This is a genomic window from Aquabacter sp. DMC10 (genome assembly GCF_056314145.1).
On the sequence record NZ_JBQUYX010000002.1, the window covers coordinates 283,508 to 340,213 of the forward strand.

Sequence of the window (56,706 nt, forward strand, 5' to 3'; positions counted from 1 at the left end):
TGGACATTCACCGCAACGATGCCGAGCCCTGGTCCATCTCGCTGGTGGACACCGGCGAGAGCACCATGACCGGCGGCCGCCTGCGGCGGGTCCTGCCCTATGTCACCGATGACACATTCTGCCTGACCTATGGCGATGGCGTTGCCGACGTGGACATCTCCGGTTCGCTCGCCTTCCACCGCGCCCATGGCGGCCTTGCCACCGTCACCGCCACCTATCCGCCCAAGCGCTTCGGCTATCTGGAGATCGTCTCCGGCGACGTGCGCACCTTCCGGGAAAAGCCCGATGGCGAAGGCGGTTTCATCAATGGCGGCTTCTTCGTGCTGAACCGGGATGTGGAGCGCTATCTCGGCACCGACGATGGCACGCCATTCGAGCGCGAGCCGCTGGAGGCGCTGGCCCGGGACGGTCAGCTCCATGCCTACGAGCATACGGGCTTCTGGCAGCCCATGGATACCTTGCGCGACAAGGTCCAGTTGGAAGAATTATGGGCCAGCGGCAAGGCCCCCTGGAAAGTGTGGGCCTGATGCCCGCGCGCTTCTGGCGCGGCCGGCGCGTCCTCCTCACCGGCCACACCGGCTTCAAGGGCGCCTGGCTTGCGGCCTGGCTCGCGGGCCTGGGGGCGGAAGTCACCGGCTATGCCCTCGCCCCCGCCGACAGTCCCAACCTCTTCACCCTCGCCCGGCTGGACAAACGCATCCGCAGCGTCATCGGCGACATCAATGACCGCGCACGTCTTGCCGAGGTGATGGACGCGTGCCGGCCGGAGGTGGTCCTTCATCTCGCGGCCCAGGCGCTGGTGCGGGCCTCCTACGACGATCCCATCGCCACCTTCGCCACCAATGTCACCGGCGTGGTCACCGTGCTCGATGTGATCCGGCGGACCCCTGGGGTCGCCAGCGTGGTCATCGTCACCAGCGACAAATGCTATGACAATAAGGAATGGGTCTGGGGCTATCGGGAGGGCGATCGCCTGGGCGGCCGCGATCCCTATAGCGCCAGCAAGGGCTGCGCCGAGATCGCCGCCCAGTCCATGCAGCGCAGCTTCTTCCGCCCCTTCGCGCCGGACGGCCACGACGCCCGCATCGCCACCGTGCGGGCCGGCAATGTGATCGGCGGCGGCGATTGGTCGGCCCATCGCCTGGTGCCGGACATCGTGCGCGGCTGCCTCGGCCCGGAAGGCCTCGTCCGGCTGCGCAGTCCCCGCTCCGTGCGGCCCTGGCAGCATGTGCTGGAGCCGCTGGGCGCCTATCTGACCCTCGCCGAGCGCCTCGCGACCGACCCGGAGGGCATGGACGAGGCCTGGAATATCGGCCCCGATCCCGGCGACGACCGGCCGGTGCGCGATGTGGCGGACGCCATGGTCCGCGCCCTCGGCGCCGGGCGGATCCTGGTCGAGGACCGGCCCACCGCTCCCCACGAGGCCAGCCTGCTGCGGCTTGATTGCGCCAAGGCCAGGACGGCCCTCGGCTGGTCTCCGCGCCTGCGGTTTCCCGAGGCCATCGCCCTGACCGCCGACTGGTATGCCGCCTGGCAGCAGGGGGCGGACATGGGCGCGTTCACGGACGCCCAGATCCAAGCCTATGGGAAGCTGTGGGAGCCGGGGGCGTGAGAGCACGCACCCTGAAGCCCCGCCGCGCCGGGGGAACCAAGATCCGCGCAAGGAACCGGAGTCAAAAAAGAGCGTGAGCCCATCGGCAGGAACCCGCCAGCACGCCCGCACCGGCAAGCCGGCGGCTTTCTCCGTCAGGCCGGTCCCGTGACCGATTTCTTCGGCGCGGCTTTGTTGGCGGCTTTCTTGGAGGCGGCTTCCATGGTGGCTGGCTTTTTCGCAACGGCCTTCTTGGCCGGCGCCTTTTTGGTCACCGCCTTCTTAGCGCTCGCCTTTTTCGCGGGCGCGGGCGGCGGGCCGGGCTCGTCCGACGCCACCTGAGCGGGGGCGAGCTGAACCTCCCCATCGGCGTCCGGCAGCGGCGGTTCTGGCGCGTCGGCGACCATCACCTTGGATTGCCCCTCGGGCACAGGCTTGGCTCCGGAAGTGGAGCCGGATTTGGCCTTGGCCTTCGCCTTGGCTTTCACCTTGGCCTTCGCCTTGGCGGGCGTCGCCGGCTCCACGGCCTCGGCGATGCCCGCGTCTGCCGGCGCCGCCACGTCCTCGTCCGGCACGTGCGGTTCGCCAAGCGCGTCCACCGCCGTCTCAGGTCCGGCCTCTTTCCGCGCAGCCGTCTTGAGGGTCGCTTTCTTGAGGGCAGCCTTCTTGAGGGCAGCCTTCTTAGGAGGCACCTTCTCGGGCGCTGCCGTCTCAGGTGAGGGCTTTTTCAGCGCGAGCTTTTTCAGCGCGGATTTGGCCGACGCGTCCTCATCCGGGCCGGCGACAGCGCCGCCGGGCTCGACGGTCTCGGCCAGAGGTTTCTCCGAGACAGCCCTGGCGGCCTCAGCCGCCGTCCCAGATGCCCCCTTCTTCGCCCGCACCTTCTTGGACGCGGCCTGCTCGGTGCCGGAGGTCTCTGCACCAAGCGTCTTGCCGACAGGCGTGTCGGCGGCAGGCGTCTGCGGCGCCTCCAAAGGCGCCATGTCCGCTTCGGCCGGCATCGGCACGGTGGCGGCAAGGCCGGCTTCGGCCCCCTTGGCCTTCTTCGGCGCCGCCTTCTTCGGCGCGGCATTCTTCTTCTCGGCCGCCCCGGCGGCCCCCGCGGTCTTGCCACCCGCGGTTTTGCCCCCCCCGGCCTTGGCGCCCCCGGCCTTGGCAACCTCGGCCTTGGCGAGCTTCTCGGCGTGGCGCTCGGCCATGACGGCGCCGAACTCCAGGATGAGACTCGCCAATTCGGGTTCCTGCACCACGGAGGCGGCGGTCTCGATGGAGAACCAGAAGCCGACGCGCTGCGAGCGCTCGGGCCACTTCTTCAGATAGCGCTTCACCTTCATGGGGAAGACCATCACCTCGCACAGCACCGAGCGGGTGAGGGACAGGCGCTTGTCGTAGCGATAGATGCCGATGGGCGTGCTGGCGATGGAGCCCAGCAGCCCGGCCTCCTCATAGGCCTCGCGCGCGGCCGCCTTGTGCGGGGGGATGCCCTTCATGGGCCAGCCCTTGGGAATCACCCAGCGGCGCGTCTCGCGGGAGGTCACCAGGCGCAGTTGCACCTCGCCATCCTGCCGCACGCGATAGGGCAAGGCCGCGTATTGCACGCGGTATGTGCCGTTGGTGTCCGCCATGCCGCGAATCCCGAAACCCGCCTCTCCTGGGCGCGAAATATCACCTAAGGGAGCGTCACAATCATGTCGCGGCCGAAAAATGTGCAGTGCGGGCGATTGAAAGATGCACGTAGACGCAGCCGGGGCGGACAGGCGCCCTCCCCGGCCGCTTGAGATCAGAGCGCGGTGAGGTCGCTCTGGATGCCCTTGGAGAGCGGGGCGCCGTCATCGAAGGGGGCGAGATGATCGATCACCATCGGCCGGTAGCGCGGCAGGCCCTTATATTCCTGGATGGCGGGGTGGAGGTCGCGCAGCACCCGATGCAGGCGCTTGCGCCACTTGGGCACGCGGGAGAGCTCGGCCACGCTTGCCAGATAGCAGCGGATGCCGAACAGGATGGCGTTGGAGCGCGGCAGGCGGAACAGGGTCTGCAACTCCACGCGCAGATGCACCTTCTCGGCCACGTTCTCGGGCGTGATGGTGGTGCGGTCCGGCCCCCATACGGGATAGTTTTCCGGCGAAGTGTCCAGGCGCGGATTGATGGTCATGGTCCAGTTGAGCCGCCGCACCGGCTGGCCATATTGCAGGCGCAGCAGATATTTCAGCGCCCGGTCGAACACGCCCTTCTCATGGGCGAGCGGCACCGGCCCGTGCCATTCATGGAAGCTCATGCCGATGTCGAATTCCAGCGACCAGTCGGCCTGGGTGGTGACCATGCCGCCGTCCACATAGAGATTGTCCTCCCGCTGATCCTGCAGCGTGAAGTCGCCCTGGGCCTGGCGGGTGATGTATTCAAACGGCGGGCACGGCAAGGTGTCGGCCTTGCCGAAGGTGAAGGTTTGCTGGATCGAGAGCGGCTTGTTCACCCAGGTCCAGAGGTCGCCGTCCTTGGAGAGGGAGAAGAGGTCGGGATAATCAGCCGCCAGACTCTCCATGATGAGTTCCAGCGTGTCCCACTGGGCCAGCTCCATATGGGGCAGCACCTGGCAGCGCTTGGGGTCCTCGGCGAGCACCAGCGCCCGCTCCCGGCACTCGGCCACATAATGCTCGTCCACATCGAACGCCGCCTGGAAGGCGGCGGTGGGGCCGCCGCGCACATGGGGCTCGATGTTCACCGAATACATGTATTCGTCTTCGGGGAAGGGAAAGGGAAAGCGCAGGATGCCGGCGTCCGAGTTCCGATAGGTGAAATCCTTGCGGAAGGTCTCGTCCGGCTTGAATTGCAGGGTCATGGCCACATCCTCGGCAATGGCTGTCCGCCGCCCGGGCACGGGCGGCGAAAAAGGGATCACAGATCGAGCACGAGCCGGGCGCCACGGGCGCGCGAGACGCACAGCATGATGGCGCTCTGGGACGCCTTCTCCTCAGCGGAGAGGAAGTCGTCGCGATGCTCCACCTCGCCTTCGAGGACGCTGACCTTGCATTCGCCGCAGGCCCCGCCCCGGCACAGGCACGGCGCATCGATGCCGGCGGCTTCCACCGCCTCCAGGAGCGACTGGGTCTCGCCCACCTCCACTTCGATGCCGGAGCGCGCCAGCAGCGCCTTGAAGGGCAGGCCGCCGGAGTTTTCGCCGAAGCTCTCCTTGTGGATTTTGCCGGCGGGCCAGCCCAGCGCCGCCGCCGTGCTCGCCACCGCCTCCATCAGCGAACGGGGGCCGCACGTATAGACGTGGGTGCCCAGCGGCTGGCGGGCGAGGATGCCGGCCAGGTCAAAGCGCGCCCGCCCGGTGCCGTGCACCAGGATCTCGCCCGCCTCGCCATAGGGCGAAAGCAGGGCCTCGAACACGCCGGCTTCCTCGGGCGCGCACAATTGGTGCATCTCGAACTTCAGGCCCCGCTCTTTCAGGAGATGGAGATGGGACAGAAGCGGGGTGATGCCGATGCCGCCGCCGATCAAGAGGTGCTTGCGCGCCTTGGATTGGAGCGGGAACAGGTTCACCGGATAGCCGATGTCGATCACGTCCCCTTCCCGCGCCTGATGGTGCAGGAAGGCGGAGCCGCCCCGCGACTGGGCGACGCGGCGCACGATGATCTCGTAGCGGTCCCGCGCCTCAGCGGGCGAGACCAGGGAATAGGCGTTCTTCATCACCCGCCCGCCGTCGCGCAGGGTGAGCAGGATATGGGCGCCCGGCGCCGGGGTGGGCAATTCGCCGCCATGGGCCGCCTCCAGCGCGAAGCGCTTCAGGCTCGCGCCCAAGGGCTCGATCTCGCGGATGCGGACGGACAGAGTGGGGGCGCTCATGCGTAAAGCTCCTCGGCGGCCGGCACGTCGCCGGGGGCTTCGGCATCCACCTGGACGCCCATGAAGGCGGACAGGCGGCGGGAGAAATGGTCGCGGACGAACAGGCTGGCACCGCAGCCCGAGCAGGTGACGATGGACGTGGTCACCTTCTCCGTCACCGCCCGGCAATGGACGCAGAAGATGCGCCGCGCCTTGGTGCCGGAATGGGTGAAGCGCATTTCCTGGGGGCTGAGCCCCGCCTTCTCGCCCACCCCATAGACGTCCCACAGGAAGTCCTCGGCGCCCACCGCATAGAGGCGCAGCCCCATGGTCTCGCGCGCCAAGCGCTCCTCCAATGCGGAGAAGAGATGGGCCGGGGAGCGGAACGCCCGCACCGTGCCCGCCGCTTCCTCCGTGATGGCGGAGGGCGGCAGGGCGGACTTGCGGACCACCGTCCAAACCTCGAAGGCGGAGGGCGTAAAGCCCTCCGCCACCGCGTCCGAGGGGACGTCCTCGCTGGGCACCACCAGGAGGTGGTGCCGGCCCGCCGGGTCGATGTCCAACGGCTGGTAGCGGGGACGGCTCTTGATGCCTTGGTCGGTCATCGATCCTCCGTTCAGTAGACGGCCACGAGGCGCGCGACGATCACCACCGCGGCGCCCGCGGCGAGGGCGAGGTAGGGAAGCATCCCGGCCCGGGTTGAAGCTCCGGCCTCTTGGCGCAGGTGCATGTCCTCCATCATGGCCGCCGGGAAGCGGCCCTTGTCGGTGACATAGTGGCGGAAGCAGAAGACGGGGATGATGAGCGCCGAGCAGATGATGCCCGTCACCAGCGTGCCCGCGCCCCAGATGTCCGCGCCCATGCCGAGCAGCACGAGGTTGACGAAGGACAGCGCCGTGCCGCCCGCCAGGAGCCAGGTGGGGGCCTTGAAGGGGCGTTCCCAGGTGGGACGGTCGATGCGGTGGATCCAGGCGGCGTTCAGGTTCAGGAAGTTGAACAGGATGTAGCAGACGTTGGAGATGGCCAGCACGAACACATAGTCGGACATCATGAGCAGGATCAGGTTGAAGGCCAGATCCGTCCACATGGCCTTGGTGGGCGCGCCATTTTCATTCACATGGCTCAGATACTTGGGCAGCCAGCCGTCCACGGACGCCTGGTAGAGCGTGCGCGAGGAGCCCGCCATCGAGGTGACGATGGCCAGCATCAGCGCCAGGATCAGCATCACCACGATGATGTTGTGCACCACCGGCCCGCCCTTGATCATGTCCGCCATGGCGCTTGCAACGCCCATGCCGGAATAGATGTCGGCGTTCAGGATGCCGGAATAGACCGCCGGGGTCACAATGGCGCCCGAGGCGTCCGTCACCGCCGGAGTCACCAGCTGGCCAAGGCCCAGCACGCCCTGGAAGGTGAAGGGCACGATGGTGAAGACGAAGATGCACAGAAGGCCGGAATAGAGGATGGCCTTGAAGGTGTCGCGGCTGGGGTCGCGGAACTCGCGGGTGTAGCAGACGGCGGTCTCGAACCCGTAGGTGGACCAGGCGGCGATGAAGAGGCCGCCGGCCATGAGCGTGATGCCCGCCATGTCCCACGAGCCGGCGATCACCTTGCCCGTCTCATCCTTGGCGAGGGGGGCGAAGGGGCCGAGATTGGAAGCGAGCACGTCGCCGGTGATGAGGGGTACGAGGCCGATCAGGATCAGCGGCAGCAGGGCGACGACGCCCAGGATCACCTGCACCTTGGCGGTCTGGCCGATGCCGCGATGCTGGATGGCGAAGGCCACCAGGAGGAGCACGGCGCCCAGGATAAAGGTGGCGTTGATGCGCAGCGCCAGGCCCGCCTTCAGCCAGGTGAGGTCCACCAGGGTCAGAGACCAGGTGTTCACCACCGAGTCCGCCGGGAACAGGATGGAGAGCACGTAGCCGGCCGCCAGCCCCGAGCCGATGGACAGCACCGGCGACCAGGCCAGCCAGTTACACCAGACCGAGAAGGGCGCCAGCAGCTTGGAATAGCGCACCCAGGCAATGGCCCCATAGACCGAGGCGCCGCCCGACTTGTGCGGGAACAGGCCGGCAATCTCGGCATAGGAAAAGGCCTGGATGAAGCCGAATATGATGGACAGGATCCAGACGAACCAGGCCGGCGCGCCCACCGTGGCGCCGATGGCGCCAATGGAGAACAGCACCAAGGCCGGGACCCCGCTGGCGATCCAGAAGGCCCCGGTCCAACTGATCTTTCGCTGCAATCCGCCCTCAACCGGGACGGACGCGATGTCCGTAGTGGTGGTGATTGTCATGGATTGTTCCCCTCTTTATGGGAACAGACTTTCTTACCGGGAAAATTTGTTGTCAATTAAGATATAGATGTTCCGCTAGGTTATGTCCGCGTGATTTTTTAGGCAGGACTGCCTATTTTTCAGTCCAAAATTGGCGAAAAACACATCCGCCATGTAACCCTTCAACTTTCGTCGCCACGACGACAAAACAACCGTGACCGCACACCGCTGCGTGCGGTGTGCGGCATGTCCTTCTCTTGACCTGGCAACGCCGGACCTTGGCCTAATACCTTAAGCTCTCACCCTGGTCTTCTGCGGATCGAAATGAGGGAAGGGCACGAGGGTGGCGCCGATGCGCTTCTGGTGGCCGTCCAGCTTGCCGATCTCCACCTCGGTCCCGCCGAGCGACACATCCACCCGGGCGAGCGCGATATTCTGCTTCAGGATGGGGGACTTGGTGGCGGAGGTGACGACGCCCACCTGGGCGCGGCCCAGATAAAGCGGGTCGCCATGGCCCACATCCTCGTTGGACGAGACCACAAGGCCCACCATCTTGCGCGCCGGATTGACCTTGCGCCGGGCGAGCGCCTCGCGGCCGACGAAATCCTCGTCCTTGTTGGCCACCGCAAAGCCGATGCCGGCCTCGAAGGGGTCGGTCTGGTCGCAGAAATCATAGCCCGCGAAGACCAGCCCCGCCTCGATGCGCAGCATGTCGAGGGCAGTGAGGCCCAGCGGGGTCAGGCCCTTGGGGGAACCTGCCGCCCACACCGCGTCCCACAGGGCGACGCCGTCCTTGGGATGGCACCAGATCTCATAGCCCAATTCCCCCGTATAGCCGGTGCGCGAGACCACCAGCGCCGGCCCCTGCGGCCCGCCGAGGCGGCCCACCGCGAAGCGGAACCATTTCAGTTCGGGGATGGAGGGCTGGACCGCCGAGGTCCAGATCACATCGGCGAGGATCTCGCGGCTGAGCGGACCCTGCACGGCGATGTTGTGGAGCTGGTCGGTGGAGGATTTCACCCACACCTTCAGGCCCCATTCCGCCGCCTTGGTGCGCAGCCACACGCCGGTGAATTCCTCCCCGCACACCACCCGGAAATTGGCCGGGCCGAGGCGGAAGACGGTGGCATCGTCGATCATACCGCCATGGTCGTAGCAGAGCGCTGTATAGACCACCTGCCCCACCGCCAGCTTGCGGATGTCGCGGGTCACCGTGCGCTGGAGGAGAAGCTCGGCGTCGGGGCCGGTCACCTCGAACTTGCGCAGGGGCGAGAGGTCCATGACGGCCGCCTTTTCCCGGCAGGCCCAGTATTCGGCGATGGGCCCCGCCCCGGTGAAGCAGGTGGGCAGCCAGAAGCCGCGATATTCCACGAAGTTGCGGGTGAGCGCGGCAAGGCGCGGATGGAAGGCGCTCTCGCGGGTGAGGCGCGGTTCAGCGTCGGGTGTCATGCGGAACGCAATTCCCTTGGAGATGGTCTCAGCCCCGTCATAGACCCGCACATGAATGTCGGTGGGGTCCCAGCCATTGGCCGGATCGATGTCATCGGCGCAGGAGGAAGTGGCGCAGACGAGGTCGGTGAGGGCGCGCAGCAGCACATAATCGCCGGGGCGCGACCAGGGCTCGTCCATGGTCAGCGCATTCGAGCCCTCGATGCAGGTGTTGTAGAAGAAATTGATGGCCGGCCAGCCGCGCCGCTCGCGAATGCCATAGGGCTTGAGCACGGCGTTGAAATTGTCCGAGCAATTGGCATGGCCGGGATAGCCCATGTCCTCGTAATATTTGGCCGAGCAGGCCAGCGCGAAGGTGTCATGGCGGCCCACCGTGTCGCGCACCACTTCCACCAAGGCCACCTGGCGCTCGTCGAAATATTTGGAATGAAGCCCCGGCCCCGGATAGGCCGCGCCCATGAGCGTGCGGGTGGTGGTGGCGTCGAGGCCATATTCGGCCCCCTCCTCCAACGCTGCGGCATCGAAGGCCAGGAAGTCCGAGCATTGGCGGCCTTCCACGTCGATGATCTGAATATAGTCGCCCGCCTTCACCCGGAAGGCGCGGGCCTGAGCGGCCGGGATACGCAGGTCCAGCGTCACGGCGCCGAGCGGGGGCGGCAGATCGGGCGCGCCGGCGGCGCGGGTGACTTCCACCTCCAGGTCCGTGGGCGGAGCCTGCTCGTCCGGCGCCATGAGTGGACCGGCAGCGGCGACGAACACCAGGAGGTCGGTGGGGGCCGTGAAGCGGACGGACTGGCCGGGCCGGTCACCGTCGGCGAACAGCACGCGGGCAGAGGCGTCGAGGGCCAAGCCGGCGGACTGCGCCCGCCGCGCGGCGGCCCGGCCCTGTTCGCCGGAGGCGGCGAGCACATCGGCCAGGGCGAGACCCGCCGGCAGGGCCTCAAGGCTCAGGCTTGCAAATGCAGGCGCACCAGCCCCGTCGAAGACGAAAAGATGCGCCGGCTGGAGGCCTTCGGGATCGGTGACGGAAAGGGTGTCGCCGGGGCGCAGCTGGACGGCCGCGCAATCCCCGCCGTGCACCCGCAGGCGCTCCGGCAGGCGGGCGCGGACGGGGCCGGCAGGCACGAATTCGGTGGGGGCGTCCATGGGTGCTCCTCAGGCCGAACGGGCGAGACTGCGATAGCCGCCGCGATAATAAAGGAGCGGATCGCCCTCCCCTTCCACATGCAGGTGCACGACCCGGCCCACGAAGATCACATGGTCGCCGCCGTCATATTCGGCATAGGGCAGGCACTCGAAGCAGGCGAGCATGGGATCGAGCACCGGCGCCCCGCTTACCCCCCGCCGCAAGAGCAGGTCGGCGAATTTATCGGTACCGGCGCGGGCGAAGCGGTTGGAAATGGCCTCCTGGCCTTCCATCAGCACATTGATGGCATAGGCCGGCGCGCGCTGGAGGCGGGAGAGCGAATAAAGCGACCGCGCCATGGAGAACAGCACCAGGGGCGGATCAAGCGAGACGGAGGAGAAGGAATTGACGGTGACACCCACCGGGCCGTCTTCGTCATGGGCCAGCACCACGGCGATGCCGGTGGCGAAACGGCCCAACGCATTGCGCAATTCGCGCGGATCGAAGCGGGCGTCGAGATCGAGCGTGGTCATGACGGCATCCTCTGGCGCTTCCTGCCTGTGAAGCGCCGGCGCGGACGATGATCGCCCGCGCCGGCCGCGCCCCTTTGGGGCGAGAAGAGGCCAGCGCGTCAGGCGACCTTCGCGGGGGCGACGTCGGCCAGAAGCTTCTCGGCGAAGGCGCGCTTTTCGGCCTCGCTCATCTTCTTGATCTCGTTGTTGAGCACCCGCTCGTTGATGGACTTGTTCCAATAGTCCAGCGCGCCGAAGCCCAGGAGCGAGGCCTTGCCGACGAACTGGCGCAACACTTCGTTGGTGGGGCCCATCACCCAGCCGGCCTTGCCGTCGCGCAGATAGCGCTCGATCTGGAGCGCCGGGCGATAGCCGGTGCCGCCGCAGGCATGGAGCATCTTGTCGGTGACATGGGCGACGTTCTTGGAGGCCTCGAACTTCACCTGCCACAGCCAGTGCAACAGGGTGGAGCGCGGCAAAGCGTCCAGGTCCTTGTGGATGGACCAGTCGCAATTGTTGGTCACCGAATCCAGCGCCTGCGCCATCTGGAAGACGAAGGCCCGGCAGGCATTCGTGTCCATGATCGCCTCGCCCACATAGTCCTGGATGGTGGGATAGTCGGCGACCCGCATGCCCACGTCATTGTGGGTCTTGCGGGTGGTGTGGCGCTTGGCGATGTCGATGACCGCCAGCGAAATGCCGTTCCAGCAGGCCGACGAGCAGGTGAGGAAGAAGGGGTCCACCACCTCGTCATTGGACTTGGCGCCATCGCCGATGGGGCCGACCAGGGCCTCCTTGGGCAGGATGGCGTTCTCCACCGCGATGGGGCCGGACTGGTTGCCGCGCAGGCCGAGGCCGTCCCATTCGGAGGGATTGGCCTTCACCTCGTCCTTGGTGACGAGGAAGCAGGACAGGTCCGAATAGTCGCCGGCAAAGCCGGGGCTGGTGGTCTGGATGATGTACCAGTCGGCAAAGCCGCCCGAGGTGGTCCAGGAGGCCTTTTTCGTGACCTTCCAGCCCTCGCCATGGGCTTCGGCCTTGGAGGAGATGGGGTACCAGAAATGGGAGCCGGTTTCCGGGTCGGAATAGGACAAGGTGCCGATGAGCACGTCCTTGTCCAGGCGCTTGAGGATGTCGATGAGGATGGGGTTTTCGTGATGGCGCAGCAGGGCCGCCGCCACCGCGCCCAGGTGCATGGTGTAGCACATGGCGGTGGAGGGACAGCCATAGCGGGCGATGGTCTCCACCACCATGGCGGCGCAGACATGGTTCTCGCCGAGACCGCCCAATTCCTTGGGAACGGTCAGCGAGAGCAGGCCGAGCGAGGCAAGGGCCTCAAAATTCTTGCGCGGATAGATGTATTGCGCATCGCTTTCCACCGCGTTCGCGCGCAAAGTGGCCTCGCACAGGGCAATCAACTTGCCCTGGAGGTCTTTCTGGGCGGGGGTGAGCAGCCATTGGGGGTCCCACTCGAAACCGAGGCCCCAAAACTCTTCGCTTCCCCATTTCTTAACATCGGACATGCGCTTGCTCCGCCCGTTCGGGCCTGAAATTCCAGGACTGTCGAAAACCGGCCGGCGACTGTTCCCCTCAGTGAACTTTTTTGACGCCGCAGAAACAGTCTGCCACTGCGCGAACGGAGCGCAAGCCTAAAAAGAGGCAGGGGGTTGCATATTTTTCGCCCACACCCCCCAATTTGCCGGATTTCTAATACCTTCGTAGATGCATTTTGAGGCAGCCGCGGACGACAATTTCTTGTCAGGAAAAGTAATTGACAAGAACGAGGGTGCATCTCCAGGATGGCGCGGATTTTCGCACACCGAGGGGACAAAAATGACGGGTGCCACCCACTTGCGGCAGTCGATCCTCAATGAGCGTCACCGGGCCCTGGGCTCCAAGCTTGAGGAATCCTGGAACGACATGGCCATTCCCCAGCACTATGCCACCGATCCCTATGAGGAGACGGCGGCGGTGCGCTACCGGGCCGGCCTCATCGACGTGTCCGCGCTCAAGATCCTGAACGTCACCGGCCCGGATGCCACCACGCTGCTCAACAAGCTCGTCACCTCCGACGTGAGCAAGATCGCGCCCGGCCGGTCCATGATCTCATCCATGGTGGATGACGAAGGCGGCCTCATCGACGACGTGCTGATCTATTGCGACGGCGAGAACACCTATCGCCTCTCGCACGGCGGCGGCGCCACCGAGGAGGCGCTTCCGGCGCTGGCGGAAGGGCTCGATGTGAGCTTCCCCCGCGACGAGGACATCCACATCCTCTCGCTCCAGGGACCCAAGGCGCTGGACATCCTCCAGCCCGACACGCCTCTGGACCTGAAGACCATCCCCTATTTCGGCCATGCCCGCACCACGCTCTATGGCATCGAAGTGTCCATCGCGCGCGGCGGCTATTCCGCCGAGCGGGGCTATGAGGTGTTCTGCGCCGCCAAGGATGCGGTGTTCATCTGGGACAAGATCCTGGAGCGCGGCGCCCCCTTCGGTGTCATGCCGGTGTCCTGGGATTGCCTCGACATCGTGCGCGTGGAAGGCGCCCTGCTCTTCTTCCCCTTCGACATGCCCCACAAAGACACCACCCCCTGGGAAGTGCTGATGGACTGGACGGTGGACCTCTCCAAGCCCGACTTCCGGGGCAAGGAGGCGCTCATCCGCCGCAAGGGCACGGAGCGCACCCACCAGGCGGGCCTGGAAGTGGAGCATCACAAGGCCATCACGCCCGGCGCCAAGGTCTTCAAGGATGGGGCCGAAGTGGGCACGGTGAATTCCACCGTCTTCTCCCAGCACCTCATGAAGTCGCTGGCCATGGTCTCGCTCATTCCCTCCCTCACCGCGCTCGGCACCAAGGTGGAGGTGGTGGATGGCGGCGAGACCTTCACCGCTTATGTGGTGCGCACGCCCTTCTATGATCCCATGCGCCTGCGCACCCATCCGCTGGAAGAGCGCGCCTGACCATACCGTCCCTTCAAGGATCGGCCCGGCCCCCATAAGGGTGCCGGGCCGTTGCATTTTTGGCACCGCATCCTTCAATTGGGACAAGCTTTACCCTAGGACACGCACCGAACCTCTCGCGCACGACAGCGGCCACGCTTATGGTGCGGCCGGTTGCGTCACTCCCATGGACCTCGCGCGTGCTCGGCTGGCCGTCTTTCCTGCGCCGCTCCGGCGTTCGTCTCCGCTCGCGTGGCGGTGACGGGCTGGGGCTTGTTCTTGCTCTTGTGGTGCTCGCCGCCCTGCCCGGCTGCGCCGTCCGGCCCGGTCCCGACGTGCTCGCGCCCGTGCTGGCGGCGACGCCGGGGACCAAGCCCTACACCGTCCTGGTCGCCTCCACCCGCGCCCGCGATCTCAATCCGGGCACGCTTTATAATGGTGAACGGACGAGCAAGCTGGATTTCGCCACCGTCACCGTCACCGTGCCGCCCAGCCACAAGCCGGGCGATATCGAATTTGCCCAGCAGCAGCCGCCCAATCCCGCCACGGACATGGTGGTCCAGGAGGCCGTCTATCTGGACTCCGACCAGCAATTCGTCGCCGACCTGAATGCCCAGCTCGCCAAGATGCCGCCCGGGCATCGGCAGGCCGTGGTCTTCATCCACGGCTACAACACCCAATTCTCCGAAGCGCTCTTCCGCCTCACCCAGATGGTCCACGATTCCGGCCAGCCGGGCGTGCCGGTGCTGTTCACCTGGGCCTCGCGCGGGAAGACGGAGGATTATGTCTATGACAACAACAGCGCCACCGCCGCCCGCGACGCCCTGGAGCGCACGCTCGGCCTGGTGGCGCAGAGCAAGGCGGAATCGGTCACCATCATCGCCCATTCCATGGGCAATTGGCTGACGGTGGAGACCTTCCGGCAGATGAAGATCGGCGGGAAAATGATTCCCCCCAACCGCCTGGGCCAGGTCATCCTGGCGGCGCCGGACATCGACGTGGACGTGTTCAAGTCCCAGCTGAAGCGCTTCGGCAAGCCGCTGAAGCCCTTCATCGTCGTCGTGTCCCGCGACGACAAGGCGCTCGGCTTTTCCGATTTCCTCGCCGGCAACAAGCAGCGCCTGGGCGCCTATGCGGATGATGCGGACCTGGTGTCGCTCGGCGCCATCGTGGTGGACATGACCAATGTGAAGGCGCTCGATTCCATGAACCATGGAAAGTTCGCCCAGCTGGCGGAGATCGCCCCGCAGCTGCGCGGCGTCATGGAAAAGCAGAGCACCAGCACCGTTACGCCGGCCACGCCCTTCATCGAACTGGGCGGGGTGCTCATCAGCGGCGTCAGCCAGGTCACGCCCCGCCCGCAGGGGGGCAACTGAGGCCTTTCAGGGTTTCATCGAAACGCTGACATGCCTGGGTTCGGACGCGCGTGGTTCGCCCGCCCCGTGCCCACTTCGCCGGGACCGGCTCCATGGCAATAAAAAAGCGCCCGGACCGGAGGCGACCGCCTCGGACCCGGACGCTGCATCGGGACAGAGCCCCGGGGACGCTCAGGCCTTCAGGGCCTGCTCCTTGCGCCAAGCATCGATGGCGATGGCAAGCGAGGTCACGCCCCAGAAGACCAGATACTCAATGCCGCCCTTGGCCCAGTACCAGTTCACGCCCTTGGTCTGGAGGATGGCATAGGCCGCAACCACCATGCAGCCGAAGGACAGAAGCCCGATCCAGCGGGTGAAGAGGCCGAAGGTGAGGCCGAGGAAGGCCAAGGCCTCGCACACCACGGCCATACCCAGGAAGAGCGGCGCGGGCGTCAGCCCCGCCTTCGCGAAGAAGGCAAGTGTCGGTTCGACGGACGTGAGCTTCTGATAGACGTGGGGCGCGTAAAACAGCCCCGCCAGTATCCGGACAACGTTCATTCCATCAGTCAAGGCAAACCGGTTGGGCAAAGTAACCGGTCCGATCAGCGTACGAAACGAAAAAGGGGCGCCGACCGCTCCGTGTGATGAGGTCAACGACATAATGAATACTCCTCGTGTTCGATGAGGAGACCATGCACCCTGCGTCGCAGCACGCCATTGATGCGGCGCAAATGTGGCGAGCTCACGAAAATATTACCTCTCCACCGGCGCCCACAGCACGTCCTCGATCCGCCGCGCGCCTGAGGCGAGCATGGCCAGCCGGTCAAAGCCGAGCGCGCAGCCGCTGGCGGCGGGCATGGCGGACAGGGCGGCCAGGAAGCCTTCATCGATGGGGTAGCGCTCCCCATAAAGGCGTTCCTTCTCGTCCATCTCCACGGCGAATCGGCGCCGTTGCTCGTGGGGATCGGTGAGCTCGCCGAAGGCATTGGCCAGCTCCACCCCGCAGGCATAAAGCTCGAAGCGCTCCGCCACCCGCGGATCGGACGCTTTGGGCCGGGCGAGCGCAGCCTCCGAGGACGGATATTCGCACAAGAGGGTCGGCCGCCCCTGCCCCAGATTCGGCTCCACCTTTTCCACCAGCACCCGCGAGAAGACATCGGCGAAGCTGTCATCCTCCGCCACCCTTATGCCTGCAGCCACCGCCGCCGCCCGCAAAGGCCCTGCCTCCGGCTCCTGGCCGGCCGGGGCGAGGCAGGACAGGAGGTCAATGCCCGCAAAATGCGCGAACGCCTCCGCCAGCGTCAGCCTTTCGGGCGTGGCGAAGGGATCGCAGGTCATGTCGCGATGGGAAAAGGCGGTCACGCCCCCCGCCTCGGCCGCCAGCGCCAGGAGACGGGCGCAATCGGCCATGAGCGCCTCATAGGGTTCTTCCGCCCGATACCATTCCAGCATGGTGAATTCGGGATGATGGGTGCGCCCCCGCTCCCGGTCGCGGAACACGCGGGCCAGCTCGAAAATGCGCGGCTCACCGGCCGCCAGCAGCTTCTTGGCGGCAAATTCCGGCGAGGTGCGCAGGTAATAAGGATGGCTTTGCCCGTCCGGGGCGGTCCACACCGTCGCGAAGGCGTGCAGGTGCGCCTCGTTGCCGGGCGAGACCTGGAGCACCGGCGTCTCCACCTCCAGGAAGCCGTCGGCGGCGAAATAATCCCGCACCGCCTTGAGGATACGCCCGCGCGCCAGAAGGAAGCCGCGACGGTCCTGATGGACCGACCTGTCCCACCAGGGGCTCGGGGCGCCGGTCACAGGCGCCCCCTTGCGCGCCAGAGGGCGCCCAGCGGAAAGGAAGACTGGCGAAACCCGTCAGGATCGTTATGTTGCGCGCCCACAAGGCGCATGAGGGCGCCGCCAAAGTTTCGAGGAAGACAAGCCGTGGTCAAGGTCATCGCCAGCTCTCTGCGCAAGGGCAATGTCGTCGATATCGAAGACAAGCTCTACGTGGTTCTCAGCGCCGAGAACATCCATCCCGGCAAGGGAACTCCCGTTACGCAGATGGATCTGCGCCGCATCTCCGACAGCGTGAAGATCTCGGTGCGTTACCGCACCACCGAGCAGGTGGAACGCGCCTTCGTGGAGGACCGGCCCCACACCTATCTGTATCAGGATAGCGACGGCTACACCTTCATGAACCCGGAGAATTACGACCAGGTGGCCGTGCCCGAGGACGTGATCGGCGACCAGAAGGTCTATCTTCAGGAAGGCATGGAATGCATGCTCTCCCTGCACAATGGCGTGCCGATCGCCATCGAGCTGCCCCAGCGCGTCACGCTGGAGATCGTGGACACCGAGCCCACCGTGAAGGGCCAGACCGCCTCTTCCTCCTATAAGCCGGCCATGCTCTCCAACGGCGTGCGCACCATGGTGCCCCCGCACGTGTCCGCCGGCACCCGCGTGGTCATCATGACCGCCGACGCCTCCTATGTGGAACGCGCCAAGGACTGATCGGCCCCGATCTCCCACGGCAGGTGACCAAAAGAAAAGCCCGCCCCCTCGCCGGGGGGCGGGCTTTTCTTATGGGTGCGTGTCCTATGCGTGCCTGAGAAGGCCGCTCAGGCCCCCTTGAGCCCGCCCGCCTTGACGATGAAATCGGCCACCACCTCCACGCCCTTGCCATGGCGGATGGCGGCGAACACATAGGGCCGGCCCTGACGCATGCGCTGGGTGTCGGCTTCCATGACGGAGAGGTCCGCGCCCACCAGCGGTGCGAGATCCGTCTTGTTGACCACCAGGAGGTCCGAGCGCGTGATGCCCGGCCCGCCCTTGCGCGGGATCTTCTCGCCGCCGGCCACGTCGATCACATAGACGGTGATGTCCGCCAGTTCGGGCGAGAAGGTGGCGGCCAGATTGTCACCGCCCGATTCGATCAGGACGAGGTCAAGGCCGGGGAACTTCGCCTCCATCTGCGCCACCGCGCGCAGATTGATGGAGGCATCCTCACGAATGGCGGTGTGCGGGCAACCGCCCGTTTCCACCCCGAGGATGCGCTCCGGCTCCAGGGCGCCGGCCACCGTGAGCAGGCGGGCATCTTCCTTGGTGTAGATGTCGTTGGTGATGGCGCAGATGTTGTAGCGCTCGCGAAACGTCTTGCAGAGCATCTCCATGAGGGCGGTCTTGCCCGAGCCGACGGGACCGCCGATGCCCACCCGAAGGGGGCCGTTGCCGGATGCGCTCATGAGCGGAAAAGCCTCGTATATTGGGTTTCGTGACGGAAGGAGCCGAGATCGGCCCGGAAGGTGGCGGTGCCGATCTCGTCGAGCCCCAGCGTTTGCGCGGCATCGGCCAGGTGCGCCACCCGGGGCGACAGCGCAGCGAGGATGCGAGCGGCGGCGGTCTGGCCGACGGGTGCGAGGCGCAGCGCCGCCGAGAGCAGCGCCTGCACCTGGGCCAGCATGAAGGCCGCGCCGGCGCTGGCGCAGGGCACGCCATGGGCGGCGCAGGCAAGCGCCACCGCCACGGGATAAGCCACCTCCTCCCCTTGCAGCACCGGCGCGAGGCGCGACAGGCGCGGATGGGGCCAGGCGGAAATGACCGCATCGAGGAAGGACCGGCCCTGCTGGCAGGTCTCCAGCCGCAGTTCCGCAGAGGGAGAGAGCGCGACGGCCAGTTCGTTCACCTCCCGCAAAGCGGCGGCATCATCGGCGGCGGCGGCCCGGTAGGCATGGGCGAAGAGGATAGCGTCGGAGCGGGGAAAGCCGTGTTCCAATATGTCGGTCACATAGGCAAGCAGGCTCGGCTCGCGGGCCACGTCGCCCGCCTCCACCGCCCATTCCAGGCCGTGAGAATAGGCATAGCCGCCCACGGGGAAGCTGGGGGACAGCCACGCAAAAAGGGGCAGCAGGCCGATGCCGGCCGCCGCCTCTTCCTGATCCTGCACTGCGGAGCCGGGCATTGCGCCCGGCAGGTCAGTCGTGATGGTGGTGATGTCCGCACCCGCAGCTGGCGCCCGCCTCTTCGTGGACGTGGTCATGGGCATGGTCATGGGTGTGGGCGTGGCCATGAACCTCCCGATGGGTGTGGGCGTGATCGTCGTGATGGTCGTGCCCGCACGTGGCATGGTCATGGTCATCGCCATGGTCATGGTCGCCGTGATGGTGCTGGCCGTGCTGGTGCATGTGCTCCTGCGCCGCCTCATAGGCCCCGCGCTCCGGCCGGAAGGGACGCACCACCGCCACCGTCGCGGCGCCGATGCCGCGCAGCATTTCCTCGATCACCTTGTCATCGGCCACATAGAGCGCGTTCTCGGTGAGCTCGGTGGGCACATGGCGGTTGCCCAGGTGCCAGGCGGCGCGCATCAGGCGCAGCGGGTTGAAGGTGGTGATCTCCAGCAGCGTCTCGGGCGCCGCCTTCACGCGGATGAGCCGGCCGTCATCCAGCACCAGCGCATCGCCATCGTCGAGCACGGTGGCGCGGTCGAGATCCAGCAGGAATTCCGCGCCGGTGTCGGAGGTCAGCGCGATCCGCCGGCGGTGGCGGGCGTGATGATCGAGGGTGATGGTGTCGACCACCTGCTCCGCGCGAACGGCCAGGTGACGGATGATGCGGGTAGCACGGGCCATTTTTTATCGTCTCCGGGCGGTGTCGCGGCTTGGGCGGCGACTATCCGCCACGCCGGACCTCAGAACAAGAAGTAGCGCTGCGCCATCGGGAGGACCTCGGCCGGCTCGCAGACGAGCAGCTCGCCATCGGCGCGCACGTCATACGTCTCCGGGTCCACCTCGATGTGCGGCGTTGCGTCGTTCAGCACCATGCTCTTCTTGCTGATGCCCCCACGCACATTCTCTACGGATACCAGTGTCTTGCTTGTCTGGAGCTTGCCCGCGAGGCCATCCTCCACCGCCGCCTTGGAGACGAAGGTCAGCGAGGTGCCCGTGCGCGCGCGGCCGAAGGCGCCGAACTGGTAGCGGTAATGCACCGGCTGGGGGGTGGGGATGGAGGCGTTGGGATCGCCCATCTGCGCCATGGCGATGGCGCCGCCCTTCAGCACCAGGTCCGGCTTCACGCCGAAAAAGGCCGGCGTCCACAGCACGAGGTCGGCCAGCTTGCCCGCTTCCACCGAGCCAATGTGCTTGGACATGCCGTGGGCGATGGCGGGATTGATGGTGTATTTGGCGATGTAGCGGCGGGCGCGCAGATTGTCGTTATTGCCCTCGCCCGGCAGGCCGCCGCGCTGGCGCTTCATTTTGTCCGCCGTCTGCCAGGTGCGGATGATGACCTCGCCCACCCGGCCCATGGCCTGGCTGTCCGAGCTCATCATGGAGAGCGCGCCGAGATCGTGGAGGATGTCCTCCGCCGCGATGGTCTCCTTGCGGATGCGGCTCTCGGCGAAAGCGAGGTCCTCTGCGATGGAGGGGTCGAGGTGGTGGCACACCATGAGCATGTCCAGATGCTCGTCGATGGTGTTGCGGGTGAAGGGCCGCGTCGGATTGGTGGACGAGGGCAGCACATTGGCCAGCCCCGCCACCTTGATGATGTCCGGCGCATGGCCGCCGCCCGCCCCTTCCGTGTGGAAGGCATGGATGGTGCGGCCCTTGAAGGCGGCGATGGTGTCTTCCACGAAGCCGCTCTCATTGAGCGTGTCGGTGTGGATCATCACCTGGATGTCGAAGGCATCGGCCACCGACAGGCAGCAATCGATGGCGGCGGGCGTGGTGCCCCAGTCCTCGTGCAGCTTCAGGGCGCAGGCGCCCGCGCGGACCATTTCCTCCAGCGCCGCGGGCTTGGAGGCATTGCCCTTGCCGGCGAAGGCCAGATTCATGGGGAAGGCATCGGCCGCCTCGATCATGCGGGCAATGTGCCAGGGGCCGGGGGTGCAGGTGGTGGCAAACGTGCCGGTGGCCGGCCCGGTGCCGCCGCCCAGCATGGTGGTGACGCCGGAGGCAAGCGCCTCCTCGATCTGCTGCGGACAGATGAAATGGATGTGGCTGTCGAAGCCGCCGGCGGTGAGGATCTTGCCTTCGCCCGCAATCACTTCCGTGCCGGGGCCGATGATGATGTCCACGCCCGGCTGCACATCGGGATTGCCGGCCTTGCCGAGCTTCACGATGCGCCCGCCGGCAATGCCCACGTCGCACTTCACCACGCCCCAATGGTCCAGCACCACCGCATTGGTGATGACCGTGTCCACGGCACCATCCGCATTGGTCACCTGGCTCTGGCCCATGCCGTCGCGGATCACCTTGCCGCCGCCGAACTTCACCTCCTCGCCATAGGTTGTGAAGTCCTTCTCCACCTCTATGACGAGGGACGTATCCGCCAGGCGGATCTTGTCGCCCACGGTGGGGCCGAACATGTGGGCATAGGCGGACCGGGGAAGATGGGCTTTTGTCATCGGGGCCTCAGAGGCTCGCGCCGTCGAAGAATTTGGGGGTCATTGCGGTCGCGTCGACGCCATCCAGGCACCGCACGTTCACCGCCACCATCTGCGTGCCATCGGGCTTCTGCCCAAGGGAGAAAGGCTCAATTCCACACACCGTACAAAACTGGTGACGCACCACGTGGCGGTTGAAGAGGAACTCCTTCAGCATGTCGCCGCCCTGGTCGAGCCGGAAGCCCGAGGGCGCGGTGAAGGACAGGATGGAGCCGAGCCGGCGGCAGCGGGAACAGTTGCAGGTGATCGTGCGGTCGAGGTCAAGGTCGGCCTCGAAGCGCACCGCGCCGCATTGGCAGCCGCCGAAATAATGCTGAACGGCCATCAGTTTCCTCCCGCCAGCGCAGGCTGAAAGAGGCCGCTGCGCGCGGCCTTGGCGTCGAAGGTGAAGGTCTGAGCACATCCCGCGCGGCGATTGAGTGCGCCGATCAGGGCATCGACGAAATCCAGCGGCTCGACCGCCATGACCTCCAGCGCGTCGATCACTGCTTCCCGATCCGAGATCACATAGGCGGGGCTCTCCAGCAGGGTCTCGATCACCTGCATCAGGTCGGGCCGGCTGGCGCGGTAGCGCCGTGTCAGCGTCCAGCACAATTCCGCCAGCACAGCCACATTCACATATCCCGGCGCCTCGGGTGTAAGGCGCGCCAGAAGCGCGGCAGCCACCGGCGAGAGGCGTGGATCGTCCGCCGTCAACGCGCGCAGGAGAATGTTGGTGTCGAGTCCGATCACGCCGCACGCCCCTTCCGGCCGGGCTTGCCGCCCCCACGGGCACGGTCATCCCGTGCGATCACCTCGGCCCCAACAGCTTCTTCGTCGGTCAGGGCCGGATCGGGCTTCAGGTGCGCCAGCAGGCCCACCACCGCGTCGGCCGGGCGGGCGCGCACGCGCATCTTCAAGGTGCCGTCCTGGCCCTCGAAGAATTCCACCCGGTCGCCAGCCTTCACGGCGAACTTCTCCCGCAGCGCGGCCGGCAGCGTGACCTGCCCCTTGCTGGTGACGGTGGAGTGTCCCATGTGCGCCATCGCCATCTCCTTACTTTCAGGAGAAAGTAGCACGATCCGACTTTTTCCTTACAGCTTGCCCATCACATCGCCCCGGAAGCCGTAGACCTCGCGCTTGCCGGAGAGCGGCACGAGGGAGACCTCGCGGGTGGCGCCCGGCTCGAAGCGCACGGCGGTGCCGGCGGCGATGTCGAGGCGCATGCCGCGGGCCTTTTCGCGGTCGAAGGCGAGGGCGCCGTTGGTCTCGTAGAAATGATAATGGCTTCCCACCTGGATGGGCCGGTCCCCCGTATTGGCCACCGACACCACCACCCGCTCGGCCCCCTCGTTGAAGACGATCTGGCCGGGCCGAGTGATGACCTCGCCGGGCACGTCGTCGGAGGCCGCGCCCCGGATGGGGTGGTGCACGGTGACCAGCTTGGTGCCATCGGGGAAGGTGGCTTCCACCTGGATGTCGTGGATCATCTCGGCAATGCCCGGCATCACCTGGTCGGTGGTGAGCACATGGGCGCCCGCCTCCATCAGGTCGGCCACCGTCCGGCCGTCACGCGCGCCTTCCACCACGAAGTCCGTGATGAGGGCGATGGCCTCCGGATGGTTGAGCTTCACCCCCCGCGCCAGGCGCTTGCGCGCCACTTCGGCGGCCATGGCGATGAACAGCTTGTCCTTTTCGCGCGGCGTCAGCAGCACAGCACTTCTCCCTAAAGACCCCAGACACGCGGCAGAGGACCGCCCGTGAACCCCATCAGAAACGACGTTGCATCCCGCCGCAACGCCTCGATGCCCTGCCCGATGAAACGCACCGCCAGCAGCCCGTTCCAGGCACTGGCACCGCATTCGCAGGCGCACGGCTCAAGCAGGCTGCGCGCCTCCTCCAGCCGCGCCTCCGCGTCGGGCGCCACGTAAAGACAGGTGCCGAGCGCCACGCCCCCCGCCGCGACCGCAGGCCGGGCGATGAGATCGGCAACGGGGCCGGAGAGACGCAGGGCATCCGCATAGATGAGCTTGCCGTCCCGGCGCACCCGCCAGCGGTCGGACAGATGGCCTTCCTTCACCTGCTCGCCCCGCGCGGCGCGGCCCAGCATCAGCCCCTCGAAGGACAGGAAGCGGGCATCCCCGGCCAGATCCACCTCATAGGAACGGGCAAGGCGCGCGGTGTCGAACAGGATGGTCTCCTGCGGCAGCCACTGGAGCGTCGCCCCGGCCTCCGCGACGAGCCGCACGGAAATCTCCGACACCGCCCCGTCGGAGCGATAGACCTTCTCCGCCGCCGGCGTCGCCACCGTGACGCGGGCGCCCGGCCGGGCGGTGATGGAAATGGAAAAGACATCGCCGCAGGCGACCCCGCCGGCGGTGTTCACCAGCACGGCCTCAAGGCCCCCGCCTTCCACGCGCGGCAGCCGGGCGCGCAGCGAGCCGCTCTCGGCCAGCGCGGACAGGTGCGTGCCGGCGGCGGAGGCCTCCGCCACCAGCTCCACCCGCCCGATGCTGCGCTGCCTTTGAGAGGGGGGGCGCTCAGATGGCCATGAGACGGCGGACATCATCTCCATCAAGCCCGCTCCGGTCCCCGCTCACCACCACTTCGCCGCGCTCCATGAGGATGAAGCGATCGGCCAAATCACGCGCGAACTCAAAATACTGTTCCACGAGCACGATGGCCATGTCCCCCTTGTCGCGCAGGTAGGAAATGGCGCGACCGATATCCTTGATGATGGAGGGCTGGATGCCTTCGGTGGGCTCGTCCAGCACCAGGAGGGAGGGCCGCGTCACCAGCGCCCGGCCGATGGCCAATTGCTGCTGTTGTCCACCGGAAAGATCGCCGCCGCGCCGGCCCAGCATGGATTTGAGCACCGGGAACAGCTCGAAAATCTCGTCCGGCACGTTGCGGTCCTTGCGGGCCAGGCGCGCATAGCCGGTTTCGAGGTTTTCCTTCACGGTGAGAAGCGGGAACACCTCGCGCCCCTGGGGCACGAAGCCGATGCCCAGCGCCGCCCGGTCGGGGGTGGGAAGACGGGTGATGTCCTGCCCGTTGAAGGTGACGGACCCGCCCGCCACCGGCCGCTGGCCCATGATGGCCCGCAGAAGCGAGGTCTTGCCCACGCCATTGCGGCCGAGGACGCAGGTCACCTGCCCCTTCTGCGCTTCCAGGTTCACTTTGCGCAGGGTGTGGGCGGCGCCGTAATAGAGATCGAGGTTCTCGACCTTCAGCATGCGAAAACCTCCAAGGCGGGGACGGCGCCAACAGGCGCGCGGGATGTGAAGGACAAGGTGCCGGCCACCCTCACCTCCCCAGATAAACTTCGATGACACGCTCGTTGGAGCTGACCTGGTCCAGCGATCCTTCCGCCAGCACCGAGCCTTCGTGCAGCACCGTGACCTTCACGCCGAGATCGCGCACGAACACCATGTCGTGCTCCACCACCACCACGGAGCGTGTCTTGGCGATGTCGCGCAGGAGGTCGGCGGTGTCGGCGGTCTCCTGGTCGGTCATGCCGGCGGCGGGCTCGTCCACCAGGAGAAGGCGCGGCTCCTGCGCCAGCAGCATGCCGATCTCCAGCCATTGCTTCTGGCCGTGGCTCAATTCGGAGGCGCTGCGCTTGCGGTGGTCCTTCAGGCGGATGCGCTCCAGAAGCTCGTCGATGCGCTCGCGCTCATGGGCGGTGCGGCGCCAATAGATGTTGGAGAAGGCCCGCCGGTCGCTTTTCACCGCCAGCAGCAGATTGTCCTCCACCGTGTGCATGTCGAACACGGTGGGGGTCTGGAACTTGCGGCCGATGCCCAATTGGGCGATGGCGGCCTCGTCCAGCTGCGTCAGGTCATGGCTGCCGGCAAACACCGCCTCGCCCTTGGTGGGGCGGGTCTTGCCGGTGATGACGTCCATCATGGTGGTCTTGCCGGCGCCGTTGGGGCCGATAATGGCCCGCATCTCCGCTTCCTCGATGGTCAGCGAGAGGGCGTTGAGGGCGCGGAAGCCGTCGAACACCACGGACACGTTGTCCAGATAGAGCAGCGCCGGGGTCAGTTCGGAGGTGAGGGGCTGGGAGGCTTCCATGATCCTCACTCCGCGGGCTTGGCGGCGACGGCGCCGGGGGTGGGCTTGCGGCGGCGGGCGGAGAGGCTGGCCCACAGGCCCAGCACGCCCTTGGGCAGGAACAGCGTCACCAGCACGAACAGGGCGCCGAGCGCGAACAGCCAGGCTTCCGGCAGGAGGCCGGTGAACCAGGTCTTGCCCGCATTGACGATGAGCGCGCCCAGCGCCGCGCCCACCAGCGTGCCGCGTCCGCCCACCGCCACCCAGATCACCGTCTCGATGGAATTGGCGGGCGCGAATTCGCCGGGATTGATGATGCCCACCTGCGGCACATAGAGCGCGCCGGCCAGGCCCGCCAGCATGGCCGAGATGGTCCAGCACAGGAGCTTGTAATTCTCCACCCGGTAGCCGAGGAAGCGCGTGCGGCTCTCCGCATCGCGCACCGCCACCAGCACCTTGCCGTATTTGGAAGTCACCAGCGCCCGGCACAGCACATAGCCCCCCGCCAGCGCCAGCGCCGACATGGCAAAGAGCGTCGCGCGGGTGCCATCCGCCGAGATGGAGAAGCCAAGGATGTCCTTGAAGTCGGTCAGGCCGTTATTGCCGCCGAACCCCATGTCATTGCGGAAGAAGGCCAGCATGAGGGCGAACGTCATGGCCTGGGTGATGATGGACAAATAGACGCCCGTCACCCGCGAGCGGAAGGCGAACCATCCGAACAAGAAGGCCAGCGCGCCCGGCGCCAGGAACACCATGAGCATGGCGAAGGGGAAGAAGTCGAACCCGTACCAGAACCAGGGCAGGCTCTTGTAATTCAGGAACACCATGAAGTCCGGCAGCACCGGATTGCCATAGACGCCCCGGGCGCCGATCTGGCGCATGAGATACATGCCCATGGCATAGCCACCGAGCGCGAAGAAGGCGCCGTGGCCGAGCGAGAGCACGCCGCAATAGCCCCACACCAGATCCACCGCCACAGCGAGCAGCGCGTAGCAGACATATTTGCCGAGCAGCGGGACCAGATAGTCGGAGACGTGGAGCGGCGAGCCCTCCGGCACCATGAGGTTGGCGGCCGGCACGAGCACCGCCGCCCCCAGCACGATGGCGAGGAAGAACCAGCCTTTGCGATCGATCATGCCGGTCATGCTTCCACCGCCCGGCCCTTGAGCGCGAACAGGCCGCGCGGGCGCTTCTGAATGAAGAGGATGATGAGAACGAGAATGACGATCTTGCCGAGCACCGCGCCGGCAAAGGGCTCCAGCAGCTTGTTGGCGATGCCGAGGCCGAAGGCGGCCACCAGGGTGCCCCAGAGGTTCCCCACCCCGCCGAACACCACCACCATGAAGCTGTCGATAATGTAGCCCTGGCCGAGATTGGGGCTGACATTGTCGATCTGCGAGAGGGCGACGCCGGCAATGCCGGCAATGCCCGAGCCCAGCCCGAAGGTGAGCGCGTCGATGCGCCCGGTGCGGATGCCCATGGCGCCGGCCATGCGGCGGTTCTGGGTGACGGCGCGCACATAGAGGCCGAGCATGGTGCGCTTGAGCACCAGGAGCAGCGCGAAGAACACCAGCAGCGAGAAGACGATGATCCACAGCCGGTTATAGGTGATGGCCATGTGCCCGATGTCGAACGAGCCGGACATCCAGGAGGGCGCGCCCACCTCCTTGTTGGTGGGCCCGAAGATGGAGCGCACCGCCTGCTGGAGAATGAGCGAGATGCCCCAGGTGGCCAGCAGCGTTTCCAGCGGCCGGCCATACAGGAAGCGGATCACCGTGCGCTCGATGAGGATGCCCACCAGCGCCGTGAACAGGAAGGCCAGCGGCAGGGCGATGGCCAGCGACCAGCCGAACAGCCCGGGCGCGGAGGTGCGGATGAATTCCTGCACCACGAAGGTGGTGTAGGCGCCCAGCATCACCATTTCGCCGTGGGCCATGTTGATGACGCCCATGACGCCGAAGGTGATGGCAAGGCCGATGGCGGCCAAGAGCAGCACCGAGCCCAGCGACAGGCCGTACCACACATTCTGCGCCACGCCCCACATGGCCATTTGCCGGTTGATGGCCTTCACGCCATCGGCGGCGGCGGCCTTGACGGCGGCGGGGCTGTCCGGCGGCAGGCTGGACAGCAGGGCCAGCGCGTCCTGGTCGCCGCGAGCCGCCACCACGCGGGTGGCGGACACCCGCTCGGGCTCGCTCACATCGGTGCGGGTGATGATGAGGGCGGCGCGGGCCTGGACCAGGGCGGCCTTCACGTCGGGATTGGCTTCCTTCGCCAGCGCCGCGTCCAGGGTCGGCAAGGTGGCGGGATCGCGGGACTTGAAGACAGCGGTGGCGGCCGCCAGGCGCTTGGCCGGATCGGGGCTCAGCAAGGCGAGCGCGCCGGCGGCGGCATCCACGCTGCGGCGGACGCGGTTGTTGAGGCGCACCGCCTTCAGGCCGGCGGGCGGATTGGCCACCACCGCCCCGGTGGCGGCGTCGGTGATCGCGCCCTGCGGCGTGCGCAGATAGACCGCCTTGGTGGCGGGGTCGAACAGGAGGCGCCCGTCGCGGATGCCTTCCACGATGGCGGCCGCCTGGGCATTGGGGGAGACCGCCAGCAGGCCGAGAGCGGCCTCGGTGTCAGAATAGCTGTCGGTGCCCAGCTTGGCGAGGGCCGGCGCCAGGTCCGACACGGTCCCGGCGGGGGCGGACAGGGCAGCGGTGGGGGAAACCTCTTCGGCCATCGCCCGGGCATGGGGCGCGGCCGGCGCGAGGAAGGACGAGACGACAAGCGCCAGTCCGGCGAAGAGAAGGGGGACGGCGCGCCTCAGTCTTTGCTTGGTCATGTCAGTCCGCAAGTCCACCGCTGCGAGAGGGCGGCCGCGCGGACGCGGCCGGAAGAGCGGGTGCGGCCACCGGGCCGGGCTGCGGCCTTCGGGCAGGCGGGCCGGCAAGGTGCCGGCCGCATCAAAGGTTCGCGGCGGTCCGGCGGCCCCGGTGGGCCCGCCGGACAGCCCTCGAACGGCTTACTTGGTGGCGCTGCCGAGGCAGACCTTCTTCACGCTGTCATAGTTGCCGCAGTTGAGCTGAACCCAGTCGGCCACCAGGTCCTTGGAGCCTTCCAGCTGCTTGGACCAGGCTTCGCCCGGGATCAGGTTCTCGGTCTTCCACACCACGTTGAACTGGCCGTTGTCCTCGATCTCGCCGATGAAGACGGGCTTGGTGATGTGGTGGTTCGGCAGCATCTCGGACACGCCGCCGGTCAGGTTGGGCTGCTTGGTGCCGGGGAGCGCGGCGATGACCTTGTCGGGATCGACGGTGCCGGCCTTGGTGACGGCCTGAACCCACATATTGAAGCCGATGTAATGGGCCTCCATGGGATCGTTGGTGACGGCCTTCGGATTCTTCATGAAGGTCTGCCACTGCTTGATGAAGGCGTCGTTCTCGGGGGTCTTGATGGACATGAAGTAGTTCCAAGCGGCCAGGTGGCCGACGAGGGGCTTGGTATCCATGCCGGCGAGTTCTTCCTCGCCCACCGAGAAGGCCACCACCGGGATGTCGGTCGCCTTGATGCCCTGGTTCGCCAGTTCCTTGTAGAAGGGCACGTTGGCGTCACCATTGATGGTGGAGACCACGGCGGTCTTCTTGCCCTGCGAGCCGAACTTCTTGATGTCGGAGACGATGGTCTGCCAGTCGGACTGGCCGAACGGGGTGTAGTTGATCATGATGTCCTCGGACTTCACGCCCTTGGACTTCAGATAGGCTTCCAGGATCTTGTTGGTGGTGCGGGGATAGACATAGTCGGTGCCCGCGAGCACCCAGCGCTCCACCTTCTCTTCCTTGGCGAGGTAGTCCACCGCCGGGATGGCCTGCTGGTTCGGCGCGGCACCCGTGTAGAAGACGTTCCGCTCGCTCTCCTCGCCCTCATACTGGACGGGGTAGAAGAGGATGGAGTTCAATTCCTTGAACACCGGCAGCACCGACTTGCGGCTCACCGAGGTCCAGCAGCCGAACACCACGGACACCTTGTCCTTGGTGATGAGCTCGCGGGCCTTCTCGGCGAACAGCGGCCAGTTGGAGGCGGGGTCCACCACGACGGCCTCGAGCTTCTTGCCGAGCACGCCGCCCTTCTTGTTCTGTTCCTCAATGAGCATGAGCATGACATTCTTCAGCGTGGTCTCGCTGATGGCCATGGTGCCCGAGAGGGAATGCAGAATACCGACCTTGATGGTCTCCTGAGCCGACGCGGTCCCGATCATTCCCGCGATCGCCGTGGCCGCCACGAGACTCCCGAGCCCGAGGCTTTTCGCAGCGCCCTTGGCCGCTCCCTTGGCAACCCGTCCCAGCATACCGAGCATGCGCTCTCTCCGTGTTCGTCGGCTGGCGCGAGGGCCAGCGGAACGAACACAGCAAGCCCCATGCCACACGAGGGGAGCGGCATGGGGCGCGCATGCATGCAATGCGGAATCTCGCGCCGCACATGATGGGCGCTTCAAGCGACGGCGGTCTGCCTGCGGAAGAGGCGGATCAGATTGCCTTCGATTTAGGCAAAATGACGCCTTCCTGCCCGAACCGGCGCCACAAGTGTTACAGAACGTTGAACAGATAGAGGAGGACGATGACGCCGAAGGGCACGCCCATCAGCCAGAGAAGCACGCCGCGCATGGGATGAGGTCCTTTTTTGTGACACCTGCCTCATCAACGCCCGCGCCCCGCCCGCGTTCCCGCTGCGTCCATTGTGCAGCGCACGATCTTGACCCGGAACGCGGTCCTCCCTCTTATGCCGGAAAGGGCATGGGGCGGCGCATGGACGAACTCATCGACGGCTATCGACGGTTCAGGGAAGTGGCCTGGCCAGACCACAAGGCCGTTTTCGAGCGGCTCGCCGCCCGTGGCCAGCGGCCTCATACCTTCATCGTCGCCTGCTCCGACAGCCGCGTCGATCCGCAGATGATCTTCAATACCGGCCCGGGCGAATTGTTCGTGGTGCGCAACGTCGCCAATCTCGTGCCGCCCTATCAGCCCGACGCGAAATACCACGGCACCAGCGCCGCGCTGGAATTTGCCGTCAATGTGCTGAAGGTGCAGAAGGTGCTGGTGCTCGGCCATGCCCAATGCGGCGGCGTCCATGCCCTGCTCGACGGCGCCCCGCCCGGCGCCCAGGACTTCGTCGCCCCCTGGATGACCATGGCGGAAAGCGCGCGGCAGGAAACGCTCAAGGCGAACCTGCCGCCGGAGGAGCGGCAGCGGTATTGCGAGCATTGCTGCGTGCGGCTGTCCTTGGCGAATCTGAAGACCTTCCCCTGGCTGGCCCGTCGCCTGGAGAGTGGCGACCTCAGCCTGCACGGCGCCTATTTCGGCGTGGCCACTGGCCGCCTGGAGCTGCTGGCCGACGACGGCACGTTCAAGGCTGTGGATTAAGGCCGCGCGGCGCTCCCGTCCGACCGTCCCCTGACGAGGCGATCTCGTCACGCCCTCTCCGCCCCCCGTCGCCCCCCGCCCTTGGCCCGCCATTCGGGCCCAGCGGAAATCGTGCCGCCCCAAGGCATACGGCCCTCGCCCTACCGCCTCGGCATGACCTGCCGCCACGGCGCGCCCCGCCCTGGACTTTTTCAGCCATAAGTGCCGCCACGGCGCAGAAACACGAATTGCCGCAACGCGTCTTGGCGCAAGCAAAACATTCGGCTAGGACTTGCGCCATCAAGTAAGCGGCGGTTATGCCGGCGCACAATATCTTACCTTTTCTTGCGGGAGAGTCCGTCCTTGGGACAGTTGGCGTTCCTCCTTGTGGGCTCGGATTCGCTCCGTCGGCGCTGGATGGTTGTGGCGGGAATCGGCGTCCTGCTGGTCCTTCTGGGCCTCATCATCTTCGGCGAGGCGGCGGAAGGCATCACCCTTGCCGCCATTGATGCCTTTGGCTTCGTGATCCTGTTCCAGGGCGTGTTGACCTTCTTCACCGCCCTGGCGGCGGGCGCCGCGCTTGGCCTCTACATCAATCTGGCCCGCTCCATACTTCTGGTTGTGCTGGCCTGCCTGATCCTCGACTTTCCCTGGCGCAACGAGCTGGCGGTCACGGTGCTGTTCGGCCTCGCCTTCCTGGTGGACGGCATCCTGCGGATCGGCAGCGCCTATGTGCTGAGATATTCGGGCTGGCGCACCATGCTGGTCTGGGGGGTGGTGCAGCTGGTGCTGGCGGCGCTGATTTTCTCCGATTGGCCCATCCCGCGCGGCAAGAACATTCCCTTCTTCGTCTCCATCTCGCTGATGTTTTCCGGCTGGGTGGTGCTGCGCATGGGGCTGATGCTGCGCTCGCTGGAGCCGGAGGCGGCCATTCTCAACCTGCCCATGTTCGGCAAGCGCGCCTGGTATGAGCACGCCCCGGTCTTTGCCGGGCCGGGTGGTCCGCCGCCCTCGGGCGAGCCCATGGTGGTGCATGTATGGACGCCGCTCGGGACCGCCCATGGCGCCGCCCGCCGGCCGGTGCTCGACCGCTACATTGCGGCGGTGGATTCCAAGGGCGTGATCTCCACCGGCCATGCGGCGCTGGAAGCCAAGCCCGACGTCTATATCAGCCATTATCCCGCCTCCGAGCTGGACCGCGACCCCTCTCAGTTCATGCGCGCCTTCCGCGCCACGCGGGACAATGACGTGCCCGGCCGCTTCCAGCCCTCCTATGAAGAGGAAGCCGCCGGCTGGACCGAGGCGGACGCGCACGTGATCTTCCGCAATTACAACCAGAGGCGCCTGCGGGCCTTCTGGATCGGCTACCGGCAGGAAAACACCTACAACCTGACCAACCGCAACTGCTCGGTGGCGGTGGCCTCGGCCATGGATGCGGCACTCGAAGGTGCGCTGGCCACCCGCTGGCCGTTCGTGCGCATCGCCATCCTGTTCGCCAATCCCGACCTGTGGATGGCGGCCATGCTGCGCCACCGGGCAGAATCCATGACCTGGACCCCCGGCATCGTGCTCGACTATGCCCGGCTCATGAAGCGCCTGGTGGAACCGAACCAGATCTCCTGGTTCGGCCGCCTGGCCCTGGCCTTCCGCGTCTGGAAGCGCCATCCCGCCCCGCAATCCCCCGCCGCCGAAAAGGCCATGTCGTGAGCGAGACCGCCCTTCCGCCCGCCTCCGGGCACCTCCTGTCGCGGGCCGCCGTCATCGCCACGGCCATGACCTTCGGCCTGACCTATTCCTTGAGCGCGGCGCTGATCGCCCTGGACCTGGCCGAGCGGGGCATGAGCGAGGCGCTCATCGGCACCAATGCGGCCATGCATGCGGTGGGCGTGCTGGCCACCGCGCTGGTGCTGCCGCGCCTGGTCGGCGTGTTCGGGGTGCGGGGGCTCATCCTGTCCTCCCTGGTGCTGGCCGCCGCCACCATGATGGCCTTCCCGCTGATGCCGGTGGTGTGGCTGTGGTTCCCGCTGCGCTTTCTGCTCGGCGCCGCCTCCGAGGCGTTGTTCGTCCTGTCCGAGACCTGGATCAACAGCCTGAGCACCGAGCAGACCCGCGCCCGCGCCATGGCGGCCTATACCGCCGCGCTCTCGGTGGGCTTCGCGCTCGGCCCCCTGATCCTGTCCGTGGTGGGCACGGGAGGCATGACGGGCTATGCGGTGGGTGCGGTTCTGGCGCTGTGCGCCGCCGGCTTTGTCGCCTCCCCGCGCATCACCGCGCCGAAGTTCGAGGAGCCAAGCCACGCCAGCCCGCTCCATTACATGCGCATCGCCCCCATTGCCCTCTCCGCGACGGTGCTGAACGCGGCCATCGAGGCGGCGGGCCTGTCCTTCCTCGCCATTTACGCCATCAACCTGGGCTGGCCAGAATCCGACGCCACCCGCCTCATCACCTGCATGATGGTGGGCGCCATCCTCCTGCAACTGCCCATCGGCTGGCTCGGCGACACCATGAACCGCCGCACGCTGGTGATCGCGCTGGCCTCGATCGCCGCGGCTGGGGCGCTGCTGTGGCCCTTCGCTCTGGATTCCTTCTGGGCCTCCTATGCCCTGCTCTTCATGTGGGGCGGCGCGTTCGTGGGCATCTACACCATCATGCTCACCGTGGTGGGCAGCCGCTTCAAGGGCGGGGAATTGGTGGGCATCTATGCGGTCATGGGGCTGACCTGGGGCGGCGGCGCGCTGATCGGGCCGCTGGCGGCGGGGCTGGCCATGCAGGTCTTCGTGCACGGCCTCGCCTATTTCTGCGCCTTCGCGCTCGGCGCCTTCGCCCTTGCGGTTGTCCTCATGAAAAGGGACACGTGACGTAAGGACAAGACTTCCGCCTGGCATCCGCAATTCTGTCCAACAATTAATCCGCTTTGACTGGAGTTCCGGTTCAAGCGTCACAGAATGCTGATAAGATTAAGGTCCGTGACACCCGTCTGGAGACGATAAAAATGAACAGGCTTTTTGGCGCGCTGGCGGTGGCCGCGGCCTTGGCGGCGCCTTTCGCTGTGGGTCCCGCCGCCGCTGACCCGGTGAATACGGAAGTCCCCGCCGCGGGCGCGAACTGGCTGTTCGTGCAGGTGGCCGACCAGGTGTCCATCGAAGGCAACAAGCTGATCCTGAAGGGCACCGCCCCGCAGACCCTGATGTTTGCCGACCGTCCCGAGCGCATGACCGGCGAGACCACCACCGCCGGCTTCGTGAAGATCTGGACCCAGGGCAAGGACAGCTTCCAGAAGGACCCACCCAACGCCACGCTGGCGGTCACCGGCGCCGACGGCAAGCCGCAGACCGCCGTGGTGGAACTGACCGACCCGGTCGTGTCCGGCGATACGCTGACCTATACCTTCCGCACGCTGAGCAACGAGCAGCCGGTGGCCGGCACCTCGGCCAGCCTGTTCATCGACTGGTGGTATGCCGGCCCCGGCCGCTGCTGGCGCGGCCCGTACGGCGGCCTGCACTGCGTCTACTGAGACGCCCCCCATTGAAGGATCGGGCCCGGCCAAACGCCGGGCCCGTTCTTTTTCGCGCGCCTCAGGCGATCTGGGCCGCCCGGTCCTTGCCCTGGCGCTCCAGCATCCAGCCGGGATATTCGACCGGCAGCGCGCTCACCGCGTCGAGCCGCTCCATCTCCTCCGCCGTCAGGCGGATGTCGGCGGCGGCGAGATTGTCGTCCAGTTGCGCCAGCGTCTTGGCGCCGATGATGGCGGACATGACGAAGGGCTTGGCCAGCACATAGGCGAGCGCGATCTGCGCCACCGAGACACCCCGCGCCTCGGCGATCGGTCGCATGGCGTCGATGCAGTCGAAGGCGCGGTCCTTGTTCACCGGCGGGAAGTCGAAGGTCACGCGCCGCCCGTCATTGGTGCCGGCACCGTCGCGGCCATATTTGCCGGAGAGCAGTCCACCCGCCAGCGGGCTCCACACCATCAGTCCCAGCTTCTCGGACGTCAGAAGGGGCGCGATCTCGCGCTCCAGGTCCCGGCCGGCGATGGTGTAATAGGCCTGGAGGGTCACCGGCCGCGCCCAGCCGTTCTTCTCCGACAGGCCGAGCGCCTTCATGAGCCGCCACGCCTGCCAGTTGGACACGCCCACATAGCGCACATGGCCCTGGCGCACGAGGTCGTCGAGGGCCTGGAGGGTCTCCTCCACGGGGGTGATGGGGTCGGTGCCGTGGATCTGGTAGAGGTCGATATAGTCGGTGCCCAGCCGCTTCAGGCTGGCCTTCACGCCATCCATGATATGGCCGCGCGAGGCGCCCCGATCGTTGCGGCCGGAGCCCATCGGGCTATAGACCTTGGTGGCCAGCACCACGTCCGTGCGCGGGCGGCCGGAAGCGCGCAGCGCGGCCCCGGTAATCTCCTCGGACAGGCCGGCGGAATAGACATCCGCCGTGTCGATGAAGTTCACCCCCGCATCGAGCGCGCGGGCGACGATGGCGTCCGCCGCGCTCTGGTCGAGATTACCGATGGCGGCCCATTGGCCGCTGCCACCGCCGAAGGTCATGGTGCCCAGGCAGATTTCGGACACGAGAAGGCCCGTGCCGCCGAGAGTCTTGGTGCGCATGAGATCGCTGTCTCCTCAAGGCCGGGCGGAGCGCCCGGCGCGCGCCCACAGCGGCCAGGCCCCGCCCCCGGGAGCCGCCCGGCCGCCGGGCTGGCCCTGAAATAGGCCATGGCTTTGTTCAGGATTAGACCCGACATCGCCCATAGAGTATGAAGCTGGGCTATATGGTCCAGCCACGGACAGGCCCATGCCCCGCCCCGATCCCTTTGACGGCCTGAGCGAATTTCTCGCCGTGGCGCGCCTCGGCTCGTTCCGCAAGGCGGCTGCGGCGCTCGACGTGACGCCCGGCGCGGTGAGCCAGGCCATCCAGGCGCTGGAGGCCCGGCTCGGCCTGCCGCTGTTCCACCGGACCACCCGCTCGGTCTCCCTCACCGAGGCGGGGGACCATCTCATGGGACGGGTGGGCCAGGCGGCGGACGCCATCGTCGGCTCCCTCGACGGCCTCAGCCAGATGCGCGGCGAGCCAGCGGGCACGCTGCGCCTTCTGGTGCACCGGGGCGCCGTGGAGCATGTGCTGGAGCCGGTGCTGCCGGTCTTTCACCGCGCCTATCCGCAGGTGAAGCTGGACATCGTGGTGGATGAGAGCCACGCCGATTTGGTCAAGTCCGGCTATGACGCGGGCATCGGGGTGGGCGAATTCATCGATCGCGACATGGTGGCGGTGCGCGTCACCCGGCCCTTTGCCTGGGTGGTCGCTGCCGCCCCCGCCTATCTCGCCCGGCACGGGCGGCCGCAGGTGCCCGAGGACATCGCCCGCCACACCTGCATCCGCTATCGGCGGCCGGAACTGGGCGGCATCTATCGCTGGGAGTTCGAGCGGGACGGCCAGTCGCTGACCCTGGAGCCGCCGGGCAGCGTGGCGGTGAACGATTCCAGCCTCGCCCGCGCGCTCGGCCGCCAAGGGCTCGGCCTGATCTATACCTCCGAGCTTCACGCGGCGGCGGATCTGGCCGCCGGGACGCTGGTGCCGGTGCTGAGCGATTTCGTACCCGCCCGCGATGCCCTCTTCATCTGCTTTCCCCGCCAGAGCCGCAGCCAGCCCAAGCTGCGCGCCTTCGTGGACACCTGCACACGGGTGATGCTGCGCGCCCCGGCGGACAGCGCCGGCTGAACCGGCGCGCTTTCAGTCCAGGTGGCCCGCCTTGCGGATCATCTCCAGCAAGCTGGCCACGTCCTTGAGGCGGGGGTGGGGCAGCGGCAGGTCGCGATCGGTGCGCTCGACGATGACGAGGTCATCCTTGGGATAGACAAAGGCGAACTGTCCGCCCGCACCCCAGGCGAAGAAGCTGCCCGGCGGCAGGCGCAGGTCGTTCGCCCCCGGCGGCGTGCCGGGCGGCGTGTCTGCGGTCCACCACAGATAGCCATAGCCGAAGCCGTGGTCGCCCTTGGAATGGGGCGTGGTGCTCTCGCGCACCCAGGCGGCGGGCACGATCTGGCCCGTGCCCCACCGGCCCTCATTGAGATAGAGGAGCGCGAAGCGGGCAAGGTCCCGGGTGCTCATACGGAACGTATAGGCGGGGTGGAGGGAGGAGCGGCCCCGCACATAGGCCTGCGCCTTGGCGTCGTAATCCTCCATGCCGATGGGCCGGGCGATCTCCTCGGCGAAGGCATCATAGAGGGAGCGGCCCACCGCATGCTCATAGAGGGTGCCGAGCGCGTTGAAGTCCCAGTTGTTGTAATACCAGAAGGTATCGGGCGCGTGGCTGAAGCGCTCCGGGCGGCGCGCGGCCATGTCCTTGGTCTCGTAGAGAGCCGGGTGATAGATGCCCGAGCGCGCTTCCAGCAACATGCGGACGGTGGCCTGCTTTTCCGCATCGGAGAGGGCGGGCGGGTGATCGTCGATGCCCAATTGCGCGAGCGTGCTGTCGAGCCTGATCTGGCCCCGCTCCACCGCGCGGCCGATGAGCGCGTCCAGCAGGCTCTTGCGCACCGATGCAAGCTGCATGGGCTTTTCCACATCGCCCCACTGGACGACCACCTGCCCCTTGTGCACCACCATGACGGCGGAGATTTTCAACCCATCGGAAAAGGCTTGGGCTGCCGCAAGGTCCGGCGCGGACCAGCCGGTCGCGTCCGGTGCGTTCCAGCGGGCGCCGGGAAAGGGATCGGCCCATGCCGGGGCGGCGAAGGCGAGAAAAAGGGCGAGCCAAAGGACACGCATGCCGGGCACCTGGAGGGCTTAGGAAAGCCCAGTCGACCCCCCTCCCGCTCCTGCGTCAACCGGGCCCTGGCCTGACGCAGCGCCGCCACGGCATGGCGGCCTCAGCTGAGCGCGACGCCGGCGAAGATCTCCATCAGGTCCGGCGCCTCGCCGGGATCGGTGTCGAGCTTGAGGCGCTGTTCCACATGTAGGAAATGGTGGCGGGAGAGGTGGATGGCGCGGGGAATATCGCGCGCCCGCAGCGCTTCCACGATGGCGCCGTGCTCGTCCACGGCGCAGAGCGACTGGTTGGCGGGCTCATAGACCGAGACCATCACCGAGGAGCGGGAGAGCAGCTCACGCAGGAAGCGGGAGAGTTCCGCATTGCCCAGGCCATCCACCAGCAGCAAGTGGAAGGCGCCGGACAGGCGCACGGAGGCCGCCCGGTCGCCCCGCTCGGCGGCGGCGCGCTCCTCTTTGAGATGGGCATCAAGGGCGGACAGGATGTCTTCGTCCAACACCTGGCCGAGTTGCACCAGGACGCCGGCCTCCAGCACGCGGTGGGCCTCGTAGACGGCGCGGATCTCCTCCAGGGTGGGCCGGGCGACGCGGGCGCCGCGATTGGGGATGATCTCGATGCGCCGCTCGGCGCCGAGCCGCTGGAGCACCTTGCGCACCCGCTCGCGGGAGACGCCGAAGCACTCGGCGAGGCGATGCTCGGCCAGCTTGGTGCCCGCCTTCAACCGGCCTTCCATGATGGCCTTCAGGATGGCCCCATGGATGGCCTCGTCGGCCTCCGGGTCCGCCTTCTGGCTCTTCTTGCGCGTCGCGTTCATGCCGCCTCTCTGATGCCGGCCAGGATAAACGCTCCGGGCGGCTTTCGACGCGCCTGAAAAATGTGCACAATCGGATTTGATAATGTGCACATTTTAGATCCTCCGCCCGTCACCCCTTGCCCGGCCGCCTTTGACTCCGGGCTCTAACATCTTCTCATCGCTTCATTTTTCAAAAATGTGCACACTTCTCTCCGCTTGGCCCAAGTCTTGCGACGACCGGTCCGTCGTCCTCCCGACAAGGAGTGGGTAAGATGGTCTTCGATTTGCGCATCTCCCGCCGGTCCGCCTTGCGGCTCGGTGCGGGCGCCTTTGCCGGCAGCCTCGCCATGCCGGCGATCCTGCGCGCCGCCCCCAAGGAAATCGTGGTGGGTGGCCCGGCGGGCGCCGCCAAATATTTCAACGCCGACGTCTTCCCCCTCATCGAGAAGGCGCTGGACGTCAAGATTCTCTACGAGGGCACCAATTCGCTCACCAATCTGCAGAAGATGCAGGCGGACAAGGCGAGCCCGAAAATGTCCGTGGTCATCATGGACGACCCGGTGATGCTGCCCGCCGCCGCCGCCGGCCTCATCACCCCCATCGCCGCCGCCACGGTGCCGAACCTGGCCAAGCTGGTGCCGGGCACCATCCACCAGGACGGCATGTGGGCCAATTACCAGCGCCCCTGGGTGGGCATTGCCTATTCCACCAAGCGCATGCCCACGGCCCCCAAGAGCTGGGAGACGCTCTGGGAACCCAAATATGCGCAGAAGGTGATCGTCCCCTCGCTTCAGAACACCGAGGGCTTCTGGGTGCTGCTGGCCGCCGCCCATCTGGAGACCGGCAAGCCCTACAAGGAAGCCCAATACGACATCGACGCCGCCTTCCGGAAGCTCAAGAGCCTCAAGCCGAACCTGCTGAACGTCTACACCAACGCTCCCCAGGCCATTAACCTGATGGAACAGGGCGAAGCCTGGATGATCGGCGGGCAATTCTCCGCTTATACCCTCATCCGCAAGGCCGATGGCTCGCCCGTGGACCTCGCCATTCCCGAGGGCGGCGGCTTCTCCATGCCGTCGGGCATCGCCAAGGTGGCGGGTGCGCCGGCGGGCGACACCTCGGATGCGGTCATCAACGCCTTCCTCTCCCCCGAGGTGCAGACCGTGCTAGCCACCAAGGCCTTCGTCGCCCCCACCAACGCCTCCGTGCCGACGCCGGCCGGCTATCCCGACGCCAATTCCCTGTTCGCCCCGGACTGGGCCTTCATCGCCAAGGAGCGCGCCGGCTGGGTGGAGCGCTGGATCAAGGAGATGTCATGAGCGAGAGCGCCCCTCATCTGGTGGTCCGCCACGCCTCGAAGCGCTACGGCTCGACCACGGTGCTCGACCGCGTGGACCTGTCCATCGCGCGGGGCGAGCTTGTGACGCTGCTCGGTCCCTCCGGCTGCGGCAAGACCACCTTGCTGCGGCTGGTGGCGGGCCTCGCCACCCCCGACGAGGGCAGCATCGAAATCGCCGGCCGGGACGTGACCCACGTCCCGCCGCACAAGCGCAATGTGGGCGTGGTGTTCCAGTCCTACGCCCTGTTCCCCCACCTCTCGGTGGCCGGCAACGTGGCCTTTGGCCTGAAGGTGCGCCGCCAGCCCCGGGCCGAAGTGGAGGCCAAGGTGATGCGGGCGCTGGCCATGGTCCATCTGGACCATCTGGCCGCCCGGCCCATCTCGGCCCTCTCCGGCGGCCAGCAGCAGCGGGTGGCGCTCGCCCGCGCCATCGCGGTGGAACCGGACGTGCTGTTGTTCGACGAGGCGCTCTCGGCCCTCGACCGCAAGCTGCGCGAGGAGATGCAGGGCGAGATGCGGCGCATCCTGCGCGACATCGGCGCCACCGCCATCTTCGTCACCCATGACCAGGACGAGGCGCTGACCATGTCCGACCGCATCGCGGTCATGCATGCCGGCCGCATCGACCAATTGGCCGAGCCGCGCACCATCTATGCCCGCCCGGCCACTTTGTTCACGCTCAACTTCGTGGGCCTGTCCTCGCGCATCATCGGCACGGTCGCCCATGCGGCGGACGGGCGGATGGAGGTGGACACCCCGCTCGGCCGCCTGCGGGCCTCAGGTCGCTTCCTGCCGAGTTCGCCGGTGGTGGTGGCCACCCGTCCCGAGCATATGCGCCCCGCCAGTGGGAGCGACGACAACACCGCCGCCGGCCGCGTGCGCTCGGTGGTGTTCCAGGGCTCGCGCAGCCTCGTGGAGGTGGAGACGCCGGCCGGTCCCCTCTTTGCCGAATTCCCGGGCCAGGACGCGGCCGGCCTTGCCACCGGCGATCCGATCCAGCTCGGCTGGCCCGCCGCCGAGACCCTGGCCTTTCCCGCGCCGGAGGCCGCATGAGCGATCACGCCCTCCCCGCCCCCGCCGCCCCGGTGACGAAGCCCGCCCCGGACCGGGAACGGCGCCTTGCTCTGCTCATCGCCGCCCCCGCGGTGCTGGTGCTCATCGGCCTGTTCGCCCTGCCGCTGGTCAAGCTCCTGGCCGCCAGCCTCACCGATGCAGCCGGGCTGACGCTCAGCCATTACGCCAAGCTGCTGGGCACCTCTTATTATCTCACCGTCATCTGGAATTCCCTGCGCCTCGCGCTGGTGACGACCCTCATCGCGCTCGCCATCGGCTATCCCGCCGCCTTTGCCATCGCTCGCGCCCGGGGCTGGGTGCGCTCCGTGCTGCTGGCCACGCTGTTCCTGCCGCTGGCCGCCTCGGTGATCGTGAAGGCCTTCGCCTGGACCATCCTGTTGCGCAGCGATGGGCTGGTGAACACGGTGCTGGTGGGGATCGGCATCCTCGACGAGCCCGTGCGCATGATCTTCACCGAGACCGCGCTGTTCGTGGGCTCGGTGAACATCTTCCTGCCCTTCATGATCCTGCCCATCTACACGGTGGTGGCGCAGTTTGACGGCCGCCTCACCGAGGCCGCCGCGACGCTGGGCGCCGGGCCGCTGGAAGCCTTCGTGAAGGTGGTGGTGCCGCTCACCTTGCCGGGCGTGATCGCGGGGGTTGCCCTGGTCTTCTCGCTCTCGGTCTCGGCCTATGTGGTGCCGACCCTGCTCATCGGGGAGCGCTACCCCACTTTGTCCACCACCATCGCCAAGGCCTATCTCTTGGCCCGCCAGCCGGAATTCGGGGCGGCCGCCGGCGTGGTGCTGCTCGCCATCGCCATTGCGGTGGTGGCGCTCAGCGCCCGGCTCGGGCGCACGGGAGGCAAGGCATGACCGGATCCGCCCTCACGGCCCGCCTCGGCATCCTCCTCGCCTGGAGTGCGGCGCTCGGGGCCGCCGCCTTCCTGCTGGCGCCCTTGGTGGTGATCGCGGCGGCTTCCTTCTCGCCCACCCCGGTCTTCGACCTGCCGTGGGATGGCGCCTCGCTGCGCTGGTATGCCCGCATCGGCCGCCTGGACGGCTTCTGGCCGGCGCTCTCCCTGTCGCTCCAGGTGGCGGCCGTGTCCACCGCCATCGCCTTGGTGCTGGGCACGCTCGCCGCCATCGCCATCGCGCGGGGGCGGCTGCCTTTTTCGGGCGCACTGGGCACGCTGCTGGTCTCGCCGCTCATGATGCCCGGCCTCGTGCTGGGCATCGCGCTGCTGCAATATTTCCGGGCCATCGGCCTCGATCTGCCGCTGGCGGCGCTGCTGCTCGCCCATCTCATCATCACCTTGCCCTATGTGGCGCGGACCATGATTGCGGGCCTCGCGCGCTTCGACTTCACCCTCATCGAGGCCGCCCGCACGCTGGGCTGCACCTTTCCCGGCGCGGTGGTGAAGGTGATGGTGCCGGCGCTGGCCCCGGCCTTCCTCACCGCCGGCCTGTTCTCCTTCCTCGCCTCCTTCGACAACTACCCCGTCTCCATCTTCCTCACCGACGTGCGGACCAAGACCCTGCCCATCAAGATGCTGCAATATATCGAGGAAGCGCCCGACCCGACGCTGGCGGCGCTGTCCACCCTGATCCTCCTCGCCACCGTGATCCTGCTGATCGCCTCCGACCGCTTGGTCGGCCTGCACCGCATGGCGGGGACCGGCCAATGAAGCCCGCCATCCTTCCCCCCGTTCCGACCCTGCAGCCCACCGCCCCCCGCGACCTTCTCGGCTATGCCGGCAGCCCGCCCGACCCCAGATGGCCCGGGCGAGCCAAGGTGGCGGTGTCGTTCGTGCTGAATTTCGAGGAAGGCGCCGAATTCACCCTCTCGGAGGGCGATCCGCGCAATGAGGGGATCTATGAGGTGGACCACCCCATCGATACCCCTGATCCCTGCATCGAGAGCCATTTCGAATATGGCACCCGCGCCGGCTGGTGGCGCATCATGGACCTGTTCGACCGCTTCGGGGCGAAGGTCACGGTCAGCGCCTGCGGCCGGGCGGTGGAGCGCACGCCGGAGCTGGCCCGCGACGCGGTCAAAAGAGGGCATGAGGTCTCCGCCCATGGCTGGCGGTGGGAGAGCCATGCGGGCATGGACGAAACAACCGAGCGCGCCCGCATTGCCCGCACCGTGCAGGCCATTGCCCGCGCCACCGGCATCCGCCCCGTGGGCTGGCACACCCGCTCGGCCGCCTCGCCCAACACGCGGCGCCTGCTGGTGGAGGAAGGCGGCTTTCTCTATGACAGCGACGCCTATAATGACGACCTGCCCTATTTCGTGCCGGTGGCGGGGCGGCGGCATCTGGTGATGCCCTATGCCTTCGACACCAACGACATGCATTTCCAGCACACCCAGCGCTTCCGGGGCGCGGACTTTGCCGACTATGTCATCGACGCCTTCGACTGGCTGGCGCGGGAGGGCGAACGGGCACCCAAGATGATGTCGGTGGGCCTGCATTTGCGCATGATCGGCCGGCCCGGCCGCATGGGGGCGCTGGAGAAGATCCTGGCCCATGTAACGGGCTCGGGCGTCGCCTTCGTGGCGCCGCGCGCCGCCATCGCCCGGCACTTCATCGCCACCTTCCCGGAACAGGACAAGGAACAGACGCCGTGACCGATGCGGTGACGGGCGCGGCGCCCCGGCGCCTCCTCATCGTCAATCCCAACACGTCGCAGGCGGTCACCGACCTCCTGTGGGCGGCCGCCCGGCCCTTGATGCCGGCGGGGGTGGAGGTGGACGCGGTCACCGCCCCCTTCGGCGCGGCCTCGCTGGAGAGCCCGGCGGAGGTCGCCATCGCCGCCCACGCGGTGCTCACCGCTTTGGCGGAGGCTGAAACGTTCGACGCGGCGCTCATCGGCGCCTTCGGCGATCCGGGCCTGGACGCGGCGCAGGACCTGTTCGAGGCCCCCGTTTTCGGCCTCGGCCGCTGCGGCCTTCAGGTTGCCGCGCGCCATGGGCGCTTCGTGATCGTCACCGTCGGTCCCCATCTGCGCCCCAGCCTGGAACGGGCGGCCCAAGATGCCGGGGTCGCCGATGCCTGCGCCGGCATCGCCTTCCTGCCCTTCTCCGTGCTGGAGATCGCCGCAGACCCCGCCGCCGCATTGCCCCGCATGGCGCAGACCGCAGGAGCCTTCGCCGCGCAGACGGGGGCGCAGGCGGTGCTGCTGGCCGGCGCGCCGTTTTCGGGCTTGGCCGACCGGCTCGCCCCCCTTCTGCCCGTGTCCGTGCTGGATGGACTGACCTGCGCGCTCCAAGCCGCCCTCCTCGCCCGCGCTGCGACCCCACGCCGGGAGGCCGGACCGGAGGCGGCGCATCCCGCGCGCCCGGCCAAGGCCATGCCGGGGCTGTCCCCCCGCCTTGCCGACCTCCTGCGCCAGCGGCTCGCCCGTCCCGGCTGACGGCAGCGCGGACCCACCCGATCCGCAAGGCCCCTCCGCCGGCGTCCCCTCCGCCGCGTGGAGCACCTTCCCGCGCGTGGAGCACCTTCCCGCGCGTGGAGCACCTGCCGTTTTGGCCTCGGCAATGATATCCCTCCAAAATGGAGACGATTGGCCTTGACGGGGCGGCCGGCCGATCGTCCCTAAAGTGGTGAGGCTGGCAGTGGGATGCCGGCGCGGTGGGATATGCGTGAGCTTCTGATCGTCGATGATGAGCCGGAGTTTCTGGACGAACTGATGGAGGCCTTCGCCTTCAACGGCGTCGTCGCCCGCGCCGCCGGCAGCGCCACCGCCGCGCTCGCCGTGCTGGATGCCCATCCCGAGATCAAGGTCGTGATTTCCGACATCCGCATGCCCGACATGGACGGGCTGGTGATGATCGAGACCGCCAAGAAGCGCTATCCGGGACGCACGCTCACCTTCGTGGTCATGACCGGGCACGCGGCCACCGCCGATCTCGACCGGGCCCGGGCCGCGGGCGTGCGCCACTGTTTCCCCAAGCCGCTCAGCTTCGAGGACCTGCAGGGCGCGATCGAGGAGGCGCTGGCGGACGATGACCGCTGACCGTCACGCGAGCCGTGTTCACGCCTTCATCAGGAAGAATGGCGTTCTGTCCTTCGTCCTGCTGCTGCTGGCCGTATCCCTGCCCTTCAGCGCGGCCGCCATCCTCTACGGCCTCGACAAGGAATCGCAGATCCGCGACACCGAGCAGATCGCCCGCAAGACCGCCATCCTCCTGGTGCGCAGCTTCGAGCAGGCGGTGGAGCCGGTGGACGCTCTGCTCCAAAACTTCGCCACCAATTTCGACCCGTCCTGGACCCCCACCCAGATCTACGAGGCCATCCGCTCGTTCAGCGTGCCCAAGTCCATCGTGCAGGTGAGCGTGGTGGACAAGGACGGGCTGTTCATCGCCAGCAACCTGGCCGCCCCCTCCCCCGAACGCATCGATCTGTCCGACCGCGAGCACATCAAGGTGCATCTGAACGGCTCGGGCGGCGGGCACCTGTTCATCTCGAAGCCGGTGCTGGGGCGGGTGTCCAAGCAATGGACCATCCAGCTCACCCGGCCCCTCACCGATCCCAACGGGGCGTTCGCGGGCGTCATTGTCGCCTCCTACAATATCGGCGACTTCATCGACTTCTATAAGCGGCTGCGGCTCGACGACAACATGCTGATCGCGCTGGTGGGATTCGACGGCGTGGTGCGGGCGCGCACCGCCGCGCTCACCTCCTTCGGCGATGATGTCTCAGCCAGCCCCTCCTTCAAGAAGGCGCTGGCGGGGAAAAGCGGCGCCTATGACGAATACAGCCTCATCGATGGCATCCGGCGCATCGGCTATGTCATCCGCTCGGACCGCTACCCGCTGATGGTGGAGGTCGCCTTCGACGAGGCCTATGTGGAGGCGCAGACGCGGGACTTCCGTAATGCCGTATGGGGCACCGCGGGCGGGCTCAGCCTGTCCCTGCTCCTCCTTGGCGTGCTGGCCGGGCGCTACCTCACCCTCACCCAGCGCCTGCGCACCCAGCAGGTTCAGACCCTGGCCCGCCAGTGGGAAGCCCATATGCTGGAGGCCATCAGCCGGGTGCCCGGCATCAGCGTGCTGCACGTCTCCGGCACCCACGCCGCGCGCATCGGCGGGGAGACTTCGGACGACCTGGCCGACCTTGTGGGCCAATATGTGCAGAGCGAGACGTTCCAGGTCTCCGTCCGCGGCCTAAAGGCCCCGCGCGTGCGCACCATTCATCTCACCGATGGCGAGGTGAAGCGGGAAGTGCAGCTGGTCTCGGCGCCCCTGGCGGCACTGGAGGACGGGCCGGCAGGCAATGGCAAGGACCTGGTGGTCTTCGCCGTGGACCAGACCTCCAAGCGCATGGAGGAAAACAAGCTCTACCAGATGTCCAAGCTCGCCTCGCTCGGCGAGGTGGCCACCGGCCTTGCCCATGAGATCAACCAGCCGCTGGGCGTGATCCGGCTGGCCGCCACCAATGCGCTGAACGGGCTCAACCGCGGCATGCCGCCCACGCACATGGAATCCAAGCTCAACCGCATCATCCAGCAGACGGTGCGCATGAGCCGGATCATCGACCATATGCGCATTTTCGGCCGCAAGAGCTCGGAGAGCTTCGAGCCGTCCGACCCGGTGGACGCCATCGACGGCGCGCTTCAGGTGGTCGGCGCCCAGCTGCGGCTCGACAATATCGCCGTCATCATCACCGCCGCCCCCGGCCTCACCCAGGTGCTGTGCCGGCAGGACCAGCTGGAACAGGTGCTCATCAACCTGCTCCAGAACGCCCGCGACGCCATTCACGATCGGCGCAAGTCCATGGGCGAGGAGTTTCACGGCCGCATCGAGGTCACCCTCCGATTGGAGGACACCGCCACCTTGCTGCCGCCCACCGTGCGCATCGATGTGGCCGACAATGCCGGCGGCGTGCCCGAGCCCATCATCGACAAGGTGTTCCAGCCCTTTTTCACCACCAAGCCGCCGGGCAAGGGCACCGGACTCGGCCTTTCCGTGAGCTTTGGCATCGCCCGCGACCATGGCGGCACGCTCTCCCTGGCCAACGGCAAGGAGGGCGCCATCTTCACCTTGCGACTGCCGGGCCTGAAGGTGCGGCCGGGCGAGACGCCACCAGCCGCCGGCGAGGGGGAACGGGAGCCGGCCGGCTCCTGACCGGCGCGTCGGTCGCCGCCCCCTGAAACCCGGCCGGGCCGTGGCATGTTGACCTTCCACGCGCCCCCTTGACCGCCGTCAACGGCGCGCGCATCCCCCATCGGGCATGGTGCGGCGCCCGCCGGCCGCCGTGGGACGGCCCGGCGGAGGCCGCAAACCCGGAGAAGCCCGATGGACGATCGCGTGGTGGAGGATCAGGGCCCCGTCTTCCGCCTCCTGGCCGATCCGGCGACCCATGGCCTTGCCGAGCCCGTGCGCCGTATCGACACCCACGGGGCGGTGGTGTTCCTGGCCGGGCCATTTGCCTACAAGGTGAAGCGGGCGGTGGCCTTTCCCTTCATGGATTTTTCCACCCTCGCGCGGCGCAAGGCAGCCTGCGAGAAGGAAGTCACCCTCAACGGCGCCAATGCCCCCGGCCTTTATCTCGACGTGGTGGCCATCACGCGCGGGCCGGCCGGCCTTGCCCTCGGTGGCCCCGGAGAGCCGGTGGACTATGCGGTGCGCATGCGCCGCTTCGACGAGGGGGCAACGCTCGACAAGGTGGCGCGGGACGGCCTCTCCGACGCCCTGTGCGCCCGCCTCGCCACCACCGTGGCCGCAGCCCATGGGCGGGCGGAGGTGCGGGCGGACTTTCCCTGCGCCACCCACCTCGCCCGCATCGCCCAGCAGAATGCGGACGATTTCCGCGCCGATCCCGCCCTGTTCCCGTCGGCGGAGGCCGCAGCCCTGGAGGCGGCCACCACGCACGCGCTGGAGCAAGGCGCGGGCCTCCTTGCGGCGCGCGCCCGCGCCGGCTTCGTGCGCCGCTGCCATGGCGACCTCCATTTGCGCAACATCGTGCTGCTGGAGGGCGTGCCCACCCTCTTCGACGCCATCGAGTTCAACGACGACCTCGCCACCTGCGACCTGCTCTATGACTTCGCCTTCCTGCTGATGGATCTGTGGGAGCGTGGCCTGCACGGGCCGGCGAACGGGGTGCTGAACCGCTATCTGTGGGCGCTCGATGACGATGCCCATTATGAAGGCCTGGCGCTGCTGCCCTTGTTCCTGAGCCTGCGCGCCGCCATTCGCGCCAAGGTGGAGGCGGCCGGGCTCGGTCATCTGCCGGCAGACGAGCAGGACGGGGCGCGGGCGCGCATCCGGCGGCAATTCCAGGCGGCGCAGGAGTTCCTTGCCCCTTCACCCGTGCGCCTGGTGGCCGTGGGCGGCCTCTCCGGCACCGGCAAGAGCACCTTGTCCGCAGCACTGGCGCCCCATCTGGGGCGGTCGCCTGGCGCGGTGATCCTGCGCTCAGACATCACCCGCAAGGCCCTGGCCGGGGTGGCCGAGACCGATCGCCTGCCGGCAGCGGCCTATGGGCCGGGCACGTCGGAGGCGGTCTATGCGGTGATCCGGCGCCGCGCCGGCCTTGCCCTTGCGGCGGGCCACAGCGCCATCCTCGATGCGGTCCATGCCCGCGCGGGGGAGCGGGCGGCGGCGCGGGACGTGGCGACGACCACCGGCGCGGATTTCACCGGCCTCTGGCTGGAGGCGCCGGTTCAGGATCTGGTGGAGCGAGTGGAGGCGCGGCGCGATGATGCCAGCGACGCCAATGCCGCCGTGGTCCGCACCCAGGCCGGCTATGAGACCGGCCCCCTGGATTGGCATCGGCTCGACAGCAGCGGCGACCGCGACGGGCTGCTTGAACGGGCCCTCCGGGTGACGGCGGGCGCTTAGAGTCTTTTGGACGGGCGCTTCCGCGCGCGCCTCCAGGGTGGGCGGCGCGTCAGGCGCCGGCATATTCCAGGTGGAGGAGCGGATAGGGGCGCCCTTGTCCATCGGTGGCGGAATGGCCAATGCGCCGGAAGCCCATGCGCTCATAGAAGCCGACGGCCTGATGGTTCTGCACATTGACGTCGGTGGTCAGGCGGGGATGAAGCTGAAGGCCATGCCGCACCAGGGCCGCGCCCATCCCCGTTCCCCTGCGGGCCGGATGCACGAACAGCGCCTCCATATGCGCGCCATCGATCAGCATGAAGGCCTGCGGCACGTCATCCGCGTCCACCGCCAGCCACAGCGGGGCATGGGGCAGGAACCCGCACACCAGCGCATCAAGCGCGCGGCGGTCTTCGGGGGCCAGGAAATCATGGGTGGCGTCGACGGCGGCTCGCCAGATTTCGACGGCACGGTCCCCCTCGTCCGGGCGGGAAAGTCGGATCTCGATCATGCCCGGCACCCTAATCGGCTTGGCCCGCCGCCGAAAGCGGACGCGTCGCGCCTCGCCCGGCGTCAGCAATTGCCCTGAGAGGGGGCGGCCTTGGGGTCGACGCCCTGAACCACTTCGGGCTGGCTGGTGGGCGAGCCGGGGGTGGGCGCATGGGGCGTGGTGCCGATGTGGGAGCCGCCCGTGCCGCCGGTCCAGGCGGTGGAACCGGCGCTGCCCGGCGCGGTGCCGGAGCCCGCCCCCTGGTCGGGCGGGGTGGCCGAGGAATGGGGCGGCATGCTGCAATCGGTGCGGCCGGAGGCGGGGCCGGGCGTGGGGCCGCCCGTCTGGGCGAAAGCGGCGCCGGAGCAGAGCAGGAACACGCCGGCGCCCACGGACAACAGGCGCAAGGGACGGGCGAAAGGCGGACGGGCGAAAGGCGGGCGGGCGAAAAGCGGGCGGGCGAAAAGCGGGCGCGGGGGCAGCATGGCGATCTCCCTCATGGTTTCGCCCCCAACGCCCGCATGAACCGCCAAGTTCCGATGTACCAAGCTCCCGTGTCCTAAGTTCCGGTGCAGCAGGTCCCGCTGCACAGACCGAGCGCGGGCCGACGCGAAAGCACGGCCCGCTGGGGCGGATGCCAAGTCGCGATGCCGCCCCGTTGCCCTCTCCCTGGCCCGGCGGAGAGGTGCCCGTGCCGCAAAAGGGGGAGCGTGTCAGGCCACCGTCAGCCCCGGCGTGCCCGCCTCCACCGTGCCGATGCGCCGGGCCAGCGGATAGCCGGCGGCGGTGATCTCCGCCACCAGCCGGTCCGCCGCTTCCGGCTCGCAGGAGACGAGAAGGCCGCCGGAGGTCTGGGGATCGGTGAGGAGATTGCGCCGCCAGTCGTCGAAGCCGGCCGGCAGATGCACCTCGCTGCCATAGCTCGCCCAGTTGCGCCCGGAGGCGCCGGTCACGAAGCCCTGGCGCACCAGCGCCTCCGCATGGGACAGCAGCGGCACGGAGGACCAGTCCAGCCGGATGGCGACCTTCGAGCCCCGCGCCACTTCCAGCGCATGGCCGGCAATGCCGAAGCCGGTCACGTCGGTGACCGCATGGACGGCCGGGTCCTTGGCGAGGCGGGCGCCCACGGTGTTGAGAAGGGTGGTGGAGGCGATGAACTCGTCATAGGCGTCGGAGGAGAGCGCATCCTTCTTGAAGGCGGCGGAATAGACGCCCACCCCGATGCCCTTGGTGAGAATGAGCGCATCGCCTGCCTTGGCGTCCGCATTGCGGCGGATGTCGGCCCGCTTCACCGTGCCGATGACGGCGAGGCCATAGATGGGCTCGGGGCTGTCGATGGAATGGCCGCCCGCCACCGGGATGCCGGCCTCGGCGCATTTGGCAGCCCCGCCCTGAAGGATGGCGCGCACGGTTGCCGTGTCGATCTTGCCCAGTGGCATGCCGAGAATGGCCAGCGCCATCAAGGGCGTGCCGCCCATGGCATAGACGTCGGAAATGGCATTGGTGGCGGCGATGCGGCCGAAATGGTCGGGGTCATCCACCATGGGCATGAAGAAGTCGGTGGTGGCCACCACGCAGGTCTCGCCCTCCAAGTGCCAGACGGCGGCATCGTCGCCGGTCTCGGTGCCCACCAGCAGGCGCTCGAAGGGGCCCGCCACCGGCGCGCCGGCCAGCAGCTCCTGGAGCACGGAGGGGGCAAGCTTGCAGCCGCAGCCCCCGCCATGGGCGAGCGAGGTGAGGCGGACGGCGGGTTCGGAGGGGGACAGAACGGGCGTGGACATGTCGGGCACGGATCTCGTTTCGCAAGAAAGGCGGGCGGGCCGGGGGGCGGCCCGCCCGTGGGGCATCAGGCCGTGATCTCGGCGGCGCGGATGGAATAGCGGAAGCTGTCCGGGTCGAGGCAATCCAGCATTCCCAGCGCGGTCACCGCCTGCGGATACATGAGGAAGGGCAGGTGCGCGCCCTTGTGGCCCGGCAGCACCACGTCGTGGGCGGTGTTGTAGGCGAACCAATTGCCTTCCCAGGCACCGAACAGGCCCTTGCGGGCAGCCACGACCTTGGGATCGTCCAGCGCCAGCTTGCCCGGGGGCTCCTCCAGCACCACCTTGCGCACATCCGCCGGGTCCATGGGCACCCAGCCGAATTGCGACAAATGCACCTCGGCGCGGCAATGCTGGGCCTTGGTGACGATGTCCGAATTGGCGCCAAGGCTCTTATAGCCGAACTGCGAGGGCACCACGCGCAGGCCATAGACGTCACGGGCCGGAATGCCCTGCGCCCGCACCAGGCCGACGAACAGAGCGTTGAGGTCCGCGCACTTGCCGCCCAGGTCCCCGCTCTTCAGCATGGCGGCGATGTCGCCGATGCCGCAGCCACGGGTGGCCGCGTTGCGATAGGTGTTGTCCACGATCCACTCGAAGATGGCGCGGACCTTTTCGAGATCCCCGCTTCGGGTGCCGACGATCTTGTCGGAGGTCTCCTTGACGATGCCGCCGGTGGGGATGAGGTCGGTCGCGGCGGTGTTGCGCTGGCGCTCGTCGGCGGAGAGCGGCGAGGGCGTGCCGGGGGTGGTGAGGTCCACCGCCCAGTCGCGGGTGGTGGCCTTGGAGGTCAATTCCACCTTGGGCGCCTTCTCGCCCTCGGCGAAGACGAGGTGCAGCATGTCGGCGCCCGACGCGGGGTCGCGCACCAGCTTGGCGGCGGTGGCGTTGGTGGTCCAGGTGTTCTCGCCCGGCTTGAACCAATCGGGATTGGTGAAGGACGCCACCGGCAGCCAGACCTGAACCTGGCCTTCGGGTTTGAGGATCTCCACCGAGGTGACGATCTGGTAGCTGCGCCAGCGACCCACCTTGGGGGCGAACAGGCTCGGTGCGACCGCGCCCGCCGCGGGGGCGGCCGGTTGGGCGGCCGATTGGGCAAAGGCCGCGCCGGGGAGCGCGGCGGCGGCGCCCAAAGCAAGGCCGGCTTTCAGGATGTCGCGTCTGTTGGTCATCGCCTGTCCTTCCCTGGAGTGTCAGAACTTGGAGTGCCAGAACTTGGATGGGCGCCCGCCCCACCGCCTGGGGGCCGAACGGGCGCCGTAGTGTCAGGAGCCGTTCTTCCCGGCACCGCCGGGCACGAGGGCGGAAAGCTGCGCCTCCACCTTTGGATCGTCCCATGCCACTTCCCCCACCGCCTGGAGGCGGGGGAGGCCGGCGGCAAAGATGAGGCTGGTGGGCAGCACCTCCACGCCAAAGGCACGGCTGGCCGCCCGGTCCGGGTCCATGAGGATGGGCCCGGGCGGGGCCACCTCCTCGAAGAAGCGGCGCACCCGCGCCTCCGGCTCGGCCACGTCGATCAGCACCACGCGCACCGCCGGCCGGCGGGTGGCCAGGCGCGACAAGGCCGGCAGCTCGGCCCGGCAGGGCTCGCACCAGGTGCCGAAGAAGTGAACGACGAGCACCCCCTCCCCCGCATCCGGGACGGTGCGCGTCTCCCCCGCCGGAGGGCCGGACAAGGTGAGAACAGGCAGGACGAGGGAGGGCGGGGTCGGCCCGGCATAGGGCAGGAGGTCCACGGGAGCGGCGCGGGCGGGGCGGGCGAAAGCCAGCGGCGCAAGACCTGCGGCCAGCGGCATGGCCAGGGCGCGCAGGAGAAACGCCCGCCGCCCCAAGGGGATCAGGCGCCCGTCGAGGGTGCGCTCTGTCATGTGTCTGCCCCGACCCGCGGGAGCACCTGGAAAGTCCACGGAAGAAATGTGAACCGCAGGCCCCGGCCAGTCAATACGGAGGCGCATCATACCGCAACGCAATATATCCATACATGAAATGCGGACGAAGACATTCGCATCCGCAAAAACCACCTTCCGATGACAAAGCGTGCCGCAGAGGAATGAAGTCCGATTTCTTCACTCACAGGAAATTGCAAGCAAAGTGAAAGCAAAACATAGGCCGCGCGGCCCCGCTTCCGTTTGACATGATACCAATTCCAAAATAGCCTTGTTTTCTGTCGGAATCCCGACGCAGGGCGCGCTCGTCGCCCTGGGCCATGTCCCCCGTTGGGGGCGCTTATCGGAGATCACCTTCGATGAATATGGAGCTCTCGCGGCGCCAGTTCTTACGAACGGCGGGTGCGGGGATCGCGGGGACGACGCTTGGAGCCTTCGGCTTCGGCGGCGTCGAAGAAGCGCTGGCGGACGCGATCCGACCGTTCAAGCTCGTCAACACCACCGAGGTGCGCAACACCTGCACCTATTGCTCGGTGGCCTGCGGCATCCTCATCTTTTCCAAGGGCGACCTGAAGAAGGGCGAGAAGGCCGAAATCACCCATATCGAGGGTGACGTCGACCATCCGACCAATCGCGGCACCTTGTGCCCGAAGGGCGCGGCCCTTCTCGACATCGTCCATTCCAAGACGCGCCTCAACTATCCGATGATCCGCAAGGCGGGCTCGGACAAGTTCGAGCGCGTGAGCTGGGACGTGGCGCTGGACAAGATCGCGCGGGTCCTGAAAGACGACCGCGACAAGAATTTCATCGCCAAGAACAATGACGGCGTGACCGTGAACCGCTGGGTGACCACCGGTTTCCTCGCCGCCTCGGCCACCACCAATGAGACCGCGTTTGCCACCTACAAGGTGGTGCGCAGCCTCGGACTTCTGGCATTCGATAACCAAGCGCGCGTTTGACACGGCCCCACGGTGTCCAGTTTGGGCCCAACTTTTGGCCGTGGCGCGATGACCAATTCGTGGACTGATATCAAGAACACGGATCTTGTGGTCATCATGGGCGGCAATGCCGCCGAAGCGCATCCGTGCGGATTTAAATGGGTGACGGAGGCGAAAGCCACCCGTGGCGCCAAGCTCGTCGTCGTCGATCCGCGCTTCACGCGGTCCGCGGCGGTGGCGGACTATTACGCGCCCATCCGTCAAGGCTCCGACATCGCGTTCCTCCTGGGCGTGATGAATTACTGCATCCAGAACAACAAGGTGCAGTGGGAGTATGTGAAGGCGTTCACCAACGCCGCCTATCTGGTGAAGGACGGCTTTGCCTATCAGGACGGCCTGTTCACCGGCTATGACGAGCAGAAGAGGGACTACAACCGCTCCACCTGGGACTACCAGATGGGACCGGATGGCTATGCCCTCACCGACCCGACCCTGCAGGACCCCCGCTGCGTCTGGAATCTCCTGAAGCAGCATGTGTCCATCTACACGCCGGACATGGTCTCGCGCATCACCGGCACGCCCAAGGACAAGTTCCTGAAGGTGTGCGAGATGATCGCCGAGACGTCATCGCCCACCAAGACGATGACCTCCATGTACGCGCTCGGCTGGACCCAGCATTCCAAGGGGTCGCAGAACATCCGCTGCATGGCCATGCTCCAGCTCATCCTGGGCAATATCGGCGTGCGCGGCGGCGGCATGAATGCGCTGCGCGGTCACTCCAACATCCAGGGGCTGACCGACATCGGGCTCATGTCCAACCTGATCCCCGGCTATCTGACCTTGCCGACGGAGAAGGAAGCCGATTTCGCCACCTACATGTCGACGCGCGGCTTCAAGCCGTTGCAGCCGAACCAGATGAGTTACTGGCAGAACTACAAGAAGTTCTTCGTCAGTTTCCAGAAGGCCATGTGGGGTGCGGCGGCAACGCCGGAAAACAACTTCGCCTACGACTACCTGCCCAAGCTCGACGTGCCCGCCTACGACATCCTGCGCGCCTTCGAGCTGATGGACCAGGGCAAGATGAACGCCTATTTCTGCCAGGGCTTCAATCCCTTGCAGGCGTTCCCCAACAAGGCGAAGCTGGCCTCGGCGCTGTCCAAGCTGAAGCTCCTGGTCATCATGGACCCGCTGGAGACGGAGACGGCACGGTTCTGGGAGAACCATGGCGTCTACAATCCCGCGGACCCGGCCAAGATCCAGACCGAAGTCATCCAGCTGCCCACCACCTGCTTTGCGGAGGATGAGGGCGCGCTGGTGAATTCCGGCCGCTGGCTGCAATGGCACTGGGCGGCGGGCACGCCTCCGGGCGAGGCCAGGAACGACGTCTGGATCATGTCGCAGATCCATCTGCGGGTGAAAGCGCTCTACCAGAAGGAAGGCGGGGCCTTCCCCGATCCCATCGTCAACCTCCACTGGCCCTACAAGGACCCGCACGAGCCCACCCCCGAGGAGCTCGCAAAGGAAATGAACGGCTATGTGGTCGCGGACGTGATGGATCCGAACGACCCCACCAAGAAGATCCTGGAGAAGGGCAAGCAGGTGCCCGGCTTCGGCGTGCTGCGTGACGACGGCTCCACCGCGTGCGGTTGCTGGATCTATTCCGGCTGCTTCACCGAGGCGGGCAACATGATGGCCCGGCGGGACAATTCCGATCCCGACGACACCGGCGCCTATCTGAAATGGTCGTTCGCCTGGCCCGCCAACCGGCGCATCATCTACAATCGCGCCTCCGCCGACATCAACGGCAAGCCGTGGGACGACACCCGAAAGCTCTTGTGGTGGGACGGGGCGAAATGGACCGGATATGACGTGCCGGACATCGCCCCCACCGCCAAGCCGCAGGATGTGGGTCCCTTCATCATGAACCCGGAAGGCGTGTCCCGCCTGTTCGCCCGGGGCATGATGCGGGACGGTCCGTTCCCGGTGCATTACGAGCCGTTCGAGAGCCCGGTGGCCAACGTCATCGCCCCCAAGGTCCGGGGCAATCCGGTGGCCCGCGTGTTCAAGGACGATTTTGCCCAGTTCGCCGACGTGGCGTCCAAGGAGTTCCCCTATGCGGCGACCTCCTACCGCCTCACGGAGCACTTCCACTACTGGACCAAGAACAACCATGTGAACTCGGTCCTGCAGCCGGAATTCTTCGTGGAGATCTCGGAGGAGCTGGCGAAGGAGAAGGGCATCGCCAATGCCGCCTGGGTGCGCGTGTGGTCGAAGCGGGGCTCGGTCTTCGCCAAGGCCTATGTGACCAAGCGCATCCGTCCGCTGACCGTGGACGGCAAGACGGTGCACATCGTGGGCATCCCCATCCATTGGGGGTTTGTGGGCGCGGCCAAGAAAGGCTTCCCCGCCAACGTGCTCACGCCCTTCGTGGGCGATGCGAACATCGAGACGCCGGAATTCAAGGCGTTCTGCGTCAATATCGAGCCCTCGCCCGGGCCGGTGGCATGAGGGAGGACTGAACCATGTTTCCCCCAGCCCCAAATCCCCCGATCACCGCGACCCCGGCCAAGTTCGGGGACAAGGACCTGATCCGGAAGTCGGCGTCCACCATCACGCCGGCCTCCCCGCGGCAGACCGAAGTGGCCAAGCTCATCGACGTGTCGAAGTGCATCGGCTGCAAGGCCTGCCAGGCGGCCTGCCTGGAATGGAACAATCTCCATGAGGAGATCGGGACCTTCAACGGCAGCTACACCAACCCGCCGGACCTGACGCCCAACTCCTTCACGCTCATGCGCTTCACCGAATGGGTGAACCCGCAGACCGACAATCTGGAATGGCTGATCCGCAAGGACGGCTGCATGCATTGCGAGGACCC

53 protein-coding genes (2 of these 53 only partly in view) are annotated in these 56,706 nt (G+C 67.2%); 21 read left to right on the forward strand and 32 right to left on the reverse strand.

Translation table 11 applies throughout. The features are described 5' to 3' along the window. Window positions 1–527, forward strand: partial view of a glucose-1-phosphate cytidylyltransferase gene (rfbF, locus tag ACT54L_RS06085; protein WP_476084655.1) — the 3' portion only. 247 nt of this gene lie to the left of the window's left edge; the window shows 527 of its 774 coding nt (coding positions 248–774); its start codon lies off the left edge, out of view; its stop codon occupies window positions 525–527. Continuing rightward, window positions 527–1,612: a CDP-glucose 4,6-dehydratase gene (gene rfbG, locus ACT54L_RS06090; protein ID WP_476084656.1), complete on the forward strand. Its 1,086-nt coding sequence runs from the start codon at window positions 527–529 to the stop codon at window positions 1,610–1,612. Before rfbF ends, rfbG begins: the two co-directional genes overlap by 1 nt. Before the next feature lie 134 nt (window positions 1,613–1,746). On the opposite strand, the gene ACT54L_RS06095 is transcribed toward rfbG, so the two are convergent. The 8 genes from ACT54L_RS06095 to ACT54L_RS06130 all read right to left on the reverse strand — a co-directional run bounded on the left by ACT54L_RS06095 (window position 1,747) and on the right by ACT54L_RS06130 (window position 12,304). After that, on the reverse strand, window positions 1,747–3,216 hold the full coding sequence (locus tag ACT54L_RS06095; protein ID WP_476084657.1) for an NUDIX hydrolase: 1,470 nt from the start codon (window positions 3,214–3,216) through the stop codon (window positions 1,747–1,749). Window positions 3,217–3,371: 155 nt separating this feature from the next. Then, entirely contained in the window at window positions 3,372–4,427 is a 1,056-nt protein-coding gene (locus ACT54L_RS06100; RefSeq protein ID WP_476084658.1) for a heme-dependent oxidative N-demethylase family protein, read from the reverse strand. 56 nt (window positions 4,428–4,483) lie between these two features. Next, window positions 4,484–5,437, reverse strand: a complete 954-nt coding sequence (locus ACT54L_RS06105; RefSeq protein ID WP_476084659.1) for a PDR/VanB family oxidoreductase — start codon at window positions 5,435–5,437, stop codon at window positions 4,484–4,486. Further along, window positions 5,434–6,021, reverse strand: coding sequence for a dimethylamine monooxygenase subunit DmmA family protein (locus ACT54L_RS06110; RefSeq protein ID WP_476084660.1), 588 nt, complete (start codon window positions 6,019–6,021; stop codon window positions 5,434–5,436). Before ACT54L_RS06110 ends, ACT54L_RS06105 begins: the two co-directional genes overlap by 4 nt. A gap of 11 nt (window positions 6,022–6,032) precedes the next feature. Continuing rightward, window positions 6,033–7,715 (reverse strand): APC family permease, encoded by a 1,683-nt coding sequence (locus tag ACT54L_RS06115; RefSeq protein ID WP_476084661.1) that lies wholly within the window; start codon window positions 7,713–7,715, stop codon window positions 6,033–6,035. A 270-nt stretch (window positions 7,716–7,985) separates the two neighbouring features. Then, window positions 7,986–10,289 (reverse strand): DUF1989 domain-containing protein, encoded by a 2,304-nt coding sequence (locus ACT54L_RS06120; protein ID WP_476084662.1) that lies wholly within the window; start codon window positions 10,287–10,289, stop codon window positions 7,986–7,988. A gap of 9 nt (window positions 10,290–10,298) precedes the next feature. Next, window positions 10,299–10,802, reverse strand: coding sequence for a flavin reductase family protein (locus ACT54L_RS06125; protein WP_476084663.1), 504 nt, complete (start codon window positions 10,800–10,802; stop codon window positions 10,299–10,301). A gap of 98 nt (window positions 10,803–10,900) precedes the next feature. After that, entirely contained in the window at window positions 10,901–12,304 is a 1,404-nt protein-coding gene (locus ACT54L_RS06130; protein WP_247658285.1) for an acyl-CoA dehydrogenase family protein, read from the reverse strand. A gap of 310 nt (window positions 12,305–12,614) precedes the next feature. On the opposite strand from ACT54L_RS06130, the gene ACT54L_RS06135 reads away from it, so the two are divergent. Both ACT54L_RS06135 and ACT54L_RS06140 read left to right on the forward strand, forming a co-directional pair. Further along, on the forward strand, window positions 12,615–13,745 hold the full coding sequence (locus tag ACT54L_RS06135; RefSeq protein ID WP_476084664.1) for an aminomethyl transferase family protein: 1,131 nt from the start codon (window positions 12,615–12,617) through the stop codon (window positions 13,743–13,745). 179 nt (window positions 13,746–13,924) lie between these two features. Continuing rightward, the gene (locus ACT54L_RS06140) at window positions 13,925–15,100 is read left to right on the forward strand and encodes an alpha/beta hydrolase (RefSeq protein ID WP_476084665.1); all 1,176 of its coding nucleotides are present in this window, start codon (window positions 13,925–13,927) and stop codon (window positions 15,098–15,100) included. A gap of 171 nt (window positions 15,101–15,271) precedes the next feature. Here the strand turns inward: ACT54L_RS06140 and ACT54L_RS06145 are convergent, their stop codons facing one another. Together ACT54L_RS06145 and epmA are read right to left on the reverse strand one after the other, a co-directional pair. Further along, window positions 15,272–15,637 (reverse strand): DoxX family protein, encoded by a 366-nt coding sequence (locus tag ACT54L_RS06145; protein ID WP_476084666.1) that lies wholly within the window; start codon window positions 15,635–15,637, stop codon window positions 15,272–15,274. Window positions 15,638–15,832: 195 nt separating this feature from the next. Further along, window positions 15,833–16,882, reverse strand: a complete 1,050-nt coding sequence (gene epmA, locus ACT54L_RS06150) for an EF-P lysine aminoacylase EpmA (protein ID WP_476084667.1) — start codon at window positions 16,880–16,882, stop codon at window positions 15,833–15,835. 126 nt (window positions 16,883–17,008) lie between these two features. Between epmA and efp the strand changes: the two genes are divergently transcribed. Further along, complete coding sequence (gene efp / locus ACT54L_RS06155) at window positions 17,009–17,578, forward strand: elongation factor P (RefSeq protein WP_476084668.1); 570 nt, start codon at window positions 17,009–17,011, stop codon at window positions 17,576–17,578. 107 nt (window positions 17,579–17,685) lie between these two features. Here the strand turns inward: efp and ureG are convergent, their stop codons facing one another. From ureG to urtA, 14 genes are all read right to left on the reverse strand, one after another. Beyond that, entirely contained in the window at window positions 17,686–18,309 is a 624-nt protein-coding gene (gene ureG / locus ACT54L_RS06160; RefSeq protein ID WP_476084669.1) for an urease accessory protein UreG, read from the reverse strand. Continuing rightward, on the reverse strand, window positions 18,306–19,025 hold the full coding sequence (locus ACT54L_RS06165; protein ID WP_476085168.1) for an urease accessory protein UreF: 720 nt from the start codon (window positions 19,023–19,025) through the stop codon (window positions 18,306–18,308). The genes ureG and ACT54L_RS06165 overlap by 4 nt, the downstream gene beginning before the upstream one ends. A 13-nt stretch (window positions 19,026–19,038) precedes the next feature. Further along, complete coding sequence (ureE, locus tag ACT54L_RS06170; protein ID WP_476084670.1) at window positions 19,039–19,692, reverse strand: urease accessory protein UreE; 654 nt, start codon at window positions 19,690–19,692, stop codon at window positions 19,039–19,041. A 59-nt stretch (window positions 19,693–19,751) separates the two neighbouring features. Next, the gene (gene ureC / locus ACT54L_RS06175) at window positions 19,752–21,464 is read right to left on the reverse strand and encodes an urease subunit alpha (protein WP_476084671.1); all 1,713 of its coding nucleotides are present in this window, start codon (window positions 21,462–21,464) and stop codon (window positions 19,752–19,754) included. Window positions 21,465–21,471: 7 nt separating this feature from the next. Then, window positions 21,472–21,828, reverse strand: coding sequence for a GFA family protein (locus tag ACT54L_RS06180; RefSeq protein WP_476084672.1), 357 nt, complete (start codon window positions 21,826–21,828; stop codon window positions 21,472–21,474). Then, window positions 21,828–22,235 (reverse strand): PIN domain-containing protein, encoded by a 408-nt coding sequence (locus ACT54L_RS06185; protein ID WP_476084673.1) that lies wholly within the window; start codon window positions 22,233–22,235, stop codon window positions 21,828–21,830. The genes ACT54L_RS06180 and ACT54L_RS06185 overlap by 1 nt, the downstream gene beginning before the upstream one ends. Next, entirely contained in the window at window positions 22,232–22,528 is a 297-nt protein-coding gene (locus tag ACT54L_RS06190) for an AbrB/MazE/SpoVT family DNA-binding domain-containing protein (RefSeq protein WP_476084674.1), read from the reverse strand. Before ACT54L_RS06190 ends, ACT54L_RS06185 begins: the two co-directional genes overlap by 4 nt. Window positions 22,529–22,576: 48 nt before the next feature. Next, window positions 22,577–23,197, reverse strand: coding sequence for an urease subunit gamma (locus tag ACT54L_RS06195; RefSeq protein WP_476084675.1), 621 nt, complete (start codon window positions 23,195–23,197; stop codon window positions 22,577–22,579). Window positions 23,198–23,208: 11 nt separating this feature from the next. After that, complete coding sequence (locus tag ACT54L_RS06200; protein ID WP_476084676.1) at window positions 23,209–23,976, reverse strand: urease accessory protein UreD; 768 nt, start codon at window positions 23,974–23,976, stop codon at window positions 23,209–23,211. A 46-nt stretch (window positions 23,977–24,022) separates the two neighbouring features. Beyond that, the gene (gene urtE / locus ACT54L_RS06205) at window positions 24,023–24,718 is read right to left on the reverse strand and encodes an urea ABC transporter ATP-binding subunit UrtE (RefSeq protein ID WP_209104586.1); all 696 of its coding nucleotides are present in this window, start codon (window positions 24,716–24,718) and stop codon (window positions 24,023–24,025) included. Window positions 24,719–24,788: 70 nt separating this feature from the next. After that, a complete protein-coding gene (urtD, locus tag ACT54L_RS06210) occupies window positions 24,789–25,559 on the reverse strand; it encodes an urea ABC transporter ATP-binding protein UrtD (protein WP_476084677.1) in 771 nt (256 codons plus the stop codon). A 5-nt stretch (window positions 25,560–25,564) separates the two neighbouring features. Beyond that, a complete protein-coding gene (gene urtC, locus ACT54L_RS06215) occupies window positions 25,565–26,674 on the reverse strand; it encodes an urea ABC transporter permease subunit UrtC (protein WP_476084678.1) in 1,110 nt (369 codons plus the stop codon). 5 nt (window positions 26,675–26,679) lie between these two features. Further along, a complete protein-coding gene (gene urtB, locus ACT54L_RS06220) occupies window positions 26,680–28,263 on the reverse strand; it encodes an urea ABC transporter permease subunit UrtB (protein WP_476085170.1) in 1,584 nt (527 codons plus the stop codon). A 282-nt stretch (window positions 28,264–28,545) separates the two neighbouring features. Next, the gene (urtA, locus tag ACT54L_RS06225) at window positions 28,546–29,877 is read right to left on the reverse strand and encodes an urea ABC transporter substrate-binding protein (protein WP_476084679.1); all 1,332 of its coding nucleotides are present in this window, start codon (window positions 29,875–29,877) and stop codon (window positions 28,546–28,548) included. Between the two features lie 448 nt (window positions 29,878–30,325). On the opposite strand from urtA, the gene ACT54L_RS06230 reads away from it, so the two are divergent. The 4 genes from ACT54L_RS06230 to ACT54L_RS06245 all read left to right on the forward strand — a co-directional run bounded on the left by ACT54L_RS06230 (window position 30,326) and on the right by ACT54L_RS06245 (window position 34,433). After that, entirely contained in the window at window positions 30,326–30,940 is a 615-nt protein-coding gene (locus ACT54L_RS06230) for a carbonic anhydrase (RefSeq protein WP_476084680.1), read from the forward strand. 342 nt (window positions 30,941–31,282) lie between these two features. Then, entirely contained in the window at window positions 31,283–32,626 is a 1,344-nt protein-coding gene (locus tag ACT54L_RS06235; protein WP_476084681.1) for an HdeD family acid-resistance protein, read from the forward strand. Beyond that, window positions 32,623–33,777 (forward strand): MFS transporter, encoded by a 1,155-nt coding sequence (locus tag ACT54L_RS06240; protein ID WP_476084682.1) that lies wholly within the window; start codon window positions 32,623–32,625, stop codon window positions 33,775–33,777. Before ACT54L_RS06235 ends, ACT54L_RS06240 begins: the two co-directional genes overlap by 4 nt. Window positions 33,778–33,911: 134 nt before the next feature. Then, entirely contained in the window at window positions 33,912–34,433 is a 522-nt protein-coding gene (locus tag ACT54L_RS06245; RefSeq protein ID WP_476084683.1) for a hypothetical protein, read from the forward strand. 61 nt (window positions 34,434–34,494) lie between these two features. Here ACT54L_RS06245 and ACT54L_RS06250 read toward each other — a convergent pair whose 3' ends face one another. Then, window positions 34,495–35,526, reverse strand: coding sequence for an aldo/keto reductase (locus ACT54L_RS06250; protein ID WP_476084684.1), 1,032 nt, complete (start codon window positions 35,524–35,526; stop codon window positions 34,495–34,497). Between the two features lie 187 nt (window positions 35,527–35,713). On the opposite strand from ACT54L_RS06250, the gene ACT54L_RS06255 reads away from it, so the two are divergent. Next, window positions 35,714–36,637, forward strand: a complete 924-nt coding sequence (locus tag ACT54L_RS06255; RefSeq protein WP_476084685.1) for a LysR family transcriptional regulator — start codon at window positions 35,714–35,716, stop codon at window positions 36,635–36,637. 12 nt (window positions 36,638–36,649) lie between these two features. Here the strand turns inward: ACT54L_RS06255 and ACT54L_RS06260 are convergent, their stop codons facing one another. Together ACT54L_RS06260 and ACT54L_RS06265 are read right to left on the reverse strand one after the other, a co-directional pair. Then, the gene (locus tag ACT54L_RS06260; protein ID WP_476084686.1) at window positions 36,650–37,687 is read right to left on the reverse strand and encodes a serine hydrolase domain-containing protein; all 1,038 of its coding nucleotides are present in this window, start codon (window positions 37,685–37,687) and stop codon (window positions 36,650–36,652) included. A gap of 101 nt (window positions 37,688–37,788) precedes the next feature. Next, the gene (locus ACT54L_RS06265) at window positions 37,789–38,502 is read right to left on the reverse strand and encodes a GntR family transcriptional regulator (protein ID WP_476084687.1); all 714 of its coding nucleotides are present in this window, start codon (window positions 38,500–38,502) and stop codon (window positions 37,789–37,791) included. Between the two features lie 251 nt (window positions 38,503–38,753). Between ACT54L_RS06265 and ACT54L_RS06270 the strand changes: the two genes are divergently transcribed. From ACT54L_RS06270 to ACT54L_RS06310, 9 genes are all read left to right on the forward strand, one after another. Then, a complete protein-coding gene (locus ACT54L_RS06270; protein WP_476084688.1) occupies window positions 38,754–39,800 on the forward strand; it encodes an extracellular solute-binding protein in 1,047 nt (348 codons plus the stop codon). After that, window positions 39,797–40,873 carry an ABC transporter ATP-binding protein gene (locus ACT54L_RS06275; RefSeq protein ID WP_476084689.1) on the forward strand — a complete coding sequence of 359 codons (1,077 nt, stop codon included), beginning with the start codon at window positions 39,797–39,799 and terminating at the stop codon, window positions 40,871–40,873. The genes ACT54L_RS06270 and ACT54L_RS06275 overlap by 4 nt, the downstream gene beginning before the upstream one ends. Continuing rightward, a complete protein-coding gene (locus ACT54L_RS06280) occupies window positions 40,870–41,748 on the forward strand; it encodes an ABC transporter permease (RefSeq protein WP_476084690.1) in 879 nt (292 codons plus the stop codon). The genes ACT54L_RS06275 and ACT54L_RS06280 overlap by 4 nt, the downstream gene beginning before the upstream one ends. Next, the gene (locus ACT54L_RS06285) at window positions 41,745–42,560 is read left to right on the forward strand and encodes an ABC transporter permease (RefSeq protein ID WP_476084691.1); all 816 of its coding nucleotides are present in this window, start codon (window positions 41,745–41,747) and stop codon (window positions 42,558–42,560) included. Before ACT54L_RS06280 ends, ACT54L_RS06285 begins: the two co-directional genes overlap by 4 nt. Then, complete coding sequence (locus ACT54L_RS06290; protein WP_476084692.1) at window positions 42,557–43,504, forward strand: polysaccharide deacetylase family protein; 948 nt, start codon at window positions 42,557–42,559, stop codon at window positions 43,502–43,504. Before ACT54L_RS06285 ends, ACT54L_RS06290 begins: the two co-directional genes overlap by 4 nt. Beyond that, entirely contained in the window at window positions 43,501–44,289 is a 789-nt protein-coding gene (locus ACT54L_RS06295) for an aspartate/glutamate racemase family protein (protein ID WP_476084693.1), read from the forward strand. The genes ACT54L_RS06290 and ACT54L_RS06295 overlap by 4 nt, the downstream gene beginning before the upstream one ends. A 225-nt stretch (window positions 44,290–44,514) precedes the next feature. Continuing rightward, on the forward strand, window positions 44,515–44,892 hold the full coding sequence (locus ACT54L_RS06300) for a response regulator (protein ID WP_476084694.1): 378 nt from the start codon (window positions 44,515–44,517) through the stop codon (window positions 44,890–44,892). Further along, window positions 44,882–47,002 (forward strand): ATP-binding protein, encoded by a 2,121-nt coding sequence (locus ACT54L_RS06305; RefSeq protein WP_476084695.1) that lies wholly within the window; start codon window positions 44,882–44,884, stop codon window positions 47,000–47,002. Before ACT54L_RS06300 ends, ACT54L_RS06305 begins: the two co-directional genes overlap by 11 nt. A gap of 171 nt (window positions 47,003–47,173) precedes the next feature. After that, window positions 47,174–48,718 carry a bifunctional aminoglycoside phosphotransferase/ATP-binding protein gene (locus tag ACT54L_RS06310; protein WP_476084696.1) on the forward strand — a complete coding sequence of 515 codons (1,545 nt, stop codon included), beginning with the start codon at window positions 47,174–47,176 and terminating at the stop codon, window positions 48,716–48,718. Between the two features lie 49 nt (window positions 48,719–48,767). On the opposite strand, the gene ACT54L_RS06315 is transcribed toward ACT54L_RS06310, so the two are convergent. The 5 genes from ACT54L_RS06315 to ACT54L_RS06335 form a co-directional block, all read right to left on the reverse strand. Next, the gene (locus ACT54L_RS06315; RefSeq protein ID WP_476084697.1) at window positions 48,768–49,208 is read right to left on the reverse strand and encodes an acetyltransferase; all 441 of its coding nucleotides are present in this window, start codon (window positions 49,206–49,208) and stop codon (window positions 48,768–48,770) included. Window positions 49,209–49,270: 62 nt separating this feature from the next. Beyond that, window positions 49,271–49,672, reverse strand: a complete 402-nt coding sequence (locus ACT54L_RS06320) for a hypothetical protein (protein ID WP_476084698.1) — start codon at window positions 49,670–49,672, stop codon at window positions 49,271–49,273. Window positions 49,673–49,900: 228 nt separating this feature from the next. Beyond that, window positions 49,901–50,968: a selenide, water dikinase SelD gene (selD, locus tag ACT54L_RS06325; RefSeq protein ID WP_476084699.1), complete on the reverse strand. Its 1,068-nt coding sequence runs from the start codon at window positions 50,966–50,968 to the stop codon at window positions 49,901–49,903. Window positions 50,969–51,033: 65 nt separating this feature from the next. Further along, window positions 51,034–52,179 (reverse strand): transglutaminase-like domain-containing protein, encoded by a 1,146-nt coding sequence (locus ACT54L_RS06330; RefSeq protein WP_476084700.1) that lies wholly within the window; start codon window positions 52,177–52,179, stop codon window positions 51,034–51,036. Between the two features lie 93 nt (window positions 52,180–52,272). After that, window positions 52,273–52,875 carry a TlpA family protein disulfide reductase gene (locus ACT54L_RS06335; protein WP_476084701.1) on the reverse strand — a complete coding sequence of 201 codons (603 nt, stop codon included), beginning with the start codon at window positions 52,873–52,875 and terminating at the stop codon, window positions 52,273–52,275. Window positions 52,876–53,252: 377 nt separating this feature from the next. On the opposite strand from ACT54L_RS06335, the gene fdnG reads away from it, so the two are divergent. After that, window positions 53,253–56,339: a formate dehydrogenase-N subunit alpha gene (gene fdnG / locus ACT54L_RS06340; RefSeq protein WP_476084702.1), complete on the forward strand. Its 3,087-nt coding sequence runs from the start codon at window positions 53,253–53,255 to the stop codon at window positions 56,337–56,339. Window positions 56,340–56,353: 14 nt separating this feature from the next. Then, window positions 56,354–56,706: the beginning of a formate dehydrogenase subunit beta gene (fdxH, locus tag ACT54L_RS06345; protein WP_476084703.1), read on the forward strand. The gene runs 589 nt beyond the window's last position; the window shows 353 of its 942 coding nt (coding positions 1–353); its start codon is at window positions 56,354–56,356; the stop codon falls past the right edge of the window.

Excerpts from the sequence above, each read along its gene's own strand:
- rfbG (WP_476084656.1), top strand. The coding sequence starts at position 527 with ATGCCCGCGCGCTTCTGGCGCGGCCGGCGCGTCCTCCTCACCGGCCAC.
- ACT54L_RS06095 (WP_476084657.1), bottom strand. The coding sequence starts at position 3,216 with ATGGCGGACACCAACGGCACATACCGCGTGCAATACGCGGCCTTGCCC.
- ACT54L_RS06100 (WP_476084658.1), bottom strand. The coding sequence starts at position 4,427 with ATGACCCTGCAATTCAAGCCGGACGAGACCTTCCGCAAGGATTTCACC.
- ACT54L_RS06105 (WP_476084659.1), bottom strand. The coding sequence starts at position 5,437 with ATGAGCGCCCCCACTCTGTCCGTCCGCATCCGCGAGATCGAGCCCTTG.
- ACT54L_RS06110 (WP_476084660.1), bottom strand. The coding sequence starts at position 6,021 with ATGACCGACCAAGGCATCAAGAGCCGTCCCCGCTACCAGCCGTTGGAC.
- ACT54L_RS06115 (WP_476084661.1), bottom strand. The coding sequence starts at position 7,715 with ATGACAATCACCACCACTACGGACATCGCGTCCGTCCCGGTTGAGGGC.
- ACT54L_RS06120 (WP_476084662.1), bottom strand. The coding sequence starts at position 10,289 with ATGGACGCCCCCACCGAATTCGTGCCTGCCGGCCCCGTCCGCGCCCGC.
- ACT54L_RS06125 (WP_476084663.1), bottom strand. The coding sequence starts at position 10,802 with ATGACCACGCTCGATCTCGACGCCCGCTTCGATCCGCGCGAATTGCGC.
- ACT54L_RS06130 (WP_247658285.1), bottom strand. The coding sequence starts at position 12,304 with ATGTCCGATGTTAAGAAATGGGGAAGCGAAGAGTTTTGGGGCCTCGGT.
- ACT54L_RS06135 (WP_476084664.1), top strand. The coding sequence starts at position 12,615 with ATGACGGGTGCCACCCACTTGCGGCAGTCGATCCTCAATGAGCGTCAC.
- ACT54L_RS06145 (WP_476084666.1), bottom strand. The coding sequence starts at position 15,637 with ATGAACGTTGTCCGGATACTGGCGGGGCTGTTTTACGCGCCCCACGTC.
- ureG (WP_476084669.1), bottom strand. The coding sequence starts at position 18,309 with ATGAGCGCATCCGGCAACGGCCCCCTTCGGGTGGGCATCGGCGGTCCC.
- ACT54L_RS06165 (WP_476085168.1), bottom strand. The coding sequence starts at position 19,025 with ATGCCCGGCTCCGCAGTGCAGGATCAGGAAGAGGCGGCGGCCGGCATC.
- ureE (WP_476084670.1), bottom strand. The coding sequence starts at position 19,692 with ATGGCCCGTGCTACCCGCATCATCCGTCACCTGGCCGTTCGCGCGGAG.
- ureC (WP_476084671.1), bottom strand. The coding sequence starts at position 21,464 with ATGACAAAAGCCCATCTTCCCCGGTCCGCCTATGCCCACATGTTCGGC.
- ACT54L_RS06180 (WP_476084672.1), bottom strand. The coding sequence starts at position 21,828 with ATGGCCGTTCAGCATTATTTCGGCGGCTGCCAATGCGGCGCGGTGCGC.
- ACT54L_RS06190 (WP_476084674.1), bottom strand. The coding sequence starts at position 22,528 with ATGGCGCACATGGGACACTCCACCGTCACCAGCAAGGGGCAGGTCACG.
- urtE (WP_209104586.1), bottom strand. The coding sequence starts at position 24,718 with ATGCTGAAGGTCGAGAACCTCGATCTCTATTACGGCGCCGCCCACACC.
- urtD (WP_476084677.1), bottom strand. The coding sequence starts at position 25,559 with ATGGAAGCCTCCCAGCCCCTCACCTCCGAACTGACCCCGGCGCTGCTC.
- urtC (WP_476084678.1), bottom strand. The coding sequence starts at position 26,674 with ATGATCGATCGCAAAGGCTGGTTCTTCCTCGCCATCGTGCTGGGGGCG.
- urtB (WP_476085170.1), bottom strand. The coding sequence starts at position 28,263 with ATGGCCGAAGAGGTTTCCCCCACCGCTGCCCTGTCCGCCCCCGCCGGG.
- urtA (WP_476084679.1), bottom strand. The coding sequence starts at position 29,877 with ATGCTCGGTATGCTGGGACGGGTTGCCAAGGGAGCGGCCAAGGGCGCT.
- ACT54L_RS06230 (WP_476084680.1), top strand. The coding sequence starts at position 30,326 with ATGGACGAACTCATCGACGGCTATCGACGGTTCAGGGAAGTGGCCTGG.
- ACT54L_RS06245 (WP_476084683.1), top strand. The coding sequence starts at position 33,912 with ATGAACAGGCTTTTTGGCGCGCTGGCGGTGGCCGCGGCCTTGGCGGCG.
- ACT54L_RS06250 (WP_476084684.1), bottom strand. The coding sequence starts at position 35,526 with ATGCGCACCAAGACTCTCGGCGGCACGGGCCTTCTCGTGTCCGAAATC.
- ACT54L_RS06255 (WP_476084685.1), top strand. The coding sequence starts at position 35,714 with ATGCCCCGCCCCGATCCCTTTGACGGCCTGAGCGAATTTCTCGCCGTG.
- ACT54L_RS06260 (WP_476084686.1), bottom strand. The coding sequence starts at position 37,687 with ATGCGTGTCCTTTGGCTCGCCCTTTTTCTCGCCTTCGCCGCCCCGGCA.
- ACT54L_RS06265 (WP_476084687.1), bottom strand. The coding sequence starts at position 38,502 with ATGAACGCGACGCGCAAGAAGAGCCAGAAGGCGGACCCGGAGGCCGAC.
- ACT54L_RS06270 (WP_476084688.1), top strand. The coding sequence starts at position 38,754 with ATGGTCTTCGATTTGCGCATCTCCCGCCGGTCCGCCTTGCGGCTCGGT.
- ACT54L_RS06275 (WP_476084689.1), top strand. The coding sequence starts at position 39,797 with ATGAGCGAGAGCGCCCCTCATCTGGTGGTCCGCCACGCCTCGAAGCGC.
- ACT54L_RS06280 (WP_476084690.1), top strand. The coding sequence starts at position 40,870 with ATGAGCGATCACGCCCTCCCCGCCCCCGCCGCCCCGGTGACGAAGCCC.
- ACT54L_RS06285 (WP_476084691.1), top strand. The coding sequence starts at position 41,745 with ATGACCGGATCCGCCCTCACGGCCCGCCTCGGCATCCTCCTCGCCTGG.
- ACT54L_RS06290 (WP_476084692.1), top strand. The coding sequence starts at position 42,557 with ATGAAGCCCGCCATCCTTCCCCCCGTTCCGACCCTGCAGCCCACCGCC.
- ACT54L_RS06300 (WP_476084694.1), top strand. The coding sequence starts at position 44,515 with ATGCGTGAGCTTCTGATCGTCGATGATGAGCCGGAGTTTCTGGACGAA.
- ACT54L_RS06305 (WP_476084695.1), top strand. The coding sequence starts at position 44,882 with ATGACCGCTGACCGTCACGCGAGCCGTGTTCACGCCTTCATCAGGAAG.
- ACT54L_RS06310 (WP_476084696.1), top strand. The coding sequence starts at position 47,174 with ATGGACGATCGCGTGGTGGAGGATCAGGGCCCCGTCTTCCGCCTCCTG.
- ACT54L_RS06315 (WP_476084697.1), bottom strand. The coding sequence starts at position 49,208 with ATGATCGAGATCCGACTTTCCCGCCCGGACGAGGGGGACCGTGCCGTC.
- ACT54L_RS06320 (WP_476084698.1), bottom strand. The coding sequence starts at position 49,672 with ATGCTGCCCCCGCGCCCGCTTTTCGCCCGCCCGCTTTTCGCCCGCCCG.
- selD (WP_476084699.1), bottom strand. The coding sequence starts at position 50,968 with ATGTCCACGCCCGTTCTGTCCCCCTCCGAACCCGCCGTCCGCCTCACC.
- ACT54L_RS06330 (WP_476084700.1), bottom strand. The coding sequence starts at position 52,179 with ATGACCAACAGACGCGACATCCTGAAAGCCGGCCTTGCTTTGGGCGCC.
- ACT54L_RS06335 (WP_476084701.1), bottom strand. The coding sequence starts at position 52,875 with ATGACAGAGCGCACCCTCGACGGGCGCCTGATCCCCTTGGGGCGGCGG.